Here is a 57,671-nt window from a genome sequence, read left to right on the forward strand (position 1 = left end):
AACGTGGCAGCAATGAGAATGCCAATGGTCTTCTCCGTGAGTTCTTCCCAAAGGGAACCAACTTCGGAATGATCAACAAGACAGAATTAGATCACGCACTTTCTAGAATCAACAATCGACCACGAAAGTGTTTGGATTGGAAAACTGCATACGAGGTCTTTTCCGAAGAAGTGTTGCGCTTAATTTGACAAACCGTCATGAGAAATAAAAAAAGAACCTAGTGTCGTATGACACTGGGTTCTACCTCATTTCTTATGCATCTTAAACTCTAGGAACAACTCATTATAATGCGCGAGCATTTTCTTTCCGAGGTTCTCGTAGACTTCAAGTGTATCGGTAACTTGTTTATCAGGATAGAATCGCTCATCGGTCCGAACCGACTCGTCGAGCAGTTTCAAGCCTTCTTTGTTTGGTGTCGAATAGCCGACGTAGTCCGCATTTTTCGCTGAAATATCAGGACGCAACATGAAGTTGATGAACTCGTGTGCCCCCTCGACGTTTTTCGCAGTCTTCGGAATGACGACATTATCGAACCAGACGTTTGATCCTTCTTTCGGAATGACGTAGTCGAGATTTTCGTTTTCGCTCATGATCTCGTTTGCATCACCCGACCAGACGACACCGAGACCTGCTTCTTCGTTCGCGAGCAATAACTTGATCTCGTCCCCGACGATTGCCTTGACGTTTGGTGTTAGGCGCATCAAGTTCGCTTTTGCTTCCTGTAGTTTCGACTCATCCGTTTCATTCAACGAATAACCGAGACTGTTCAAGCTCATCCCCATGACTTCACGGGCACCGTCAGCGAGTAGAATCTGATTCTTCAGCTTCGGATCCCAAAGATCCTTCCAGCTCGTCGGTTTCTTCCCATCAATCAAGTCTTTATTGTAGACGATACCGACCGTTCCCCAGAAATACGGAATCGAGTACTTGTTGTTCGGATCGAATGATAAATCTAAAAAGCGAGAATCGATGTTCTTGAGATTCGGAATTTTTTGATGATCGATCGGAACGACGAGCTTCTCATCGATCATCTTCGCAATCGCATAGTCGGACGGAACAGCGATATCGTACGTCGTTCCTCCCTGCTCGATTTTCGTCAGCATCGCTTCGTTTGAATCGAACGTTTGATAGACGACTTTGATGCCGCTCTCTTTTTCAAACTGTTTAATCAATGCTGGATCGATATAATCGCCCCAGTTGTAGATGTTCAGGACATTTTTACCCGAATACCCTTGTGTCTCATTCAACTGATTCAAGGTGAATAAAATGACACCTGAAATCAAGAAAATCGCGGCGAATAATTGAATCAATTTTTTCAACGGTCATTTCACCTCCGGTCGCGAAAGCTTCGTAGCAGCTCGTTGGTTCAAGAAGTAGTAGCTGATGACGAGTAAGAACGTAAACAAGAAAATGACAGTCGATAAAGCATTGATCTTCATCGAAATCCCTTGACGGGCAAGTGAGTAGATTTCAACGGACAACGTCGTAAAGCCGTTTCCTGTCACGAAGAACGTCACCGCAAAATCATCCAGTGAGTACGTCAATGCCGTGAAGAATCCAGCAAAGATACCGGGTGTGATGTACGGCAAGATTACTTTCGTTAAGACATCCCAACGGCTTGCGCCTAAGTCACGCGCTGCATCAACGAGCGTCGGACTCATCTCCTGCAACTTCGGCAAGACGAGAATGACGACGATCGGTACCGAAAATGCGATGTGGGACAGTAAGACCGACGTAAAGCCGAGCTGAATGCCAAGTAACGTGAAGAAAATCAAGAACGATGCCCCGATGATGACATCCGGACTGACAATTAAGATACTGTTTAGCGTCAACAATGACGTCTCGACCCGTTTCTTACGGACGGCTTGAATCCCGATCGCTCCGAATACGCCAAGGATCGTCGAGATCGCAGCTGACAACAAGGCAATGACGAGTGTGTTCAAGACGATGATTAACAAGCGTGAATCTTGGAAGACTTCCTTGTACCAATCCCACGTGAACGAATCGAAGTTCGTCATATTGTCAGCGCTGTTGAACGAATAGAATGCCAAGTAGAATATCGGAGCATACAAAATGATGAAGACTCCGATCAGATAAAGATTTGCTAGTTTCAGACGTTTCATCAAGTCGTCGCTCCTTTCTTCCGTTTCGTACTCGTCAAGGCAAGGATGATCGCCATTGCGATGATGAGGAAGACGGCGATCGTCGCTCCCATGCCCCAGTTTTGTGTCACGAGAAACTGCTGTTCAATCGCTGTACCGAGCGTGATGACGCGGTTTCCGGCAATCAGACGCGTAATCATGAACAGCGATAATGCCGGAATGAAGACGAGCTGACAGCCTGACTTCACACCATCGAGCGTCAACGGGAAGACGACACGCCGGAACGTCGTGAAGTTCGACGCCCCAAGATCACGTGCAGCGAAGACGAGTGACGGGCTCAGTTTTTCAATCGCGTTGAAGATCGGCAGGATCATGAACGGAATGAAGATGTACACCGAGACGAAGACGAAACTGAAATCGGTAAAGAGAATCTGTTGTCGTCCAATCCCGATCGCTTCAAGCGTTTGGTTCGCAAGACCATACGTACTGAACAACCCGATGAAGGCATAAGCTTTCAACAACAAGTTGATCCACGTCGGTAAGATGATCAAAAGTAGCCACAGCTGTTTATGCTTCGTTTTCGTCAACAAGTAAGCGGTCGGATAACCGATCAAGAGCGAAAACACCGTAATTAAAAACGCATACCAGAACGAGCTGAGTGTCATCGTCAAATAGGTCGACGTAAAGAAGTTCCGGTAGTTCTCAAATGAGAAGTTGCCGTCCAAATCAAGGAATGAATAGTAGACGACGAGTACGATCGGTGCGATGACGAACAAGGCAATCCAGAATAGATACGGGATGAGATACCAGTTACGTGATTTTTGCATCATAACACCCCGTCGTAGGATTCCAGACGCTTATCGAATTCTTCTTCCGTCTCGTTCAGTCGCATGACGTGAATCGCTTCCGGATCAAATGTCAGTCCGATCTGCTCACCAACCGTCGCCTTTTTCGTACTGTGGACGAGCCATTCGTTACCGACTTCATCCATACAAGCGATTTCGTAGTGCACGCCACGGAAGAGTTGCGAATCGACGGTGACTTGTAGTTTCCCCTGGGTCACGTTCGTAATTTCGAGATCTTCCGGACGGATGACGATCTCGACCGGTTCGTTCAATTCAAGACCACGGTCGACACATTCGAATTCCTTTTCTGCGAACCAGACTCGGTAGTCTTCAACCATGCGCCCTGGAATGATATTCGACTCACCGATGAAGTCAGCGACGAAGCGGTTGATCGGTTCATCATAGATATCCGTCGGTGTGCCCGATTGTTGAATGACACCGTGATTGAGGACGAAGATTTCATCTGACATCGCCAGTGCTTCTTCTTGGTCGTGCGTGACGAAGATGAACGTGATGCCAAGACGACGTTGCAAGTCGCGGAGCTCATACTGCATCTCTGTCCGTAATTTCAAGTCGAGCGCTGATAATGGCTCATCGAGCAAGATGACTTCCGGCTCATTGACGATTGCCCGGGCAATCGCGACACGTTGCCGTTGTCCACCTGACATCTCGGTGATTTCTCGTTTCTCATAACCGGACAAGTTGACGAACTTCAATGCGTCCGTTACACGTTTTGCGATTTCTGCTTCTTTCACCTTCTTGATGCGAAGACCGAAGGCGATGTTTTCGAAGACGTTCAAGTGCGGGAAGAGTGCATAGTCTTGGAAAACAGTATTGACTTGACGTTTGTTCGCCGGTACATCGTTGATTCGTTTTCCGTTGAAGATGATGTCCCCTTCTGTTGCTTCCGAAAAGCCGGCAATCAGTCGTAAGATCGTCGTTTTCCCACAACCCGATGGTCCGAGTAACGTATAGAACTTCCCGCGTTCGATTTCAAAGCTGACTTGGTCGAGAACGGTCTGATCGTCGTATCGTTTCGTAACGTCCTTGAATTGAATGATCGTAGTATCTGCCAATCTAGTTCCTCCTTTATAAGTATGAGTCGGTCGCGGTCACGAGGACCTTTGCCTCTTGTGTTGACTCATTGCGTAATTGATGAATTTCTGAAGCCTTATAGTAAAGTGTCTCCCCTTGATTCGCCACAAAAGACTGATGACCAAGCGTCAGCGTGACGCTTCCTGCCAACACGTAGACGAATGTTTCAGCACCCGACGGTTCATATGTCTTGAAAGCTCCATCTGGTGCGAGTGTCAGCAAGACCGGTTCCATCTCTTTTTCATTCGATTCTGGAATGAGCCATGTGACATGATACCCTTGCTCCTCATCGGCATACGTCGTGACATCCTCTTCCCCATAGACGACTTTTTGATTGAGTGTGTCCTCATCAAAGAAATCCTTCGGGGAAATGCCAAGAACTTCGAGGAGATGAAACAGCGTCTCGATCGACGGTGAACTGATTTCCCGTTCGAGTTGCGAGATGTACCCTTTACTCAGGTCTGTTCTTTCCCCTAGTTCCTCTTGCGTCAATCCCTTTTGAAGACGGAGGTTCTTGATTTTTTGTCCGATTGAGTACAATCGACGTCCTCCTCTCATCGGCTTAGTTTAGTATAAGATGACTAAAAGTTTACTAATCACGTACCGATTATAGCGTATTTCATTATTTAATCAACTAAAACGTTCAATATTTTTTAATGTTCATTTGACAGCGAGAACGCTTACACCTACAATTAATATCAGGTACTAATTTAAGGAGGAACTTGTTATGCGGATCGCTTGGATCACTGATAGTACAACGATTTTACCGGATACGATTGCTCAGCGCGATGATCTTTCGGTTGTCCCTTTACTCGTCATGAAGGATGGAGAAAGTTTCGTCGATGGTGTCGATGTTGATGCAGAGACCGTCTATAGCTGGATTGATGCAAAACATAAGGTAACAACGAGCCAACCTTCAATCGGTAGTTTCACCGAGCACTATGAACGGTTGAAAGAGGATTACGACGTCGGCTTCGCTGTTCACTTATCGAGCGAACTGAGCGGAACGTACAACGCTTCCGTTCAAGGGGCAGAGATTGCTGGCTTTCGTCTGATTGCGATTGATTCCCGTTGCGGTATCTACCCAGCTGGTCAACTTCTAGCAGAAGCGATTGAACTCGTCGAAGCCGGGCACTCGATCGAATCCGTCGAACAGATCATTCTCGAGCGTCGTTTCGATCATCACATTGAATTCACGGTCGCGAACCTCGATCAATTACAAGCAGGCGGACGAATCTCTTCGACGAAGGCATTCGTCGGTAACTTGTTGCAACTTCGTCCGTTGTTCCACTTCGAAGAAGGAAAGATCGTTCCTTACCAAACCGTCCGGACGTTTAAAAAAGCGCATTCGAAGATTTTTGATCATCTTGTCGCAATCATTGAACGTAGACAGGTCACGGATATTTCACTATTCCACGCGACAGCGTATGACCTAGCACTCGAGTGGAAACAACGACTCGAATCGCAATATGATGTGCGTGTCCGCATCGATGACTTAACGCCGGTTCTCGGTTCGCATACAGGGAATCCAGCGATCGGAATGTCCTTTTTGAACCCGACGCGCCGACCGTGATGACTAATGAAAATGAATTTTGGGTAAACCTTCTTTAGAGAATAAAGGAGGTTTTTTGTTTGAAAAATAATAAATGGATTTGGCTCAACTGGGTCGGCTTTATCTTCACGATTGCCGTGAACGCCCTCGATGGTGGAAAGACAGGACGAATTTCTGATTCGATCATCACATTGTTCAAACCGGCTGGGTATGCATTCTCGATTTGGGGATTAATTTATGCGATTTTACTTGTCTGGTTGATTTTACAATCGATTCCGAAGTTCAAGGAACACGAACTGGCGAAGAAAATCGGACCGTGGTTCTTGATCAGCTGTTTGTTCAACGCAGGTTGGATCGTCTCCTTCACATTTGAACTGTTCGTTGTCTCCGTCGTCGTCATCGTTGGTCTCTTACTGTCATTGATCGTCATCTACTCAAAAATTGATCGTGAGACAAAAGGATTACGCTTCAAGCTACCGTTCTCGCTTTATCTCGGCTGGGTATCGGTCGCGACGATTGCTGACATCTTCCTGACGATCAACGCAGAGGGTGTGACATCTTGGCTTGGAATTGGAGATGCGGGCTGGACGATGATTATACTCGTCGTCGGAGTCGTCATCGCTCTTCTCTTCATGTTTGCGAACCGTGACCCGATTTATCCGCTCGTCTTCGTCTGGGCGTATATTGCGATCAACTTCGAGTCCGATGACGGTCTCGTCGATACGACGGTTCTCGGTAGTGTCGTCTTATTGTTAGCCGGTTATATCTTCCTTCTCGTCCGGATGCGCCGCCAAGTCAGCGTGAGCAAGTGACGTTCCTTTCTCATTCGAACGGCGTATACTAGAGAAAAGGAGTGAATGACCATGAACATCACATTTACACCATCTGCTCAGGAACGAATCAATCAATTACGCGGTGAAGTATCCGGTCAACTACATCTCTACTACGATACAGAAGGTTGCGGTTGCGGAAACTCCGGCATTTTCAGTATTCGTCTCGTCGATGAAGCGACATCGGAAGACATGACGATCGACTCGAATGTCGGACCCGTTCTCGTCAAACGGTGGTCGAGTCATTTCCTCGATCAAGACATGACGCTCGATTATAACGCGGAGAAAAAAGCGTTGATTCTTAAAAGTGATGGACAATATTTCAATACGAACGTGCTCGTTACGGATCAGACAGGCTGTGTCCTGACAGTTCGTTCATAAGCACAGACGAAAAAGGCAACTTCCGCGATGGAAGTTGCCTTTGTTTGTGTTCGAACAGACAGGTGCTGCGTTGAAAGCTGGATTGCCTGAGTATAGTCGAATGTACTGGATGTCTGTCTGCGTCGTGCACAAGCTGGTGAGAAAATCCAGCGCTTTGCGTCCCCCCAGACGTCGCATGCATCATCCTCGCATGCTTATCTAGTATACGAACGAAAGTCGTGTTTGGATTGCTTTATCCGACATTTAGAACGGTCTCTTCAATCGTCCGCTGATTCAGATCCTTCACATGCATCGGCTTACTGTAATAATAACCTTGTCCATAATCACAACCGAGACGTTTTAGGAAAAGATGCTGTTCGAGTGTCTCGACGCCTTCCGCGACGACTTCGATCCCGAGACTCTTCGCAAGCTGGATGATCATTTCCGTGATTGCCGTTCCGCGTTCGTCATGTGGGACTTCATCGATGAACGATTTATCGATCTTCAGGATATCAATCGGGAGATGCTTCAGGTGTGTCAATGATGATAGACCCGTTCCGAAATCATCAAGTGCGATCGTCAGACTGAGTTGTTTCAGTTCACCGAGCATCATCATTGCCCGGTCGAGGTTCTCCATGACGGATGTTTCCGTGATTTCAAGCTGTAGCTGTAGTTCGCTCCCATTCTTCAATGAATGGTGGACGATTTCCTTAATCATTAAGTTGTGTGACTCGGACCGGAAATGCATCGCCGATAAGTTCACCGAGACTTGGCGAATGAAATAATCTTCCTTCTTCCAAATCTCCATCTGGGCGACGGTCTCTTTGAGTACCCACTCAGTTAAACGGTGAATCAAACTGTATTTTTCTGCAAGCGGGATGAACTCCGCCGGTGAGATGAAACCAAACTTCGGATGATTCCAGCGGATCAAGACTTCCGCTTGATCAACTTTTCCCGTCGCAAGGGCGATCTTCGGTTGATAGACGAGGGCGAACTCCTTGAAATCCGTCATCGCCCGGCGTAAGGATCCGACAATCAATTGCTCTCTACGATCCGAGTGTAGTGAGTCATCATACACGATGAAGCGATCACGTCCCTCATTTTTGCCAGCCCGAAGCGCACTCTCCATCTGACCGATTCGCATCTCAAGTGATTCCTTCGCATTCGGGAGGATGACGCCCATCGTTGCTGTCAAATGAACCGGTTGATCTTCGAGATCAATCGGAAGACGTACATCGTCTAAAATTTGTTCGAAGACATCTGTCATGTCTTCTTGTGAGACACGTTTGATGAGGAAGAACTGCGTCCCGTTATAACGAATACACGCTTCATCTTCCTTCAACGTCTGTAACATCCGTTCTGCGAATTGGCGGATGACCGCATCTCCCTTATCGAATCCGAATGTGTCATTGACCCATTTGTATCCATCAAGATCAAGTAACGCCATCGCCATCTCCTGCTTAGCACGACCATACTGGGCATCGACTTTTGTCATGTGATGATCGAGCCATCGTCGGTTGTGTAATCCCGTCAGATGATCGGTATACGCCATCATCTGCAGTGCACGACGTTCGAGGTGAATGTAGAGACCTGCAATCAACACGAGAATCAAGAAGACCGGTATCGCGACTTCATTCAAGATGTTCGACGTGATTGGAGCATCACCGATAAGTCCGGCATCTGAGGCTGGAATACAGAACGATGTGCCGAGCATTCCCACATAATGCATCGAAGAGATGGCAAACCCCATCACGACCGCGATGGGAATCAAGATCCGTTTCTGATTGACATGTCTTAAGCGATGGAGCAGTAGCAAAGCGATATACGCGACGGTAACGGCAATCAGAACCGATAAGAGGAATAAACTTGTCTCATACCGAACGGTTCCACCGAACTGTATCGCCATCATCCCGAGATAGTGCATCGTGGCGATTCCGCCTCCCATCAGTGCCCCCGCTAAAATCACCTTATTTCTCGTAATCGTCGACGAGTACAAGAGATGGAAGGCAATGAAAGCAGCCAAAATGGCAGGAATGACGGACAAGAACATTAAAAACCAGTCATAGCGAACCGTAACCGACAGCCCGAATGCCCCCATCCCGACGAAATGCATTCCCCAGATTGATAATCCCATCGTCAATGATGAGAGGAACAAGGCACGCTTCTTCAAGGAAGTCGCCTTCGCCAGACGCCGATTTAACTCTAATGAACCATATGATCCGATGATGGCAACGAGCACTGACACTACGACGAGTGTCACTTCATAATGTTTCGTTAAGATAATCCATTCATTCATTGTATGAGGCCTCTCCTTAATAGACTGTCATTCTCCTAACTATCGTCTGCTCGGTCTCATTTCTTCAGTAAAAATTAGAAATTCATTCGATTTCTTATCATTTCAACGCGTATTTACTTATTCCATGGAGCACCTTGCACAAAAAAAGCGAATCCGTACGAGACGGATTCGCGAGAGCTATTGATTATAAGGCAACCGATGCGACGATTTCGCCCGTCGGTTTTTCTAAATCTGGTTCGGGTTCAACCGTGATGGCGACCGCGTCCACCTTGCCGTCTCCTTTGAGTGGGAAGACAGCTGCTGCTTCTCCATCTTTTTCGATGACACCGTTCGCAGTAGGTGTTTCGCCTTCGATCGTCCATAACTGATAAAGTTGCCCTTCTTGAAGGGGTGGTAAATCTTTCAACTGGACCAGCATGTACGATTTATCGTTTTGCGTGAAAATCATGCTTGATCCTTTGATCGCTTCGGTACTTTCGAAGTTCCCCATCCCTTTGATTTCATCCATCGCTAACGTCTCGGGTGTATCCGTGCTCTCTTCCTGTGAGAGGAAGTAGGCATTCGCACCAAGTGAGAGAATCAAGGCGGCGGCGATACTCATCAACCAGCCGAGCGGGACACTCTTTTTCTTCGTTTGTTGCTGACGTGCTTGTTTGATGTCTACCGGAGTAGTCATCGGTGCTTCCTTCGGAGATGCTGTCTCTGCTGAACCAAGGACTTCTCCAAGAATCCGTGCTTTCATACCTGCAGGAACGGGTCGCTCCGGAAGCGATTCAGCGATGGGAAGCATGAGTTCTTCCATTTCTAAAAGCGCTTCACGACATTCTTCGCACGTCGCAAGATGCGCTGCGAACGCGTCGCGATCTGCTGCGGATAATGTTCCATTGAAATAATCGATTAAGTCATGACAACGTTCTTCCATCTCGTTCCCTCCCATCCATTCGTTTTCGTAATGCTTGAATCGCGCTCCTGATTCGCGTCTTGACCGTTCCAAGAGGTAAATCGAGTCGCTCTGAAATCTGTTGCTGCGTCATACCCTGGAAGTAAACGAGTTCAATCAGCTCTTGCTGCTCTGGCTTCAGTTCACTGACTGCGTCGCGCACTTCAACAGCCGTTTCCCGCTGCATGACCGTCCGCTCGACCGGCTCGTCGTATCCACCATCTCGTTCCTCGACTTCGATCGTCGGCTGTCGTTTTTCACGACGGAGACAATCAAGTGCCGCGTTACGTGTAATCGTTAAAATCCACGATGAAAACTTTCCTTTTTGTGTATCAAAATCAACACGACCATTCCAAATCTTCATCCATACTTCTTGTATGACTTCTTCGGACAACCGATCATTATTCGTAAAGCGATGGGCGAATGAGAATAACAGCCGCTCGTACTTATCGTACAACGTCTCGAGGGCTTGCTCATCACCGCTACGCATCAGATGATAAAGCGATTCATCGGATTGAGTGTGCATCCTTCTCCTCCTTCTGATGTCAGCCTTATCATATAGTATACGCAAGCCGACACCAAATCGTTTTCTATTTTATTCATTTTCTAAGTAAAAACTTCACCACATCCATATTCCCTCATTCTAATAAAAGTATAGCTTAAAATTCTGCTGAATTGACAGTTATACCGTAATGGGCATAGCATAAAGATACTACATGACGTCAGGTCAACGGGAATCGGAGGAATAAAAATGGATTATGATCGGAAGATGAAGAACCGTGTTAGTCGGATCGAAGGACAGCTACGAGGCATTTTACGGATGATGGAAGAAGGGCAAGATTGCCGCGATGTCATCACCCAGCTCTCCGCTGCCCGTTCTGCGATTGACCGGACGATCGGCGTCGTCGTCAGTTCGAATCTAATTGAGTGCGTCAAGGACGCCGAACAAAACGGCGATGGACAAACCGAAGAACTCGTCAAGGAAGCGGTCAACTTGCTCGTTAAGAGCCGCTGATATAACGCTCGTACGGATAGTCTGCTTTGATAGCAGGCTATTTTTTTAAACGTTTATTTTAGTATATCAGCTGTTTGATCCAGGTTTGATTGCGCGTTAAAACAGGTATACTAAATTGTTATTATCTGGACTGCTCGTAAAAGACGTCCACTTAGGAGGAAGAGTACTTATGACCGTTTCCCTATTCATTGATGTCGCATGTAAGACAGGCGAATCTCCTGTTTACGATGCAAAAACAAAGCGCTTTTATTTCGTTGATATTCCGAATCAACTTCTCTTTTCATATGATCTCGTCACAGAAGCACTCAAGCCGTACACGTTACCAAGCGCCATCACATCGATTGCCTTGACGGATGCACCAGATTTATTACGTGTCACGGCAGAACACGGATTCGGAACGTTTGATCTCAAAGAAGGACACCTGTCTCTAGAGCATCAACTGTCGCTTCCCGATTCTGACCGGATGAATGACGGAAAGCTTGATCCAAACGGGCAATATGTCGCCGGTAGCATTAATGAAGAAGACGGCAAGACCGCTGGATTGTTCCGTCTGCGTCACGATGGTTCCATCGATGTCTTGCACGAAGACTTAACGAACTCCAATGGACTCGTCTGGTCAGAAGATGGCAAGACGCTTTATCACATCGATACACCGACGAAAAAAGTCTATGCCTTTGATTACGCTCCGGACGCTCCACTTTCGAATAAGCGTGTCGCCGTTGACCTTGAAGAAGAAGAGGGGTTCCCGGATGGTATGACGAAGGACGCGGAAGGTCATGCTTGGATCGCGCATTATGCGGGATCATGCATCACCCGGTGGAATCTTGCGACTGGTGAAAAACTCGATCATGTCGACTTCCCGGTCGCCAATCCGACGTGTCCGATTTTCTACGAAGATCGATTGCTCGTCACGACGGCTGCAAACGGAGATGATGCACCACACGCCGGTGCTGTCTTCGCCGTAACATTTGAATGATTTATAGAGGAGGGATCATCTTTTTTAGAGGTGATGCCTCTTTTTCCACACAATTCGTCTAGACGTCTCTAAAAAAACAGACGATACTAAAGAAGAAGTCTATTCATTTTTTGAAGGAGTGAAGCCGATGCGTGTCACGACAATCGAACGTTTACACCAACTGCAGACGACCCCATCCTTTTTCCCCGTCAACTGCTACCTGTTTGAAGAAGCAGACAGTTTAACATTGATTGATGCCGGACTCGGAATCAACGCAAAGGCGCTCTATCACTATATTCGACAGCAAGAGAAGCCACTCGGTGCAATCATCCTGACTCATGCGCACGCCGATCATGTCGGCTCACTGGATTTCCTTGCGAACGCCTTCCCACTTGCTCAAGTCTGTATCAGTTATCGCGATGCCGCCCTACTCAGTGGGGATGAGACGCTACGCGAAGGCGAAACGACGCCCTTAAAAGGGGGCATTCCGAAAAACATCAAAACGCGACCGGATCGATTACTCGAGAGTGGTCAACAAGTCGGAAGTCTCAGTGTCATCGCCTCACCCGGTCATACACCTGGTTCAATCTCGCTTTGGCATGAAGGAAGCCGGACGTTGATCGCTGGCGATGCTTTTCAGACGCAAGGAGGACTCGCTGTCTCCGGTGACGTCCGCTGGCAATTCCCGTTTCCCGCCCTCGCAACATGGGATCCGGACGTCGCCCTTCGCTCGGCTGATCAACTAACGGAACTGTCTCCAGATATTCTTGCCGTCGGACATGGTCCACTAATCCTTGGACCAAGTTACGAGATGCGACAAGCCGTCGATCGATTCACTCAGGTCTTGCAGACGAAAAAATCATCTCCATTCAAATCACGCACTTAAAACGGGACTGTATCATGAGTCAGTCTTTCCAAAGATCAGGGTGGCAGAATGAAAACCTGCCACCCTGATCTCATAACAAAAAGAATGACGCGTCGCACGCAACTCCTACAGGAATAAGCGCATTTATGCGCTGTCAGAGACAAACAAGACCCGTTTTCCTGCTTGAATGAAGCAGGAAAACTGGCTTGTGTCTCGCCTGAGGAAAGGGCGTGAAAAGACGCGTCATTCTTTTTTTGAGTCAACCCCATTTTTTCGTCCAGTGGTTCAATTCTGTTCTGCAACAGAATAACGATAGACGCGTGCTTCGTAGGGACGCAAGATATCCGGGCTATCCGGATAGTTTGATACGAGCAATTTTTCATGCGGTAAAATGAGGGCGGTCTGCATCGGTTCATCATGTACGTTAAGGACGATCCGCCAGACCTCTCCCTCTAATTCCCGCTCATAGATATAGAGATACGGATCATGAAGCGCTAAGTCGCGGTACGTACCGTAGACCATGATCGGATGATCCTTTCGCATCTGAATCAGTGACTTGTAAAAAGCAAGCACGGACGATGGATCTGTTTCTGCCTGCGCGACATTGATGTCCGTATAATTCGGATTGACCGCTAACCATGGTTTCCCACTCGTAAAGCCAGCTGCATGTGTACTATCCCACTGCATCGGTGTGCGGGAGTTATCGCGCGCGAGTAACTGCATCGATGAGAGCACGACCTCTGGGTCCTCTCCGCCAGCGACGCGCTCCGCGTATCGATTTCGAAAGGCGACGTCCTGATAGAGCGACGGATCCGAGAATCGAATCCCCGTCATTCCAATCTCTTCTCCTTGATACACGTATGGAATGCCCGGTAACGTATGCAACATCAAACCAAGTAGTTTCGCACTTTCAACGCGGTATCGTTCACTGCCGAAGCGCGTCACTTGTCGTGTATGATCATGGTTGTTGAGGAACTGTGAATTGACACCTAATGGGTATAAAACGTCGTACCAGCGTTTTTGAATCTCCTTGAATCGTAAGAGATCCATCGCCTCCATGTCATCCGCGATTTCGAAGTGAAATAGCGTCCGGAGTTCTTCTCGGTCCTCACTGACATATAACAGCCCGTCTTCTGGACCGACGAACGGAATCTCACCAACTGTAAACAAGTCTTTACCAGCAAGAACATTCGCATGCATCTCCTGCAAGAAGTCATGCACGCCGGGCTGATTTCCAAGGTACGAGAGATCAAACGGATTGGCGACATCTTCAAACGACCGTTTTTTGATCAAGTTGATGACATCCATCCGGAATCCGTCGATCCCTTGATCGATCCACCAGTTCATCATATCGTAGATCGCTTGCCTCACAGCTGGGTGCTCCCAGTTTAAGTCGGGCTGTTCTTTGGCGAAGGAATGAAAATAATACTGCCCGCGTTCTTCACTCCACGTCCATGGGCTTGGCGCAAAGTACGAGCGCCAGTTGTTCGGAGGCGTCTCTTTCGTGCCATCCTGCCAGATATACCAGTCATCCTTATCGTTGATCCGCTCCCGCGACTGACGGAACCAGTCATGCTGGTCACTCGTATGGTTCACGACTAAATCGAGAATGACCTTCAATCCACGGGCATGAGCGGCCGTGATCAACTCCTGGAGATCTCCCATCGTTCCCGCTTTTTCCATGATCTCGTAATAATCGGCAATATCATAGCCGTTATCGACGTCCGGCGAACGGTAACACGGATTCAACCAAACGACATCGACACCAAGTGAAGCGATGTAATCGAGCTTGTCGATGACACCTCGCAAATCACCGATCCCATCCCCGTTCGAATCCTTAAAGCTACGCCAGTAGACTTGATAGACGACTGCCTCTTTCCAGTTAGCTCGCTTCATCTTCCCACTCCTCTCCCTACTCTTTATTCCCGCTCCACTTATCTGTACCTGTTTATCCGACAATTTTTTTGAATTTCGAAAAAGTTCTTTTCTTTTGACTGAATATTCGTTATCCTTGACGACAATACCACGAAGGAGGCATTCATCCATGAAACATTTCGCTCCATCCATCGCCATTGATCGGCTTCCTGCTCCTGTCTTCGCTGAGCTCGCAAACCGAATCGGTGCTGTAAAAGCTGCCGGACACGATGTCATCACACTTGGTCAAGGAACACCCGACCAGACGACGCCTGTACATATCCTCGATGCCTTAAAACAAGCCATCGACGAGCCAACGAACCTTCAATATCCACCGTTTCGTGGACATGATTTTCTAAAACAAGCCGTCGCAAGCTTTTACGCGACTGAGTTCGGTGTCACGATCGATCCAGCAACGGAAGTCGCGATTCTGCTCGGCAGTAAAGCCGGAATCGTCGCTTTACCGCAGACAATCGTCAACCCTGGAGAAGGAGTCATCGTTCCGGATCCAGGATACCCGGATTACCTGTCTGGTGCCGCACTCGCTGGTGCTTACCCGATTACACTTCCGTTGCTCGAGAAAAACGGCTTCTTACCCGATTACGACTTACTTGATACGACGGACGTCGAGCGTGCCCGGATGTTGTTCCTCAACTACCCGAGTAATCCGACGGGTGCGACTGCGACGGCAGAAGCCTTCGAACAGACAGTCGCTTTCGCCGATGCCCATGATATCTGTGTCGTCCATGACTTAGCATACGGCGGAATCAGTTTCGATGGTCCGACACGGAGCTTCCTGCAGACGGAAGGTGCAAAAGACGTCGGGATCGAATTGTTCTCACTCTCGAAACGCTTCAACATGTCCGGCTTCCGGATCGCCTTTGCGATCGGTAATCCGTCTGTCATCTCAAGCATCGAGACGTACCAAGAACATCTCTACGTCAGTGCCTTCACACCGATTCAACATGCTGCGACCGTCGCTCTGACGAGTGACCAGACATGTGTCCGCGAGTTAAGTAGTCTGTACGAAACACGACGCGATACGTTGTTCGCGAAACTCGATGCGATTGGCTGGAGTGGACCACGTCCGGGCGGTTCCTTCTTCGTCTGGCTTCCTGTTCCTGAAGGTTACACGTCCCAAAGCTTCACCGATCACCTGCTTGACGAAGCACACGTCGCTGTAACCCCTGGATCCTTCTTCGGCGAATACGGTGAAGGCTACGTCCGGATCAGCTTGATTGCTGACGTCGAACGTCTAGAAGAAGCCGTCGATCGAATCGGAACGCTCAACCTGTTCCGGACACCTGTTGCGGAATAATTCTGAAAAAACATTTGACAGATGGGAATCATTTCCGTTAAAGTAAATCCCAACAGCATAACTACTTATCGAGAGCGACCGAGGGATTAGGCCCAACGACGTCCGGCAACCACCTGTAAGGAACGGTGCCACATCCTACAGAATGATTTTCATTCTGAGAGATAAGTTACGAAATCTTACACTTTCGTCGCTTTTTTCTGGTTGCTCTGCTACTAGGAAAAAGCGACTTTTTTTGTATGAGGAGATGAGCGGATGATTGAATTCAAACACATTACAAAACGGTTCGTTCGAGACCGGACCCCGATTTTTGCATTACGGGATGTCGATTTGACGATCCAAAAAGGAGAAATCTTCGGAATCATCGGTGAGTCCGGTGCCGGTAAAAGTACGTTGCTTCGCCTAATCAATGGGCTTGAGCATCCGACACAGGGAACCGTCAAGGTCGACGGTGTCTCGCTCGGCGGGATGTCAAAAGCAGATTTGCGTCAACTTCGCTTGCGGACAGGAATGATCTTTCAGCATTTCCAATTGATTCAGTCGCGCAACGTCGCGGATAACATCGCTTTTGCGCTCAAGGCCGCTGGCGTCAAACGAGCAGATTTCCCGGAGCGAATTCGCGAACTCGTCTCGCTCGTCGGACTTGAAGGATTTGAGACGAACTTCCCGAGCCAATTAAGCGGTGGGCAGAAACAGCGCGTCGGGATTGCCCGGGCACTCGCGAACGATCCGACCGTCTTGTTATGTGATGAAGCGACATCAGCTCTTGACCCCGTTACGACACTACAGATCCTTGAACTGCTGAAGGATTTGAATGAACGTCTCGGACTGACGATCGTCCTCATCACGCATGAGATTGATGTCGTCAAACAGATTTGCCATCGCGTCGCGGTCATGTCGCAAGGTGAAGTCGTTGAAGTCGCCTCAACCTATGACTTGTTTAGTCAAGCCAAGCATCCAGTGACGCAACATTACGTCGATACGGCACTACAAATCGAATTGCCGGAACGCATCTTACAGGCAACCCCAGGCAAGATCATCCGCTTGCAGTTCACGGGCGAAAAGACCGGTGAGAGTACGTTATCAGAAGCGATCCGCCGTTACGATATCTCAGTCAGCATCTTGCACGGCAAGGTCGACTACATTCAAGACGTCGCCTTCGGTGTCCTGATTGTCAGCTTGACGGGATCATCTGATCAAATCGCCCCTGCCCTCGACTGGCTCGCGACGGAACTTCATGCACTCGAGGTGATTCAGGATGTGGCTTGATCGTATTCAAACGATGTTACCTGAGCTCTTGAAGGCACTCGGCGAGACGGCGTGGATGGTCGGAATTTCACTTGCCTTTGCATTGGTCGTCGGGATTCCGCTCGGGATTCTCTTGTTCGTCACCGACCGGGGATTATTTTTTCAAAACCTTGCCGTCCGACGTGTCCTTGACTTCGTCGTCAACATCGTCCGGTCGCTACCGTTCATCATCTTGCTGGTTGCCCTCATTCCGTTAACGAAGTTCTTACTCGACAATACGATTGGTCCGACGGCAGCATCCGTCAGTCTCAGTGTCGCAGCGATTCCGTTTCTCGCGCGACTCGTTGAGACGTCACTGCGCGAAATTCCGCCTGGTCTAATCGAAGCAGCGGAAGCATGTGGGGCGAAACCATTACGGATCATCGTCAGTGTCCTCTTACCGGAAGCACTCCCTGGCATCATTCAGGGCATCACGTTAACGACGATCAGCTTGATCGGCTTCTCAGCGATGGCTGGTATCGTCGGCGGTGGAGGTGTCGGTGACCTCGCAATCCGTTTCGGTTACTATCGCTACGATAACCTCATCATGATCGTGACGATCGTCGTGCTCATCGTCATCGTTCAAAGTATTCAAGCACTTGGCAATCAACTGGCGCGAAAAACAGATAAACGCTAATCATACATACAAAGGGAGAGTGGAATCATGAAAAAACGATATGCCTTTTTAGCAACAGCCTTACTCGGTGCAGGAGTCCTCGCGGGATGTGGAGACAGCAGTGCTGACGAAAAAGACAAGACGATCAAGATCGGGGCGACGAGCGGTCCGTATAGCGACATGGTCAAACAAGCGATCCAGCCGCAACTCGAAAAGAAAGGCTATAAAGTCGAAATCGTCGAGTTCAGCGATTACATCCAACCGAACATCGCCCTCGGTAGCGGGAATATCGACGCCAACTTGTTCCAACACTCGATCTATCTCAAGACGTTTTCTAAAGAAAAGAACCTCGACTTAAAAGGACTCATCACGGTTCCGACAGCACCGATGGGACTATACAGTAAGACAGCGAAGACACTCGACGACGTCAAGACAGGTGCTGAAGTCGCGACGCCGAATGATCCGACGAACCAAGCACGGGCACTGAACTTGCTTGCGGAACAAGGCTGGATCGAACTGAAGCCGGATGCTGATCCACTAACCGTTTCAGAGAAAGATATCGTCAAGAATCCGAAGAAACTCGTCATCAAACCACTCGAAGCGGCTCAACTGCCACGCGCTGTTGAAAGTGTCGATATCTCAGCCGTTCCAGGGAACTTCGCACTTGCTGCGAAATTCGACTTACTCGATGCGTTAGCGCTTGAGACGATGGACGAACAATACCGTAACCTCGTCGCTGTCCAAACGAAAGATGCGGACAAGCAAGTCGCAAAAGACTTAAAAGCAGCCGTCGAATCGGACGCCTTCAATACAGTCATCGAAAAATCATTTAAAGGTTTCAGCAAGCCTGAATGGGCAAACTGATTCAAAAAACGACCGAAATTCAACGAGATTACCTCTCCTTGAATTTCGGTCGTTTTGTGTTAAAACCGATACCACATCAGTTCTTCATCATGATACGTGTCATCGATTTTCAGCGCCCGTGGTTCAATCGCGTATGATTCAAAACCAAGTGATCGATACAACGCTTTAGCAGCTTCATTCGTCCGGACGACCGAGAGATGGACTTGCTCAATCACAGGATGCTGCTTTAATGTACGTAATGCCTCTTCTACGAGTTGTCGTCCGACCTGTTGCTTTCGGGCGCGTGGTGTGACGTACATCGCAAATAGATTCGCTCGATGTTTCATCTTAATCGGTTCTAAGCAAACGATGGTGACGACACCGACGAGTTCATTTTCATGAAACGCACCAAACGTCATCGACTGTTCGCTTTCAAGACGAGTTGCGTACCGTTCGATGGGTCGATCTTTTTCTGCTTCATAATCAGAGCCGAATGCCTCAGGATGGTTTCGTAAGGCTTCTAACCGCAGTGCTTTGTAACGAGTTGCATCATCAACCGTCAATTGACGTATTTTCAACTGCTCCACCCCCTGCCTGTAGTATAGTACAAACCGTTCCATGAAAAAGAGGACGACATCGAGCGATGTCGTCCTCCATTCTTCTATTAAGGTGTTCGGAAATTAATCGTGAAGTACGGTGAATCATCTCGGAATGCTACACCGACATCTGCCTGCTTGAAGCTCTTTTGAAGGATGTTATCGCGGTGTCCTTTCGAGTTCATCAAGCCCCAATGCGCAGCAAAGACGTTCGGATAGCCCATTGAGAGATTCTCACCGGCTCCCATGAACTTGATACCACCTTGTTCCATTCGATCGAACGGGTCACGACCTTGTGGATCCGTATGCGAGAAGAAATTATTTTTCGCCATGTTTTCGCTGTGACCACGTGTGACCGGCTTCAGTGCTGTGTACGGTGCTAACGGATTTGACTTATAGTCGGCCCGTTCCCAGTTCATCAACCGAAGCATCAGTTTCTCATCTGTCGTTCGTAACGCATTCGACGCAGTGCCGTAGAAGCCCTTTTTCTTCCCTTCGACGTCTTTTGGAATCGCAAGCGTCGCTTTGACCTTATTGCCGTCATGTTGATCGAAGAAGTATGTCACGTAATTGCCCTTCTTCTCGTAGACGGCGGCATGATCCAGATTCAACATGTAGTTCGTGTTGCCTTTACGATAGGACTTCACTGCGGTCCAACCTTTTTTCTTCAAGGAAGATTCCGTATCCTTATTCAAGACCGCGCCTTGCGTCGTCACGCCGTTCTTGAAACGATACTTCCCGTAGTCCTTACCATCTTTCGTCAAGGCGACGAATTCTTCCGTTGATGTCCGTCTGACTTCCCAGTCGTATCCTGGATACTCACTGCTATATCGATCAATCAGCTTGCCGCCGCTTTTCGGATAATCGGCTTCTGCTTGTTCCATTGGAATATTTTCATAGCCGAAAAAGGCTACTGCTGCTACTCCGATGATCAACCATTTTTTCATGTCCTCGTTTCGCCTCCTTCTACTTCATTACCTTTATTTTAAAAGAAAATCATTCCTTCGAACAGTCATCGGCTCTCATTTGTCTAAATCACATCTTTCGTCCATAAATCCGACACATTTCATGAGAACGTTCCCATTTAGACCAAATGCTTTTGTTTAGTCGATTCTTGAAAATATTTAGTACACATAATAAATGATTTTTCCCTTTTATTAAAATGTGTGAACATTCTTTTATTTCGTTCTCAGCGATTTTTGATTGCTCTCCGATTCTCGACTCGGTATCATTAGAATTCGTAAGCCAAACTTTCAATGCTTTTCCAAATAACATAATGATATGAAGGAGTTGACCTATGGTTTTACTGTATTTCATTTATGAATCCATTGCTTTTTTACCGATTCAACAATACTTATTTTCCGGCTGGATGATTCTTGTCGCGTTGACCGTATCGTTTAGCTTGGCTAATGCACATGAAGATGTCCGCCTGAATCAACGGCTCGGTTTCGAGTTGCTCGTACCCGGATCAGGTATGCTTCTCTCTAAGAAATTCATTCCTGGTCTTGCTATCATCCTTTTTTTAATCTTGATCCACTTCACTTATATGTTCCGTGTCATCCCTCTACCGATTGCTTTAATTTCTACGCTTTCCATCAGCACGCTCTCACTTCTTTCGCTTTTAATTCCAGCACGCAAAAAAGCGGACCGCTAAGTCCGCTTTCAAAAAAACAACGGACCTTCTTCGTCAAAAAGGTCCGTTGTCATATTATTGATAGTTTTTCGTTTCTTGTAATTTATAGCCGTTCGCTAATTCAAGCCACAGCGTTTTACCTTTTTTCGTTTTCACTTGGATAGCTGGGTTGTCTTGTGATACACGAAGAGCGAGAAGATCTCCTTGCTGATCAGCATGTGTTTCTCCAACCTTCTCCCACTTCGAACTGCCTTGACGTTCGATGAAGATATGTTTTCCTTTTTGAACAGCACGCCAGTTTCCGACTTCTGCTTTTCCTTTGACCGGTACGACCGTCTCTGCACCTTGAATCGAGATAATCGCTGGATCATGGTCACTCGCGCTACCATCTGCTTCCATATACTCTGAGTTGATATTGACAATATCAGACGACGTATACGACTTCAAGTTATTCGAGATCAAGATATGGTCGAGCACTTGAGCGTTTCCGTTATAGACATACGAGTACCGCTCTGATTCTGGAAGATCGTCGACTGTGTTCCACAAGTTATCACCTTTTAAGATATCAAGTGTTTTCGAGAACTGGAAGTCGTTCAAGTCACCGAGAACGACGACATTCGAGTCTTTGACTTCCGTCTTCAATTCAGAGACGAAGTCCTGAACGATGTTCGCAATCGCATGACGCTGGACTTCACTTTTACGTACGACCGGTTGGTTCTTACCGAAGTCAGCTCCGTCACCACCTTTTGAGTTGAAGTGGTTGACGATGACATGGTACGAATCACCATTGAAGAGGAATTCCGCGACGAGCGGTTTCCGTGAACTCGCGAAGTTCGGATCCGTCGGTTGGATACGACCCGGGTTTTTCGTTAACTTACCATTTTCCACCGTAACGGCTTCCGTCGCGCCACCTTTTTCACCTGGTGCGAGCGATACACGTGCTGGATTGTAGAGGAATCCGACACGGATGTTTCCGCCCGGCTGTCCACCATCCTTCTTGTCTTCTGGTGCGATGTCCGTATAGGCATAGCGGACACCCGTTTTCGCTTCGATCGCGGCGATCAATGTCTCAAATGATTTCGAAGCATCGACCGTGCCGCTATCCGTCGCACCATCGTTATCCTGCATCTCTGTCAAACCGACAATGTCCGGCGTTTTCAAGAATGTTGCGATACCTTCTGAGACACGATCGACTTTTCCAGCGTCTGCTGTTGAAGCGAAGTTCTCGACGTTGTACGAAGCGACAGTCAGGCGTGATTCACCTGTTTCGATGTTCGTCGGCTGACGATCCGCTTCACGCGCAACGAGTTTCGGAAGGTCCGCTGCTTTTGAAAGTACTTTATACGCCGAATAGTTGTAGCTCATGACCCCTTCGATCGTTCCGTCGAACGTATCACCAGCTTTTGCACGGAACGACGAGCTACCCATCTCAACGAAGAGACGTTCCGGGTTGACGTTGTCCTTCGTCAGGATTGGAGTTCCGCGTTTCGTATAGACCTTATTCGCCGTCTGCGTCCGAACTGGAATCGTCCGGTTTGCTTGCGGACCTGTGACGATTGCATTCGGTAAAGCGACACGCATGCCTTCTAAGCTTTCATACAAATCAATCGCGTCTTCTTCTGGGTCAAACTGAGAAAAAGAGTCGTTATCAACAACTTGTGTCGGAATCAAGACACCTTCATCACCGAGAACGATACTCGCTGGTAATCCTTCGTTGAGTGCACCCTTCACAAGATTGACCGTACTGATTTCCGTGACTGCTAAGTCAGTATCGAACTTATCGCTGTAGCCGCCAAGCAACCACTCTTTGACATATCCTGTCGTCGCGACTTTTTGTCCAACAGCAGCACCATGGTTTTTCGCATAGACGAGAATCCCTTCTGATGTCCGGCTGTCGTTATCCGGATTTGGATCCTGCATGTAGAAGTTGTTCGCATCGACGACGTACGTGACGACACCTGTCGTCCGGACGAGTTGATCTGCGTAAGGCGACGTATGCGCAACGCCTTGGATGTTGCTGATTTTCGTGATCGGTGGTGCGATATAATACTTGAATGTCGAAACCGCTGACGTTTTACCGTCCTTGACGGCAACTGCTTGAATCGTCACTTCATCGTTGATCGTGATCGGTGACGTATACACCGGACTGTCGACAGTTGGTGTCGTGCCATCGACCGTATAATGAATCGTTCCTTCACCTGATAATGTCACTCGATCTCCACGTTCAACTTCACCGACCGGAGAAGCTGTAGGTGCTGCGAGAACGTCGCCCGCTTCTGTCTGATGACTGCCGAGATTCGTCAGTGTATCAACCGGGAAGCTCGTCCACTGTGATGGTTCGTACGTTTTAGCGCCAGACGCGACGCTAGATTTCCGGACAAGTGTCGTATCTTTTGCGAAATCCGTCGATGAACCGAGTGGTCCGATGATATCAAGAACGACATCACCCTTTTTCAATGCGATCGGATCATTCCCGTTGAAGTTCAATGATCCCGTCGTCAATTGTGCTCTTGCTTTGATATCTGCATTCGCACTCGAGTTCGCGATGACGAACGTCTTCCCTGGATCCACTTTCCCCGATAGTGTGATTTTCGCTTCTGACGGCCCACCATTCGTATACTGAACGAGTGTATAGTCTGCTAAATCAATGATTTGCCCCGATCCATTGTATAGCTCGATTGCCTTGTTGTTGCTTGTTCCTTCTATGTATTCAGACAAGATGACGCCTTCGCCTTCTGCCCCGACAAGACCCGCTTGTGGAAGGATTCCTGCTGTTAATACTCCGGCCAATGCCCACTTTCCAAACGTACTGCCGTATTTCATGATGAGACCCCCTATTGAATTTTCTGACACTTCTTTATAATATCAGATTATATTCTCAATAGTGTATATTTTTCGTAAAAAAAGATACCATCCTTCGTAAATGAAAGAAATGGTATCGCTTACAACTTTTTATTATTCGTCTTTGTGACTTTCGTACCATTTTTCAGCTTGCGACGTCGCAATCGGGATCGCGCGTCCTTCTTCATACCCTTCTTCTAACAGAGCGTTCGCAATCTCAATCGCTTTTTTCCGAAGTGGCGGATCAAAATTCTTGAATGACTCTGGATAATCCTTTTCGTTCCATGGCATGTCGTCACCCCCTTCTTTCAGCATTACCCAAAAAAAGGCACAAAAAAAACGCCTCATCAGCGTGTCGTTGTTTTTGGTTGTCATGAGAATCGAGGATTACAGGTGATCAAAACACCTGAAACGACGAAAGCCCTACCTCTCTTTCGTTGTTACGGCTCCTTGGCCGCGCCAGCTGAATCAAGCATTTTAGCAAGAATCGTGATGCGTCTGCAACGGACGCATGATACTGGGATTTTTAGAAATAGCTCGGGAATGAGCGGAAAAGTATCGATTGGAAGGTTTATCTTGCTGGGTCAACTTCTCCTCGTAGTATGAAGAAGGACAAAATAAAAGCGATGACTTATGTCTGACTCATTTGTCAGTAGCGGTCTAAAAATCCTGACCTGTCGATTTAATTGTATGATATGGATTGAAGATTCTCACATGAGTGATCATCCCCGATTCATGACTTATATTAATCTATCACACTTTCTTTTATAAAGTCAATCTTTCTTTTAAAAAACCGTTTTCTCCTGTCTCAGAATTGGAGTTGCACCTGCCGTAAAAGCCGAGTATCGTGAAGAGGAATCATTACTATAGAAGAAACGAGGGAAATCCATCATGCCGAATCGACTTATCCATGAAACGAGTCCCTACCTATTGCAACACGCTCACCAGCCTGTCGATTGGTACCCATGGGGCGAAGACGCCTTCACTGCCGCTCGAGAAAGCGGCAAGCCGATCTTTTTATCGATTGGTTATTCGACGTGCCATTGGTGCCATGTGCTGTCTCATGAGAGCTTTGAGGATGAAGAAACGGCACGACTCTTGAACGAACGCTACATCGCAATCAAGGTCGACCGGGAAGAACGTCCTGACATCGACCATGTCTACATGACGGCGGCTCAAGTCATGAACGGACAAGGCGGCTGGCCACTGAGCGTCTTCATGACAGCGGACCAGCAACCGTTTTATATCGGCACGTATTTTCCGAAGACACCTCAGTTCAATCGTCCGAGTTTTCGTCAGGTGACGCTTCAGCTCAGCGAACAATTCCGCCGTTCACCAGATAAAATCGCCCAAGTCGGTCAGAACATGTCGCAGACGCTTCGTGACGTATTGCAGCCAGCGACGTCTACCCATACTTGGGATGAATCGATCATTCATGACACCTTTGATCAAGCGATGCGCCAATTCGACCGGCAACACGGTGGATTCGGAGAGGCACCGAAGTTTCCGTCGCCTGCCCTACTTCGTTTCTTGCTTGATTATTATCAATACGCGGAAGACGAGACGGCGCTCCATATGGTCATGCGATCGCTGATCGCGATGCGTGACGGTGGGATGACGGATCAAGTCGGCTACGGATTGTTCCGTTACACGGTCGATGCCGAGTGGCAGATTCCTCATTTCGAGAAGATGCTGTACGACAACGCGTGGTTCGCGACCTTATGCATCGAAACATACCAAGTGACTGGACAGATTCGGTTCCGACGCTACGCAGAAGAAGTGCTGACATTCGTAGAACAGGAACTGACCGCATCGGATGGCACCTTCTATGCCGCACTGGATGCGGATAGCGATGGGGGCGAAGGACATTTTTATACGTTCACGGCAGCAGAACTGACGGACTTGCTCGGGGTAGACGCACTATTCCCACGCTTCTATCATGCTTCAGCATCGGGAAACTTCGAGGGACGGAACATCTTTTACCGGACAGGTCAAACACTCGAGGCATTCGCGCGTTCTGTTCACTTGTCGCCTGCTGAAACAGCGGCGCAACTCGAACGCGAGCGCCAGCTTCTCCTCAATGCGCGAAATGAACGTCCGCGCCCGTTTCGTGATGATAAACGGTTGACATCCTGGAACGCGATGATGATCTCGACATTCGCTAAAGCCGGTCGCGTCTTTAGTGAACCGTATTATACTCATGTCTCAACGCGTGCGATGACGTCGCTTGAACGATTCGTCCGTACGGAGAATCAACTTGCCGTTCATTACCGCGAAGGACAAGCAACCGGACACGGATTCCTCGATGACTATGCGTATTTGATCGACGCACATCTTGAACTGTTCCAATCAACACGACGGGCGCTTCATCTAAAGGAGGCTTTAGCACTTGCAGATGTGCTACAAGAACAGTTCCAAACAGCGGATGGTTATTTTTATCTGACGTCTTCACACTCCGACGAACTACTCGTTCGTCCACTCGCTTTGTATGATGGGGTTACACCCGCCGGAAACAGCGTTGCCTTACATGTCTTCTTCACGCTCAGTCGCCTCACCGGGCGTCTCGTCTATCAAGAAAGTGCTGAACGGGCTCTTTCGGCATTAGTAGAGGAAGTCGAGCAACAACCAACAGGCTTTGCCTCACTTGTCAGTACTTTCACCTACCGGCAGATGGAACCGAAGGAATTGATCATCTTGATTCCTGAAGAGTCGGAGATTCCAATCGAAATCGATCAACTGCAACGGATGCGCTTGCCAGAAGTCGCTTTGTTGATTGGGACGAAGCGTGACCTTCTACCGCTTGTACCACTGCTCGCAGATTATCCTGAACCAAACGTACCTACTGCTTATCTCTGTCATGATTTTTCGTGTGAACGACCAACGACGAATCTGACGGAACTCCTCGCTCGTCTCAATATCTGACCATATTCCCTCTTGTTTAAAAAAACAGGAGGGTTTTCAAAAAACCAGGCCCCTTTTTTCAAAAAAATTCAATATTTTGTTCATAAAAATCCGATATTGTCGATAGTAAGGATAGGCAATAGATTTCACAACTTAGACTTAGACATCCTAGAAGCCGATTCCGTCCATCCGGACGAATATCTACTAGGAGGAAAGATACTTTGAACACGACATCATTCTCGAAGACCTTGAAGGTGTTCGCGAGCTTTCTCATCGTTTTCAGCATCGTTTTGACATCTTTACCAGTAGCTGAAGCAGCGACGACGAAAGCGACGTCCTACCGTCTGTCTACCGATAGTTATCTGTACGACAAGACGGCATCTTCTCGGAAACGCTTGTTGACGATCAAGACCGGAACTGTCGTTTCATCCACGTATGCTTCTGGAGCATTCAGAAGAGTGACATACGCTGGAAAAACGGGATATGTCGCGTCGAAATACCTCACGCTGTACGAAAAGAAACAAACCGTTTCTGGACAGCGCTACCTCGTCCTCAAAAAAACACCGATCAAAAAGACCGCAGTGGATACTGCAACGACGATCGGTACGTTGAACGAAGAGGATGTGTACTACACGTCACAACGTGTGACGAATCCATATGGCGAAACATGGTACCGCGTCAAATATGACGGGAAGACGGGCTATGTCGCTGCCGGTGCAAAAGCAGTCGCCTATAAAAAGGTGACGAACACGACGTCAAGAACGGTCGATGCTTACATCTTGCGTCAATACGCTGGAACAGGCTATCCAAAAGTCCAGACCATTCCCTCTGGAAAAGACGTCAAAGTCGTCGGTCGGATCGAGGACTGGGTCAGCGTTCAGTACGATGGAAAAAAAGGCTACATGCACCAAGATGCGTTCGCCTCTTCTGAAAAGCAGAATGTGACACTGATTCCACAGACTCGGTATCAGACCAAAAGTGTGACACCCCTTTACAGCCAAGCGGAAGCAAAGAACAACTTAGCCAGTCTTCCGAAAGGCACGATTGTCACATCACGCGCTAAGACGGCAACGTATCATCAAGTCACATACGCTGGTAAAACGGGTTACGTCTTATCCGCTACATTGGCAGAGTACACAGAAAAGACGAAGCTTCCGTCTTCACGCTTCCTGTTGACAGCATCACTTGCCATCAAGACGACACCTGCAACCAATGGAAAAACACTTGCGACACTAAGTGCTGGAAACGTCTACTACACGAAGACACGTGTGACGAATCCACTCGGTGAAACATGGTATCAAGTATCGAAGGAAGGTAAAACTGGCTTCGTATTAGCGAATCAGGCAACACCAATCGCTTACGAATCACAATCAAACCTTTCATTGAAAACGACAGCCGCGACAACGATCCGCTCGTATGCAGGTCCATCGTATGCTGCAGTGCAAACGATCCCGAGCAATACGATCATCAAAATTTCTGGACGGATCGGCAATTGGTACCGGGTCAGTTATAACAGTAAAACAGGATATGCTGCTTCCAGCACCTTTACGACGCTTGCAACGAAGCAGAAAATTGCAGGCGCACGCTTTGAACTTGAAAAAGCAGTTTCGATCAAATCTTCACCAGATGTAAAAGCATCCACGCTGACAACACTGCAGAGCGGTGACATCTACTACACGACACAACTCGTGACGTCAAACGGTCAGCAATGGCATCGTGTGAGCAAGGATGGAAAGACAGGCTACATTCCTGTCGGTCAAGGCAAGAGCGTTCGTTATCAATCGGATCGGATCGTCATGCAAACGACGACTTCGACACCATTACGCTCATATGCCGGAAACACTTATGCGACTGTCAGAACGATTCCTTCTGGTACGAGCATCACGGTCACTGGAATGATCGACGACTGGTATCGTGTGACGTACAGCGGGAAAACTGGTTACATCGCTTCACGTTACGCTAAGGAAAAAGTCATGACGCAATCGATTCCATCTTCTTCTTATCGCCTTGGGCGTACTGTCGAAGTAAAAACGTCGCACCAAGCGACAGCTGACACTCTCGTTCGCCTCTCTTCTGGAGACGTCTACACGACGAATCAAGTCGTCACGACTGGGCGTTCGGAGCAATGGCATCGCCTGACGGTTGACGGGAAAACCGGTTACATTCAAATCAATCAAGGTTCACCTGTCACATACGAAAGTGTCAATAACCACCGCTATCAAGCAACGACGGATACGACACTCCAGTCGGATGCCGGTTCAGCTTATGCGACGGTGACGAAGCTGCCAAAAGCAGCCGTCGTTCAAGTAACAGGTAGTCTCGATCAGTGGTTAAAAATCAGCTACGCTGGTAAAAACGGCTATGTTTTAAAATCAACACTGACACCGTACACGGAAACGAAAAAGATTACGGGTGCACGCTTCTTGGCGAATCAATCCCTTGTCGTCAAACAAGCACCGGACGATCAAGCAGCAACTGTAACAACACTCTCGTTCGGGAATGTCTATTACACATCTTCTTTGATCACGTCGTACACGAACAGTTCGTGGCATAAAGTGACGATTGATGGCAAAACGGGTTACATCCGGACTGGTCAAAACACGTCATCAATCAAATACGAAGCAAAACAAAAATTGTACGTACGGGCTACATCAAACGTTGCTTTACGCTCTTACGTCGGTAGCTCATACAATGTCATCAAGACGCTTCCTCAAAATCTCGTCGTCACCGTCTCTGGTCAAATCGGTGATTGGTATAAGATTTCCTACGATGGCAAAAGTGGATATGCGTATAAGGGGGCGTTCGTGACGACTTCTTCTAAATTAAACGTCTATAACTCCGTCGCGACACCGTATACGTTCGATAGTTTCATCAGTGCACAGATGAAACTAAATCCACCTCCGCAAACGGATATCTACAAAAACAAATTGATGTACGTCAGTACGGGGTACGTCCGTCTCGGTGGTGCACTCGATCCAGTCAATGGAACGATTGCGACTGTCACAGCGACGACACCGCTCAACATTCGTTCAGGCGCTTCGACTGCCAGTCACGTCTATGGTCAATTCCAGCCTGGTCGGATGATTCGCGTCTATCAATCCGTCAGTGGCTTCTATACGACGTACCCACGTGTCTATTCGAACGCAACGAATTACTCGACGATCCAGTGGTTGAACGCACTCGAAACAGACGTCCGTAACGCTGCTGACCCACTTAAGGTCGACCGAAATTCTTCAGACTTCTATCAGTTCCTTGATCTATCGAAAACAACAGGTGCGTCACCTGCGACACTCGATAAGATGTTAGCGAACGTGACGAAAGGCGAAGGAATCTTTAACAAGTGTAGCAATGGTAGTTGTGGTCAAGCGTTCATCGATGCTGGTCAAAAGTACAGCGTCAACGAAGCTTACTTGATTTCGCACGCTTTGCTTGAGACAGGTAACGGAAAATCGACACTCGCAATGGGTGTGACATGGAATGGACGCAAAGTCTACAACATGTACGGCATTGGTGCGTATGATTACGATGCAATCAACACTGGTGCTGCTTATGCGTACAGCCAAGGTTGGTTCACTCCGGAAGCCGCGATTGTTGGTGGTGCTGAATTCATCAGCACGAAGTACATCCACAATGCCTATGGACAAAATACGCTTTACAAAATGCGTTGGAGTCCGATGCGCCCTGGTAGCCATCAGTACGCAACAGACATGGGATGGGCCGTCAAACAGACATCACGGATCTATTCACTCTATCAACAGATGGATAGCTATACGGCTACCTTCGATATTCCGGTCTTCGCTCGTTAAGGGATAGTTAAAAGCATACACGCAAAGGAGTAGTTCTTCTCTTGATAGAGAAAGACTACTCCTTTTTCGTAATATTTATAAATTGAAAAGTAAATGACGTCACTCTCGTTTTTATGGCGGACGTTTCCGACATCCTCGCTTTCCACAGGCGGGAGGTAAGCCGCGACATCTCGCACTCCATGCGATTTGTCGGGTCTCACCTATCCCTGACGGAAGCGCTAACCGCACTTCCTTTTCCTGTAGGAGTCAAGGATGTACGGTTGCGTCCTACTAAATGAAATCGATAAGCGCATCATTTTTACGGACAAAGTAGTCCTTTTTCTTCTTCGTTTCTACTTTCTATACCTGGAAGAAAAAAACGCGATTTGTTCACTCGAAATCGCTTCCTAGGGAAAAACAAGCAGGAGCGACCCTGCAACGAATTGAAGCAGCGCGATGCTTGTCCCAGGAAAACGATGCGAGGTGAACAAAAAAAGTGCAATCTTTCTCGCTAAGAGAAAAACTACACTCTGCCTTCATATGAATGGTACTCCATAATACTACGAAACACTGTTACCTTTGAATGATACGAAGAGAACCCCTGCATTTACGCGGAAGGGCTCCCCTAGCGTTCCATGTCATCGGCAACGATTTGAATATCGATCCCGCGGACATGACGCATGATTTCATTGATGATCGATCCACGCCGGACTTCCTGCCAACGGGTCCGTGCAGATTGACCGAGGACGATTTGGGTAATGCGATGATGCTTGGCAGCTGCCGTGATCGCTTGGGCGATCGAGCGCTCGCCTTGAATCCGGATCAGCACCTCTGCTCCGAACAAGGAGCCACTCTCGCGGACCATCGCAAGCACTTCTTTTTGTTTGGTATTCAGTTGATTCTCAACCGTCGGTAAAATCGTCAGTACATATAGATCTGCTTTTAGCCGGCTCGCCATCCGAAAGCCGCGATAGATCAACTTCCGTGCGTTGTCATTGAGCTGGATACAGACGAGAATCCGTTCTTGTAGCGACGCCGGATCCTTTTCAATCAACAAGCGTGATTGATAGACTTGATCGTCGACTTCGTCCGCGACCTGACGTAGCGATAACTCACGTAAGCTCGCAAGATTCTGAAGCGAAAAAAACGAATTCAAGCTCTGTTCAATCTTTTCCTTCTTATAGATCTTTCCTTGCTCGAGTCGTTCCCGTAACGTCTGTGGCGTGACATCGACGAGTAGAATCTCATCGGCTTCACCGAGAAACGGATCCGGGATACGTTCTCGGACTTCGACGCCCGTCACTTCTTTGACTTTAAAGAGCAAGCTTTCGAAATGCTGGATGTTGACGGCCGAATAAACGTTGATTCCCGCTTCAAGCAATGCTGCGACATCTTGATAGCGTTTCTTCCGTACCGATCCTGGCGCATTCGTATGCGCCAGTTCATCGATCAATACGATATCGGGGCGACGGGCAATGATCGCGTCCACGTTCACCTCGGGGAATGTCTTGTCCTTATAGACGACTTCAAGTAGCGGGACTTGTTCGAGTTGCCCGACCATCTCTGCCGTCTCTTTTCGACCATGCGTCTCAATCAGACCGATGACGACATCCTTACCCTCAAGCGTCAATGTTCGTGCATCGGCAAGCATCTTATACGTTTTTCCGACACCAGGAGCTGAGCCGATGTACAGCTTCAGCTTTCCTCGTGTCATGACTTACTCCGATCAAGCGCTAAGTTCAAACGCAGGACATTGACGTAATCATGGGTTCCGGCTTCTTTCGTGATCAACTTCCGCACTTCTTCACGCGACAGGTCGCGCGCGGTTGCGATACGCTTCGCCTGAACCAAAGCATAATCGACTGAGATGTGCGGATCGAAGCCAGAACCGGATGTCACGAGGGCATCGTCCGGAAGCGAAGCGCCGTCCTCTTGGTTCTGTTTCTGTAATTCTGCCATCTTCGTGCCAAGCTCCGGGTTCGATGCTGCTAAGTTATCTCCAGCAGACGCTCCCGCTAATTGATCGACCGCTGATGGACGTCCGTGAAAATACTGTTTCGACGTGAACGGCTGGGCAATCAATTCCGATCCGATGAATTTTCCGTTTTCTTGCACTAAAGAACCTTCAGCTTTATCCGGTACGAGTAGTTGACCGAACAGGGTCAATAAGGCGGGAAAGACGATCCCGCATAACGCTGCGACGAAGACCGTCACACGAATGGCTTGTTTCATGATTCGTTTTCTCCTTAGAGGATGCTTGCAAGCAAGACATCGATGATTTTAATCCCAATGAACGGTACGACGACACCGCCAAGACCGTAGATCAGTAAGTTACGACCGAGTAATTGATCCGCCGTCATCGGTTTGTAAGTGACTCCTCGCATCGCAAGCGGAATCAACATCGGAATGATGATCGCATTGAAGATCAAGGCAGACAAAATCGCTGTCGTCGGGGAATCAAGACGCATGATATTGAGTACTTCCATCTGTGGAATGGCGACCATGAACATTGCCGGGATGATCGCAAAATATTTCGCGACATCGTTTGCGATCGAGAACGTCGTCAACGCTCCCCGTGTCATCAAGAGCTGCTTCCCGATTTCGACGACTTCGATGATCTTCGTCGGGTTTGAATCAAGATCAATCATGTTCGCTGTTTCTTTCGCCGCTTGTGTTCCGCTGTTCATCGCGAGACCGACATCGGCTTGAGCGAGTGCTGGTGCGTCATTCGTACCGTCTCCCGTCATCGCGACGAGGTGACCGGCTGCTTGTTCCTGCTGGATGACACGGATTTTATCTTCTGGTTTACATTCCGCGACGAAATCATCGACGCCTGCTTCGCGGGCGATCGTTGCTGCCGTCAACGGGTTGTCACCGGTACACATGACCGTCTTGATGCCCATTTCACGCAGTCGATCAAATCGTTCACGCATGCCCGGTTTCACCGTATCTTTCAAATAGATGACGCCAAGGATCGTTGCGTCGATCGCGACGACAAGTGGTGTGCCGCCAAGACGAGAAACCGCATCTACTTTCTCTTGTAAATCATTCGGAATGGCGCCGCCTTGCTCCTTGACCCATTCTTGAATCGCTTGCCCTGCCCCTTTACGTACGCGGCGACCATCTCTTAAGTCGAGTCCGGACATTCGTGTCTCTGCGCGAAACGGTACGATCTCTGCACCATCTAACCAGTGTTGTTCCACCGGCATTGCGCGAAGTTCAGCGAGTTCAAGAACGGAACGTCCTTCTGGTGTCTCATCAGCGAGCGAGGCGAGGATTGCCCCCTCGAACGCCTGCTCAGCAGTGCGTCCGCCGACTGGTGTGATTTCCGACGCCATCCGGTTCCCGAACGTGATCGTTCCCGTTTTATCCAGAATGATTGTCTGGATATCACCTGCTGCTTCGACCGCCTTTCCGCTCATCGCGATGACGTTAAAGCGCGTAACGCGGTCCATTCCGGCGATTCCGATCGCAGACAGCAGACCACCGATCGTCGTCGGAATCAAACAGACGAGTAAGGCAATCAAGATTGGACCTGACAGATCAAATCCAAGGTAGTTCGTAAAGACCGGTAATGTCATGACGACAAGTAAGAAAATCAATGTCAAGCTCGTCAAGAGCGTTGATAACGCGAGTTCGTTTGGTGTCTTTTGACGACTTGCGCCTTCGACGAGGGCAATCATCTGATCGAGGAACGACTCACCTGGATTGCTCGTGATTCGAACTTCAATCTCGTCACTGACGACGAGTGTGCCGCCGATGACCGAGGAGAAATCACCGCCCGCTTCCTTGATGACGGGTGCGGATTCACCGGTGATCGCTGATTCATCAATCGAAGCAAGTCCTTTGATGATTTCACCGTCACCCGGTACATACTCCCCTGCTCGGACGAAGACGATATCGCCCTTCCGAAGGGTCGCAGACGAAACGCTTTGAATCAGTTGCCCGACACGTTTACGTGCCATGACATCTGCCTTTGACGCTTTCAATGAGTCCGCTTGGGCTTTCCCGCGTCCTTCCGCAATCGATTCCGCGAAGTTCGCGAATAAGACCGTCAAAAAGAGGATGATGCTGACCGTCAAGTTAAAGCCACGCATTTCGTCAATGAAGATCGTATAGCCGATTGCGAGCAAGCAGCCGATCCAGACGACGAACATGATCGGTTGTTTGACCATATTGACGGGATTTAATTTTTTAAAGGCATCGATCGTCGCTTGACGCGCGATCGAGCCATTGATTGCTGATTTGGATTGGTGTTCCGGCTCCCCGTTCGGTTGGTGTTCCTCGGGCGTCGGATGCATGATTCGTTCCATCATATGCTTTTATCTCCTGTTCACATCGTCAGCCAATCCGCGACCGGTCCAAGTACGAGCACTGGCAAGAATGTCAATGCACCGACGAGTACGACCGTACCGAGGAAGACTGTTCCGAAGAGTGGTGTATCTGTCTTAAACGAAAATTCATCTTGCGGAACCGATGGCTTCGCTTTAAGCGAACCCACGATTGCAAGCATCAAGATCAATGGGATGTAGCGTCCGAAGAATAGCGCGAATGATGTCGAGACGTTCCAGTAGACGTTGGCGTCGCCAAGCCCTTCAAACCCGGATCCGTTATTCGCCGTCGCGGACGTGAACTCGTACAAGACTTGCGACAGTCCGTGATAACCTGGGTTCGAGATGCCGGCAACGCCTGGTGCAACATACATCGAGATTGCCGTTCCGACGAGAATTAGGAATGGCGGTACGAGTAGTGCGATCGCGATCATCTTCACTTCGAACGTCTCGATTTTCTTCCCGAGGAACGTCGGTGTACGACCGATCAAGAGACCTGTTAGGAAGACTGCGACGAAGGCGTACAGCAAGACGTTCAGGAACCCTGCACCTGCTCCACCGTAAACGACGTTGAGCATCATGTTGCCGAGCTGGATCAATCCAGCGAGTGGATGCAGTGAGTCATGCATCGCGTTAACCGCACCGGTTTCAGCTGCCGTCGTAATCGAACTGTAGAGCGCCGGTCCAATTTGACCAAACCGTAATTCCTGACCATGCGCTGTTGGATTCGCAAGTAAGCTTCCTGCCATTCCGACCGTCATCATGATGAAGAGAAGCGTCATGACACCAAGGAACAGTCGCCCTTGTTTCGCCGAACCGATGATTTTGCCGTAAGCAATCGGAAGAGACATCGGAATCAGTAGCATCAAGAACATTTGGATGAAGTTGACGAATTGGTTCGGGTTCTCAAATGGATGAGCACCATTGACACCAAAGAAACCACCACCGTTATTACCAAGCTGTTTGATGACTTCAAAAGCAGCAACCGGTCCACGGTAAATCAATTGCTTCGCTCCTTCGAGCGTCGTGACGCTGATCGCCCCTCCGAACGTCTGTGGTACACCGAAGACGATCATGACCATCCCGAATACGAGTGAAATCGGAATCAAGATCCGGAAGATAAAGCGAACGAAGTCGGCATAGAAGTTACCGAGCGGTTTGTTCGCAAGACCACGAATGACAGCGATACAGACCGTGAATGCCATCGTTGGAGCGACGAACAACATCGTTCCAAGGACGAACGTTTGCGAGAGGTATGAGAGTGCCTCGCCTGAATAGTGTTGTTGATCGGTGTTCGTCATGAAACTGATCGTCGTATGCAGCGCTGTCGACCAGTCGAGATTCACAGCACCGTTCGGATTGAGCGATAGACTGCCTTGGAAACGAAGTAGCAAATAACCACCGATGAAGAAGAAAACATTTACGAGCAACAAACTTTTCGAATAGCCGACCCACGATTGATCGTGCTTCTTTTCATCGACACCGAGTAACAACAGGAGTCGTCGTTCGACCTTACCGATTTTATCGACCCGACGTTCTGCGACAGGTGCGAAGTATATCCCGATGTAGCGACCAAGTAAGACCGCCGCGCAAAGTGCGATGACGAGTAGGATCCAAAATTGGATCATGAATTGAGTCCACATGTTTTTCTGTTCTCCCTATGCGATTAGAATTTTTCTGGATACATCAGACAATAACCGAGATACAAGAAGACGAGACAGCCCGTCGCCAGTAAAAACCATGTCATTTGCGGTCACCCGCTCTCCACTGGACACGCTCGATCAGATGAATCATTCCGAACGTCGTACCGAAGAAGAAGGCAAGCAGTAAAATACTCCACAGCTCTCCCATTATGAAAATACCCCCATATTATTCAATATTTTTACAATTAAACACGACAAAAAGACGATGTGAGGCAATAAACGGCCCCAGCATCGCCTTAATACTTTGGCATACTGAAAAAGAGTCGTTCCCTCCTAAAACGCCTGCGAGGTTAGCTGTCGGATTCGGGCATACCTAGGAATTCGCCCTACCTTTCCCGTTCGGAAAGGATTCACCCCGTGTCACGTGTCGTGACGGTTGGGTCCCCCGCTTCAATCATGAATTCGGCGTACTTTGAGATCGAAGCATTAACATGTTAGTGTTCGTTGATGAGATGGATATTACTCCGATTGTTTGAGGTTGTAAATAGAAAAGTTGAAAAAAATATAGTCTGATTTTTTAATGACTTACTTTCGAAAAATAGCGTTTTTCCGCCCTATGCTATAGAAGAAAAAAAACCACAGAAATCGATTCCTTCATCTAAAATGGAGGAACTCCATTTTAGCGAGAATCGTTCCGCGGTTTCATGAACGAACAATGATTATGATTGCTGATTCATTTTGGCATGGACCGTCAAAGGAGCTAGCATCGTCACCCATAGGGCAACCACTCCAGAAACAAGAATCACAATATCGCGTTCGAACCCAAGCGTCAGCAATGTAATACAACTACTGACCAGGACGAGACAAAGCGTCGCGATCATGACGAACCGCGATTGTTTCAACATTTTTCTCATGTGGCATCTCTCCTTTCCTTCCATATTCCTTTTCATCGTAACAAAGATTCGTCGAAAAAGCGCCGCTGACACCCGATTGTGATGTTTCTGTCATCTCGTAAGTAGCGATAGAAGACGACGAGAAAACGGATTTGTTACACTGGAGAAGTACTTAAAAAGGGGGAATCGATATGTTACAAGATCATTCATTTCAACGCGTCGACGGAACGTCGGCATCCTTAAGTGACTACCCAGCTCAAGCATGGCTGATCGTCAATACAGCCAGCAAATGTGGCTTAACGCCACAGTTCGAAGGACTCGAGCAATTGCATCAAGACTATCGTTCGCAAGGATTGACCGTACTTGGTTTCCCATGTAATCAGTTCGCGAATCAAGATCCGGGAACGGACGAGGAGATTCAGTCGTTCTGCCAAGTCAACTACGGCGTGACATTCCCCGTCTTCTCAAAAATCGATGTCAACGGTGAGCAAGCACATCCGCTATTTGAGGAACTGAAAGCACAAGCACCAACGACGGACGGTACAACAGACGTCGAGTGGAATTTCACGAAATTCCTCGTGACCCGTGATGGAGAAGTGACGCGGTTCTCACCAAAAACGAATCCAACTGATTTGACGGCAGCAATTGAACGATTGCTCGTTCAAGTCTAAAAAATAAGCTTCCCTCCTTCTCTCTTGAAGGAACGGAAGCTTATTTTTATGTTGTCCCCGGCTCGAGATGACGACTGATCATCTCTTCCGCCAATCGTTTGACGTCATCGATATCGCGCATTTCCGTGAACGGATGTCCCCAGACGATCAGCTCTTCGATTTCTTCAATCGGTTGTGTCGTGTAGTGTGTACCATCGGCAACGAACTCTTGCGCAATCGTGGATTCAAAGGCAGCATATTTCAGGAGCCACGGCTTTTCACTCAAGATTTTTTGCGCATGTTTCGCTTGCTTGAACGTAACATCACCGACGAGGACGACCGGATCGAATCGTTCATGGAGCGGATGCGTATATTGAACAGAGATCAGCAATCCATGTTGGTTCGTTTTTTCTTGTTGCCGGACATACGTCCGTGTTAAAAAATGCGGCACGAGTGACTCTGCACTCTCCTTCGTCTGATGGATGCTCAGACCATGTTCCGTTTGGACGACTTCCGGGAGAACCGGTTCGTATCCACGGTTTGCTAATTGTTGATCGAGCTCTTTGAATAATAGCAGGGTATGTTCGACCAGCGCTCGGACTTGGCGAAACGATAATTGAATCGATTGATTGATCATACGATGACCTACCTTCTCTAAAAGTATGGCAATATACAGTTATTTACCCAAACTTTTCCGACTTCATCCCTGTTTCAGTGAAAGTTCCTCGAGCCACTTACGTGCTTGTTCACTCATACGAGCCATCGTCTGTTCTCGCTCGAGCGTGATTGCTTGTCCGGCATGGATCGAGCGACAATCGAGTGCGTGCGGCATGTTTTCTTCGACGATTCCGGCAAGGATCAGACAAGGAACGTCAGCTGCTTTTGCCATCCGCGTGACCTCACCTGGTAACTTACCGATTTGACTTTGACGGTCGACGCGTCCTTCGCCTGTCCAGACATAATCGGCTTGCTCCATCCGCTCTGCTACGCGAAGATGTTGCAGGATCGTCTTGGCTCCCGGAACGATCGTGCCGCCAAGCGCATAGACCGCTCCCCCGAGTCCACCGGCTGCTCCAGCTCCTTTAACATTCTCTAGTCCAAGTAACCGCCCGATCCGTTCAAGTTGCTGATCGAACTTTACGATGTCTTCTGGGAGCAGTCCTTTTTGCAGACCGAACAGATACGCTGGACCATCTGGACCATGATAAAGGGCTGTCACATCGACGAGCGCTTCCAGTTGAACAGGATACGCCGGGCATTGAATAGCATACGTCTCAAATAACGGATTCGTTTGAAACGAAATCAGATCACCAGACGCATCTTCAAGCCGACAACCGACTTCCGCGAGCAAACCGAGTCCTCCATCCGTCGTACCAGTCCCACCTAAAGCCAGTCGGATATGCGTGATTCCCTGATCGCGTAACTGAGCAATCAAACGACCGACACCACGCGTATTCATTCGAACGGGATCATCCTCGCTTCGCCGCATCGGCAGTCCACAAATACGCGCGACTTCGATGACGGCATCTGTACCCCTGACTGCATACTCTACTTCACACGGACGACCTGCCAAATCCATCGTCATCGCCGTCTTCACGTCATATCCGAGTGCGAGATAGACATCGAGCGTTCCCTCCCCGCCGTCCGCAACAGGCGAAAAATCGATGATCGCTGTCGAATCATACGCTCGGATCCCAGAGGCGACCGCTTCTGCCGCCTCTTTCGAAGAAATACTCCCTTTGAATGCATCCATCAAAATCAAGTGACGTCCCATCTGCATATTCCCCCTAAAAAACTCATATCAAGTTTTGATTGCGTTTCCAATTAATGTTACGATGATACTAATTTCAAATTACCATTACCTTATCTGACATTTCATTTTACATACACAGGAGGTCTTATTTCATGGAACGCTGTTCGTTATGTGGTACACCACTTCGTCAACACGATACGACTTGTTCTCATTGCCAACATCCTGTCATCAAGAAAGAACGACCAGCTGAACCACCTGCTCCGTCCTCTTCACGGACTTGGTTCATCAGCACCTGTCTTTTGCTCTTTCTCGTCGGAGGAGGCGGTTTCCTGTGGTATTCGTTAAAAGATCCCGTTTCGCCGGAAGCCGGTGAGACGCCTAGCGTCGAAGCACTCGCTCTTTCTGAATGGTCCGATGAACAAACGGCTTACAATCAAACGTATTCGAAAGATCGGCCTCCGACGTCCTATGATGTCCTTCGTTTCGTCCGCCAATACACACGAACGATCCCAGAGCTTGCGACGTATTCGAAGAAATACGATTCCATCGAGACATTTTCCGCGATCCAGTTTACGACCTTGAAGGTGTTCGAATCCGAGTTCGACCATCTCGAGCGATTGACGAATGCCGTTGATGCCCCTGTCGCTCCAAGTGTTCTTGCCGTGACATTCCAAAAATTCACGTCAAAGGGTGCTACGTATCGTTTACGTACACAGGAAACGTATCAAATCGAGACGGCAAAAGGGTCGAGACCCGTGACCTACCGTGTCCATTATCGTTTGAAAGTGCATACGGATCATCTCCAAATCATTGATGTCAACCGGACGGAGGTGAACTCATGAAACGTGTACTCCTCTGTCTGCCCCTTTGTCTCCTGATGGCGTGTTCGCCCGAAACATCCAAGATTCAAGAACAGCTCGAACAGCAAACCTACACCCGCGCCGTTGAACAATCGAAACAAGACATCGATGAACCGGCTGCTCGACTGATGGTTCAGCTTGAGCGACAGCTTGCCGGTTATCAACTGCGTGATGTCTTAAAAACGGCGGAGGCGATCGAACGCCTTCAACTCGCAGCGGATCATCCCGTCCAAAAACGAGCCGAAGCCATTGCCCTCAGTGCAAGAGAGACGTTGCAACAAGTCAAACAGTTTGAAGGAACATATGAAGTTGAACGAAGCACGCTCGAAGACGAGCCGTTCGATGGAACCGGGCGCATCGATGTCTCTTTTGATGAGCAAGATACCTTGATCGCGACACTTCGCTTTGATCAGTTCGGTCTCCCCGACGCACTCCGAAACGACGAAGAAATCATTCGTTTTGAACCGGATTTCTCTGCTCGTGTCAGTTTATCCGGAGGACAAGTCAGCTATCGCTTCGTCCGTTCGACACTCCGCGTGACGTTCGAAGGACCAGGCGGTAAGCGAATCTATCAACTCAAACAACTATCAGATAAATAACCAGTAAAACGCCGCTTCACTTGAGACGATCCTCGAGTGAAGCGGCGTTTTTTTATGATTTTAATTTAACGTGTTGCTTGAACCTGCTCATACACCTGTTGGCATAATTCATGTGTCGCGAGGCTATCAGAAGCTACGACCGACTCGGAGGATTCCCCTCTGACCGTCCGAAGGAACGCGTCCAGCATATCGACGAATCCACGGCGCTTTAGCGTCGCTTCCCAGTTATCGAGCGGATACCGAAGCGTCCCTTGTTTCGTCAATTGATCGAGTGTCGTCACGTCCGTTGCGATTCGTTTTTCTTCCGGTCCCATCACCTCGACTCGTTCTTCCGTGATGCCGTTATTGCGGTTCATGACACCGATTGCCGTGATACCGTTTGAGACGAATTGAATCGTCACGTGATGCAGACCGCTTGCGTCCTGCTTACTCTTGACGTGTAGGTTTTCGATCTCACCGCATCCTGTCAAGAAACGAAGCGTATCGGCGACATGAATGAAGTCGTCGAACAGAAACGGCTTAGCGTCTTCGATGAACGACGTCCGATTCTTTTGCATGAGGACGAGATTCGGATCGTTCACCTCAAGCAAGCGCTGATGCGCTGAAGCGAAGCGACGGTTGAATCCCGTGATGAACGGTAACTGTTTCTCCTCCGACAGACGTGTCAGTTCACGAATCTCTTCGATTTCCATCGAGACCGGCTTATCAACGTAGACAGCGATTCCTGCTTCCAGCGCTTGCCGCGCTTGTTCGGCATGGACGACCGTCGCCGAATGAATCATGACCGCATCAATCCCCTCCTGTACGGCGTCAGCAAACGTCGCGTATGTTCCTGCAAAGCGATACGCCGCTTGCAACCGCTTCGCTTTTTCCTCGTCTCGCGAAATCAGATACACCTCGATATCGGATCGTTCGGCATAGACGGGTAAGTAGGCTTTTTGTGCGATGTCCCCTAGACCAATGACTGCTAATTTCATGTGAACTCCTCCTTTTCCTCTGTTGCTTACATTCCCTATGATACGTCAATTGACACGAAAAGATGGAAATCAGCTCGTTACAGGATTCGAATTCCTTTTTTTTGAAAAGAAGTGAATTTCCTTTTTTTGTTTTATGATAAAACCATATTTGAACAAGGAGGGAATGAGTTTTTATGAAGCGCTTGCTCCGTACTAGTCTTACGCTCTTATTATTGTTCGCTTTATGTCTTCCTGCCATACCGGCTCAGGCAGCCAGTTACCAAGTCGTCGTCACTTCGACGATTGGAGCGAACATCCGCTCAAAGCCGAGTACTGCCTTGTCTGCGACGATCGTCCGACGTGCCGCGTACAAGGCAAAATTCACAGCCGTCTCGTATACGAATGGCTGGTACAAGATCAAGGACGGAGGTACATATCGTTATCTATCGAACCAAGTCGCTAAAAAAGTGTCGAGTAGTTCCGTGAAGACGTACAAAATCGTCGTCTACTCGAAAGCTGGAGCGAACGTCCGGACATCACCAAGCACGGCCTCATCAAAGAACATCAAACGACTCGCATCCTACAACTCGAAGTTCAATGCAGTCTCGTACTCGAACGGTTGGTATAAGGTCAAAGGGAAAGTCAATTATTATTACGTTTCTAGCCAAGTTGCCCGAAAAGTGACGACGAGCAGCCCTAAACCATCGAGTGGCAGTTATCCGGTTGCCTCGATGCGGTATTTCAAGCTTGGATCGTCAAGTTATCAATTGACGAAAGAAAGCTTCGTCCGCCGTTATCCAGCGAGTACGACGAAACTGTTGACGGGAATCGTCGCGTATGACGAAGCGGCACGCAAAGGCACGCTCGATCAAACGTTCACCCTGACGTCTTCGATGTTATCCGTTCCTGCAGGTAGCAGTGTCGCTGGCTTCCGGGCTGGCGATAAAGTCACGATGCGTCAACTCTTGAACGGGATGCTGATCCGCTCTGGTAATGATGCAGCAAAAGCGATCGCTGTCCGGACAGCAGGTTCTGAATCGAAATTCGTCACGTACATGAACAGTCGCGCCCGTTCGATCGGGATGAGTGCGAGCCATTTCATGAACCCACATGGCTTCTATCATCCAAGTCATTACACGACGGCTGCTGATATGCAAAAACTCGCGAATACATATGCGAAGTACAGCGCGCTCATGACGATCAGTGGACGAAAATCATACCAGACGACCGTCAAAGGACCGTACGCACGGACATTGACGTGGTATCACACGAACACGTCACTTCCAGGTGATACGCGTGTTTATGCGAGCAAGACCGGTTACACACCGGAATCTGGTTACACACGTGTCTTCTTCATCAAAAAAGGCTCGACGCGATATGGTCTTGTCACACTGAAAGGATCGTTGTCCCAAACCGAGACGACACTCCGTTCTGTCTTGAACCAATGATAATGATCTTTTAATCAACAACCTGATTCCCCTTCCGGGAGTCAGGTTGTTTTTCGTTTCGCCTCTAAAATTATGCTTGCGCTGAAAACGAATTCATCTTAGAGTTAAGTTTAGAATCAGACGTCTGACGTCTTAATGAAGGAGAGTTTTACGTGGGAAATGTGAGTTTGTTATTTGGGGGCGTTGCGCTCTTTTTAAATAGTTTGACCTTGTTCGGAAAAGTCGATCTCCGTAGTGCGGGTGTCTTCAGCCTTATCACTGGTCTATTGCAGACGTTCATCGCGACCTATCTCGTCATCGGTGCAGCAGGTGATCCAGCCCTGACGTTCGGATACGCGAGCATCTATCTGTTTGCCTTTACGTATGTGTACGTCGGGATCACGTTCTTATTCAATCTCGACGGGAGCGGTGTCGGTTGGTTTTCCTTGTTCGTCGCGATTGCCGCCTTGTTTTATGCGTTCGTCAGCTTTACGACGAATGACATCATCGGTGGTGTGACCTGGTTGTTCTGGGCACTGCTCTGGAGCCTGTTCTTCCTCGGAATGGGAATGAATCGCCCGATTGATGCAATCACTGCCCGCGTTGCCCTCGTCTTGAGCTGGTTGACGTTGATCGTACCGGCACTAATTGGTCTTCGGTTCGGCTACTTCAGTTCGGCATACCAGTGGTTATGGAGCGGTGCTGCTGTTCTGACTGTTGTTTATTTCCTCTATACGATGATGAAATTCTCGATGCTTCGGACGATCCGCTCGTCGTAATAGATACAAGGCATTAAGCCGCTAATATGAAAAGAGGTTCGTTCCCGATCATGTTCTGGGAACGGACCTCTTTTCGTTCGATGTATACAGAACGCTATCATTCATCCGCGACTCCTACAGGAAAAGAAAGTGCCATCAGCACTTTCGTCAGGGATGGATCAGACCCGGCAAATCGCATGTAGTGCGAGCTGCCGCGGCTGATTTCCCGCCTGAGGAAAGCGAGGATGATTTTAGCGTTCGTTTCGTCATCAATCAGAACTGATGTCGTTTTTTCGCGTTATTCTCATCATTCCAATGCTTCCTGTAGCTGATCTTGAACTTCTTTCAACGACTTATCCGTCGGATGCCAATAGTAGATGCCATCCGATTCGATGCCACCTTTTCCGTCAAGTGATAAAGTCTCGACATTTCGTAAAGCATCCCGGTAATCTGTCGCGACGGTCCGGGCAACGGAAAACGGTACGTTCGTTTTGACGTTTTTCCCGAGTGCTTCAAGGACGGCATTGAAGCGACGAATCGAGAAGTCTTCCGTCATCTTATCAGCGACCGCCTGAACGACTTGCCGTTGACGGATTTGTCGTCCGAAATCTCCGCGTGGATCATCATAGCGCATTCGCGCATAAGCGAGCGCTTCCTTCCCGTTCAGTGAAAGTTCTCCTTTAGGGAACTGCATCTCATAGTATGAAAAATCGATATCGTTCTCGACGGTGACCCCATCGACGGCGTTGACGAGATCCGTAAAGCCGTCTAGATTGATCTCTGCAAAATAGTCAATCCGGATATCGAGCAGATGACTAACCGTATCGAGTGACATCTGTGGACCACCAAACGCATACGCGTGATTGATCTTATCATTCGACCCATTACCGATGATTTCTGTCTTCAAATCACGTGGGATACTGATCATCTGGCTCTTATTCGTATTCGGGTCAATCGTCACGACGATGATCGTGTCACTACGTCCTGTCTCATTTTTCCGTTGATCGACGCCGAGCAAGAGAAACGAGAGTCCTTTTTTCTGTTCGACGGCCTTCTCTGTCTCGACGCTCGCCTTGACCGGCACTTGTACTTGGACTTCTTTCATCGTCTGACTCGCTTTATGATAGACATATCCGCCTGAACCGAAGAGAAGGAGCAGGCAAATCCCCGTCAGTGTCAGTATGATCCATTTCCATTTCTTCATCACCCATTCTCCTTTTCTTCGATTTGAATTCAGGACGGCCGTTGTGCTTCAAGTACGAGTAAGGCATTGCGCCAGCTACCGAACAAGGCAGTGATGACACCGATGCTCGGTGCATCGCGTCCGATACTGAACCGTTGATAACTTGCGATCGTCAGATTTTCCGTTTCTTGCGCGGCTGCAGCAAGTACGTCGAGTACTTCTTCTTCCCGCCAGCGTTTACGGGGAAATTCGATCCCGATGATTTCCAGGGCGTTCGACCAAGAGCCGTACCGGCGGGCAATCGTTGCGACGGTCGGACGATTTTGACCAGCCGCCCACTTCGTGTAGGTCTGGCTCGTCAAGACCGGCAAGGCACCTTGCGCTTCAAGTAGTGACTCGATGATCCGTTGTTCCATTTCCTGTACGCGTTCCTTCAAGATATCTGCTTCTGACAATGCCTGCTGCCACGAGTTGAATTGATGGACGATATCCGTCAGGCTTGGTGCTTGCTTCTGTTGTGCCCATTCGCGGTACGTCGCGCTCGTGAAAGGATTGAGTTCCTCCCGTGCCTGACGCAAAGCGTCAATGATTTCCGATTTCGTGAACGTCAAGCGGGCTTGTCCGATGCCAGCTCGTTCCAAGGCAATCTGCCACGATCCAAACAGCATCAAGATTTCCGCGACGCTTGGATGAGTGGTGTTCAGTTGCCAGCGGAAATAGGTATTGGCCGTCAATTCATTCTTCCCGTTCGCAGCGAGACGGAGTGCGTGGATCGCTTCCTCCATATCGCGCATGACGATGTCCCCTTCCCATATATTCATGACTGGACGTTCCGGCGTACGGTCGTCTGCAAGGCGTGACGAACGTTTCGGATGACGACGGCTTGTTCGGTGAACGTCATTTGTGAAGCAGACGGAAGGCAGATGCCGTCTTCAAACAGGCGCCGGCTGACATCATTCCCTTCTGCTGTGACGAATGGTACGTCGCGATAGACGGGCTGTAAGTGCATCGGTTTCCAGACCGGGCGGGATTCTGCGTTTGCTTGTTGCAACGTCCGAATCATTGCATCACGTCGCGCTTGACCACCAGGTAAGAGAAAAGCACTGAGCCAGCGGTTGGCGAATGTTCCGGTCTGCTCGACTTGCGACGTGACGCCGTCCGGTGCAAAGGCACGATCGTAACGATCAAAGATTTTCCGCCGCGCATCGACGCGTTGATCGAGGACTTCAAGTTGTCCGCGTCCGATCCCAGCAGCGACGTTGCTCATCCGGTAATTGTAGCCGACTTCCGTATGCTCGTAATGGAGGACCGGTTGTCGTGCCTGTGTTCCAAGATAGAAGGCGCGTTCGATCAAGGCTGGATCATTTGCGACGAGCATCCCACCACCTGACGTCGTGATGATTTTGTTGCCATTGAATGAATAGATCCCGAACGTCCCGAACGTTCCTGTCATCCGCCCGTTGACGCGTGTTCCTAGTGACTCTGCTGCGTCTTCAACCAACGGGACATCGTACTCTTCACAGAGGGCGGCGATCTCCTCGATTTGCGCTGCGACACCGTAGAGATGGACGACGATGACCGCTTTCGGAAGTTTTCCTCGCGTTGCTGCCTGGATCAACGCGCGTCGGAGTGCAATGGGTGACATGTTCCATGTTTCCTCTTCCGAATCAATCAGGACGGGACTAGCACCAACGTAGCGAATCGGATTCGTCGAAGCGATGAACGTCAAGGACTGACAGAAGACGTCATCCCCCGTCGTGACACCAAGCGTCGCGAGTGCCAAGTGGATCGCCGCCGTTCCGCTACTCGTCGCAAGTGCTGCACCAGCCCCTGTGTAGGCACGCATATCTCGCTCAAAGGCGTCGACGTTCGGTCCGAGCGGTGCGACCCAGTTCGTCTCGAGTGCTTCCGTGACGTAACGTGCTTCTTGGCCACTTAAGTGCGGGATGGAGAGCGGGATGTGTTTCATGATGTTTCCTCCCTTCGAGGTGACAGCTGACGGAGTGGCGTCCGGTAGACCGGAAACCAATTCCCCGTCTCGACTTCCGGATGTTGTCGTTTGATTTGTCGTGCGAGCCGGTCATAAATCGTTGTATCAAGAATCGATGTCCCGAGTCCGAAAAATGTTCGATTCGCTTCGCCAAAAGACCGTTTGTAGGCGAGTAAGCTATCCTCATCGGATCGTGTCGTTCCGCCACCGAGATGTAACGCTTGCAGACCAGCTTGATTTGCCCAGCGAATCATCTCCGCGAATAATAGGTGATTCGGTCGAAGCGACAAGTAGGCAGGATCTGAAGCACCGAGGTGATAATGTGCGAACTGGCGACCCGTTAAGACGATGCAACCAGCGATGATTCGTCCCTCTTGTTCGGCAAGCAACAGGACATTTTTAATCCGTCCGTCGGCGAAGTGATCAAAGTAGGTCTGATCAAAGTAATACCGCGCATCGGCTTGATGTTTATCCATCGTCATCTGGTAGAGACGGGCGAAGTCCGAGTACTCTTCCGGACGCCCGAGGCGAATCGTGACCCCTTCGCGACGTGCCTTCCGGATATTGCGTCGCGTCATTTGCGAGAATCCACTTTCGATCGTCTCGAATGGATCCGTCAGCTCGAGTGTCACGGTCGGCTGCAAGATATCCGTTTGATGGCACCAGTGTTGACCGAGTTCCTGGTTGTGTAGCAAGGGATGGAAACGAACCGTCTCGGTGACGATCCCGGTCTCGTGACAGTATTGTTCGAATCGCGCGCGGGCTTCGCGAATCTGATCGAGTGACCAGATACCTGTGAAATAAGGACCACCGTAGCCGTACGGCGTCGTGATGTCTTCAAAGAGTGTACCTGGAACCCGTCGCCGCAAGTACGGATAGATCAACGTTCCGAACTCTGTTGGATAATAAAATAATTCAGGAATCTCATCGTGCTCTTTTGCGAGTTCGAAGTAAGCATGTTCGTAGTAACAATCGAGCTGATAGCTCGCGACGAGCGCGTCCCATTCCCGTGGATCCCGAATCAAGCGTTCATCGCTTAGCGACATCATGGGGAACACCTCCGTCGAGACCCTTGAACTCCCCCATACTAGTCTGGTGAGCCGTCGAGTTTCCTTCTGATGAGATGACCATTTTGAACGTCTTGAACAGGATATAGAGATCGAGTCGGAACGTATGGTTTGCCGCATACCATTGATCTTGTTCGAGGCGTTGCTGCCACGTCGTTGCGTTGCGGCCGTGAATCTGCGCCCAGCCTGTCAGACCAGGCAAGACGTCGTGACGTGTCATCTGCTCCTTCGTATAGTGATTGAGATAACTGACGAGTAAGGGACGCGGTCCGACGAAACTCATCTGTCCGCGGAGGATGTTAACGAACTGCGGAATCTCATCAAGACTTAAGCGACGAATCCACTCGAGCGATGCCGGAATCCGGTCTGCATCCGGAAGGAGTTGTCCGTCGGCATCTGTTTCGTTCGTCATCGTACGGAACTTATAGATTTTGAACAGCTCCCCCTTATAGCCAGGGCGGACTTGATTGAAGAAGATCGGTCGTCCGAGTTTCGTATAGATGACTAAGGCGACGACGGCATAAACAGGAAGTAGGATCAGGATGGCGATGAGGCTAACCGTGAAGTCGAATGTGCGTTTCATGATGACGTCCTCCTTTTACATAGCTGAAAAGAGATCAAGTTGTCGTTTGATGACGTCGGCTTCGTTGAAATGTTTCATAGCACGGTCAAATCCGTTCCGTCCCATCTCGTTGGCACGGTCTGGATGTTCGACGAGTGTGTTCATCCGTTTAGCGAGCTTTGTGACGTCGCGGACTTCAACGAGATAACCCGTTTTCCCCTCGACGACCTCTTCGCGGCAGCCGCGGATGTTTGTTGCGATGACCGGTTTAGCACTCGCCATCGCTTCGATGATTGATCGTGGTACGCCTTCGCGATGTGACGGTAAGACGAAGGCATCGACTTGTTGGAACAAGGTGGGCACATCTTCGACGAATCCGAGGTAGTCGACGTTTGGAATCTCGCGAATCCGCCGTAAGAATAAGTGTTTCGTCGTTTGATCGCGCTCGCTCGCCATCATCTCACCCGCGATGACGAGGCGAGCTTCCGGGTGACGATAGACGACATCCTCGAATGCATCGAGCAGTTCCAGAATCCCCTTCTCTTCGACGATCCGACCGATGAAGAGGAAAGTAAACGGTGCCCCGGCTTCACGCGGGCGTGGATAGAAGCGGGTCAAGTCGATCCCATTTCCAAGGTGCATCAGGCGCGTGTTCGCTTTGAAGCGTTTGCGCTGAGCGAGTTGATAATCTTCCTCGCTTTGGAGGAGCAGGTAGTCGGTTGCGAAACGTGCTAGCCACTTTTCGACGGAGTATGTCAGCTGATACGTCATCCGCCCCATCTTCTCGTGGAAGTAAAAGCCGTGTGCCGTATAGACGATATGCTTCGTTCCGGCCCGTTTCGCGGCAACGCGTCCGAGGGCGGCGGCGACCGGTGTGTGGACATGGACAGCGTCGTAGCCGTCCTCCTTCAAGATTCGCGTGATTTCTCGGATTGTCCGCCAGTTACTCGTCCAGTCGATCCGGCGCTCGATCGGAATGTCATGCATCCGGAATCCTTTGGCTGCGAGTTTTGCCGAGGCACCGGTGTCGGCACAGGCGATACCGACGTCGTGCCCAGCGTTTTGCAAAGCAAGTAAGAGCGGCTGCAACATCGTCTCTGCCGTCGTATCAAGGGCACAGACTTGAAGGATTTTTAGAGGCGCCATACGTGGACCCCCTCTGGCTGTTCTGACCGTGGTAACATCCCTTTGATGTCGACGACGATGCCGCGTCCGACTTTGAGTAGATGTTGTGCTAAATTCCAACCACCTTCGACATATTCTTCGTGTGAGACAGCGAAGATGACGACGTCGGCTGGTTTGAGTTCGCTCATTTCGAGTAAGTCGATGCCGTACTCGCGTTTCGCCTCACTTTTTTCGACGAGTCGGTCCGTCACCTGGACGTCGATTCCGAACTCTTCGATTTCACGGACGAGGTTCGCGACTTTCGAGTTACGGATATCGCTGACGTTCTCCTTGAATGATAAGCCGAGGATCGTGACGCGAGCGCCGAGGACCGGCATATTTTGTTTAATCAAGTTCTTGACGAGCGCCGTTGCGATGAAGCGTCCCATCGTATCGTTGATCCGGCGACCAGCGAGGATGACTTCCGGATGATAGCCGAGCGACTCCGCTTTCATCGTTAGATAGAATGGATCGACGCCGATACAGTGACCACCGACAAGACCTGGACGGAACGGAAGGAAGTTCCATTTCGTTCCGGCTGCTTCGAGGACTTCGAGCGTATCAATGTCCATCCGGTCAAAGATGATTGCTAGTTCGTTCATCAAGGCGATGTTGAGATCACGTTGTGTGTTCTCGATGATTTTTGCCGCTTCCGCGACCTTGATCGATGAAGCACGGTGGACACCAGCTTCGACGACCGCTTCGTAGACTTCTGCGACGATGTCGAGTGTCTGTTCATCCTGAGCAGAGACGATTTTTTTGATTGTCTTGAATGTGTGCTCGTGGTCGCCCGGGTTGATCCGCTCCGGGGAGTAGCCGACGAAGAAGTCGACGCCAGCGCGTAAGCCAGATGCTTCTTCAAGAACCGGGATACAATCTTCTTCCGTCGCCCCTGGGTAGACCGTCGACTCGTAGACGACGATGTCGCCTTTATTGAGCTGGCGACCAACGAGATGGGACGCCCGTAAGAGTGGCGTTAAGTCTGGTTGATTCTGCGCATTGATTGGTGTTGGAACAGCGATGATGATGAAGTCGCTTGCTTGCAGTGCTGCTGGATCCGAGACGTAGTCGACCGTTGCATTCTTCAACGTGAACGGACTCAGTTCGAGTGTTGCGTCGATGCCTTCTTGCAGTTCTTGAACGCGTTGTTCCTTGATGTCAAAGCCGACGACGTCTGTTTTTTCGCCAAAGGCGACGGCGACGGGAAGTCCAACGTATCCGAGTCCGACGACGGCAATCGAACGGTTGGCAATGGGAAGTGCACCGGTTTGGGCTGCTGTCGTATCTACGATGTGTTTGACTGCCTTGTTCATGGTGGGTTCCTCCTATTTCATCGACTGTTTGACGATCAACGTTTTTCCGTTTGGTTCCTGTTTGACTTGTTCGACTGGTTCAAGAACAATCTTCATCTCGGAGCCGAGCAACTTGCGCATCTCGTTCAAAAGGATCTGTTCGTGTTTCGGATGGAAACGTTTTGCATCTGGAATATACCGGAGTGTCACATGGTCAATCGTATGCTGCTCGACTTGGAGTCGTAAGACCGAATTCGGCAGTTCACGGGCAATCGTTGTAATGTCCCCTTCAAACACCTTGCCCCGCTTTTCGCTGACGATATAACTCGTTCCTCGTCCATCGATTGAAGCGATGACAGGTCCGTTTAAGCCACAGCTACATGTCTCGTCACTGAGCGTCATCCGGTCACCGATCCGGTAACGAATCAGCGGTGTCCCGCGTGTCGTAAAACACGTGACGACGACTTCACCGTCCTCTCCATACGGTTCGATGATACCCGTCTCATGATGGAGATGAAGTTTTCGATGACTACATTCTGAGATGATTGGCGCGCCTTCAGAGGAACCATATTGATCGAAGACCGGTGCGTTGAAGGCTTCCTCGAGAACCGAGCGCATCTCCTCCGTCACCGTTTCCGATGTCGGGAAGATGGCGATCAGTGGGATATCCAGTCGAATGTGATGCTTCAGCATATAGCGGGCGATTTCGACCATCGCTGTCGGTGTGCCGTCAAGTGCCTGTGGCTGGAATCGATTCAGCTCCTCGATATAAGCTGGAAAGTTCTCTTCCTTCATGTGAAAGATTGAGACGAGCAACTGATTGAGTGGCCGGTTCATCCGCCAGAAAATTGGTTTCTTTTGATCGACAGCTGTCAACGTCCGACCGGTGAAGCTCGCCCGCCGCATACCGGCGTGAAAGCCATGACGTTCCTTGAAGTAGTCGAGATGCGCCATCCGTTCCTGGACATCCTCGCGCATGAACGCGACTTGGAGCGACTTTCCGCTCGTTCCGCCCGTCCGCCCTCGGACCGGTGCATCGACGCGGGACATGAACGCATCGTTATTTTGGCGAAGCGTCTCTTTTTCAAGGATTGGGATTTTCTTCAGCTGCTCGAGTGATGTCAACGGTAACTGGATGTCATGTTCGTGAAAGAGTTGCGTGTAGTACGGTGTATGCGTCACGACGAAGGCTAGAAAGGCATTCAGGCGATCGAGTTGTTCCGCTTTATAATCCTGCGTCCGATCCTTCATCCGGAGCTCCTTCATCTTCTGTTCATAGAAGGGACCGTACCGTTCTTGCATCAACTTGCGACCGTATAACGATGTCAGCCAATTTTGGATGAAGATCGGAGAGCGGTAGTAGAATTCCTCTTTAAGCGCCATCTTGGATTTCCTCCTTCAGCAAGTAGTGACTCTCGTACCAATCGATGAATGCGTTGACACCGGCTTCGACCGTCGTCTGTGGTCGATAGCCGATCGTCTCGAACAGTGAGGAAACGTCAGCAAAGCTTTCTGGAACATCGCCTGGTTGAAGCGGCAACCCGTGTTTAATTGCCGTCTTACCGAGGCGCCGTTCGATCAAGGCAACAAATTCGTTCAGTCGAATCGGGCTGTGACTGCCGATGTTGTAGACACGATACGGGACGTTGCTACGATCCGGTAAGGGATTCGAGGCATCGAACGCTTCGTCGACTTCCGGTTCAGTTTGGAACAGGCGATAGATGCTTTCGATGATGTCGTCGACGTAAGTGAAGTCCCGCCCCATCTCGCCGTAGTTGTAGAGGTCGATTGGTTCGCCTTTCGCAATCGCTTCCGTGAACTTGAACAATGCCATATCCGGGCGTCCCCACGGACCGTAGACACTGAAGAAACGAAGTCCGGTCGTCTTGATGCCGTAGAGGCTACTGTAGGTGTGTGCCATCAGCTCGTTTGCTTTCTTTGAAGCGGCGTAAAGACTTAGCGGATGATCAACGGCATCCGTCGTCGCGAACGGCATCTTCGTATTCGATCCGTAGACGGAACTGGAGGAAGCATAAATCAGTTGTTCGACTGGGTAATGCCGACACGCCTCAAGAATCGAGAGAAAGCCGACGATGTTTGACGTCATGTAGACGTCCGGTCGATCGATGCTGTACCGTACCCCTGCTTGTGCTGCGAGATGGAGGACGAGATCGATTGATTCCTGTTCGAAGATCCGTGCGACGGCTGCCGTCTCTTCGAGTGAGACCCGGTAAAACGTGTAGTTCGTTCCAAGTTCAGCGAGCCGGGCTTCCTTTAACGTCGGATCGTAATAGTCGTTCACTTCATCGAGTCCGATGACCCGGTAACCCTCCCGGATGAAACGACGTGCGGCGTGAAATCCAATGAAGCCTGCGATACCAGTGATTAAGATCGTTTTATTCGGCACGGTGTTCGACCTCCTCGAAGTAGTGGCGCGCTTGCCAGCGCATGTAGTGAACGGATGTGTAGACGATGAGTAACATCGGGAACAACTTATACCGGTGTCGGATGGCCGTTCCGACATTACCGGTTCCTAGACCGAAGATGACGGCGTTAAGAGCAAAGAGAAGGAAAAAGAAGAAGAGGACGCTGCCGAACGGATGCTGACGGATCAGTTTAAAGGACCGGACGATCGCAAAACAGGCGATGAAATAGAAGATAGCATCAAGGAAGAAAATCAAGATGTTCATGACGCTCGACCATTGCCATGGGAATGGTGAGAACAGGAAGTAAATCGTCCGAATCGGTGAGTAGAGAATCATGTCAGCTGGACCCGTCACCGTCAATCCGTTCAGATAAGCGGATCCGCCACGGTCGTAACTCATCCCGCTGAACAACTGTCCGTTTTCTGAGACGTGGGTGAACTTCGCGAACAAGACGTCCTGGAAGCTATAGACGATGAAACCGACGACCAGTACTTGAAAGATCAGTCGTTGCACCTTAGTCGGTTCAAAGTCCATTCGTCGTGTCTCATGACTGTAAAACGAGAAGTAGACGAGTAAGACGATGATGCCGACAGCAAGACCGGAGTGGAACATCGTACTGACGAAGTAGCCGAGATACGCGAGCGTCATATACCATCCGGACTTCTCTTCCGTCCAGCGCACCATGTAGTAGAGGGTGTAGACGATACCAAGGGCGACGATCTGGTCACGCAAGAGAATCGGTGAGAGCAACAATCCTTGCGGGAAGAACGCGAAGATCAGTGTCGCTGCGAACACGTAGCGTTCTGGTAAGCGTAACCGTTGCAGCGTCTTCGCTAGGATGACGACGGCGACGATGCCGAGGATGACGTTCAAGAACTGAGCAAGGATCCGTTCCGGACCGAACATCAGGTAGAAGATTCCGAGAAACTTGGAATAAGTGCCGCGAACGACATCATTGAAAGTCGACGGATCAGTGAAGATTTGGACACCTTCGAGATGAAAGGCTTCCGTATCGTCACCACTGTGTGGCGGTAAACGAAACAGCTCAAGATCGATGAACATCAGGACCAATCGGACGAAGAAAGCGGTGATGAAGATAAGAAAGATTGGCGTCGTCTCTGCTTGACGAAGCAAGTAATAAAGAAACAACACCGAGTTGATGAGCAGCAAGGCGGTCACGTAGGTGTCCGGGAAGAGCGACCGGGCGAATTGACAAACGAGTGCTTCGATGACAATGAGTAGTAGGATTGGTCGCATCTTCTTCCCTCCTTAACTGCTTTGTTCGACGACGAGCGTGACGTTCCGTGGATATAAGGACCGATACAATGCCGGTAACAGTAGGACGATCTGAGTGACAGCGCAGAGTGTGTAAGCAATCGTCGCACCGTACAGACCGTACAGCGGAATCAACAGGCTACAAGCGATCAGGTTGACGACGACACTGCCGAAGATCGAGATCGTCTGGATCCGGAACTGCTGGAAGCCGGTCAAGAGTGCCTGAATGACGGTCGAGTTGTAGAAAAAGAGTGAGGCAACCATCATCAAGACGAAAATCAGATGGTATTGAACGAACGACGCGTTGTAGAAAATCGTCAAGCCCCACTTACCGAAGAAAATCGCTCCGACAATCAACAGGATGCCGACGATGTTCGTCATCAGTAACATCGAGCGAGTCAGCTTGCGCAGTTCCGGTAAACTTTGGCGTTCGCCCGTCTCAGACGAGAAGTTCGGTAGCAAGACGGCGATCAAGGAGTGGATGAACAGGCTACCGAGTACGAGTAGATAGGCGATGCTGGCGTAATAACCGAGCTCTTCCGTCCCGATTGCGTGACCGACGAACAACCGCGGAATGTTCGCGTTCAAGGCGATCAGGAGTGCGACAAATCCGAGTGGCATCGCTTTGAGGAACAGCTCCTTGCCTGACCGATATCGTAAGTCGAGCGCTTGATTGTCAAAGCCACGACCGACCCGGCGAATCGTCGGTAAGTCGTATGCGAGTAGCATGATCAAGTTCCCAGCAATCAAGGCGAGTACGAATCCGTGAATTGAATGGGTCGTAAAGAGGACGAGTGCTGCGCCTGAGACGTTCAAGAGACTCCGGAAGATCTTCGAGACCGCGACTTCCTTGAAGGCAGTGTGTCCTTGCAAGAAACCGTAAGCGAGATCGGCGAACGACTCCATGTATTTATTGAGATAAACGAGCAGTGTCAGGAGTAGGATGTCCGCTTCACCGAAGAAATAATAGACCCCAAGGAGGACGAACACACCTGCCGAGAGGAGTGAAAAACGAGTCTTGATGAAGAGCCAGAAGTTCGTCAGTCCAGCCCGTTCTGCCGTCAGGATCGTACTGGCGTTCAGCCAACAGAACATGACGATCGGTGCAGTGATGGCAAGGGCATAGTTGAAGTAACCGATGTTGAGCGGTGTGCTCCATTTGATCAGGAGCGTCAAAATCATCCATTGATGGAGCGAGTACGCCGTATCGGCAATGAAGATGAGATTGAAGCGGGACAGCCGGGCCGTTTTCATCGTTTCCCCTCCTCTCTATTTGCGAGCAATCCGTATCGTTGGTGCGACCGGGTCGGTATCAGTTTCGTTCGTGACGTCTAACAAATACTGGCGGAGTGCTTCGTCCTGACCGAGCGCTTGGGCGATCTCACGCAAGTACGGGTCGACGGATCCAAAAGGTCGGGTCTTACCGACAAGGATCTTGTCAAAGACGAGTTCGTCATGCACTTCATCGCGAGCGAGCAGTTCCTCGTAGAGTTTCTCGCCTTTTCGAATGCCGCTGTAGACGATTGGAATCTGCTCTTCCGTGAAGCCACTCAAATGAATCAAGTTCTTCGCCAGTGTCGTGATGTGGACTGGTTCACCCATATCGAGAACGAATACTTCGCCACCTTTCGCGAGGACACTCGCTTGGATGACGAGACGACTCGCTTCCGGGATCGTCATAAAGTAGCGCGTCATCCGGGGGTCGGTGATCGTGATCGGTCCGCCTTTCGCGATTTGTTCCTTGAACAGTGGAATGACGGAACCACGACTCCCGAGGACGTTTCCGAACCGGACGACGGCGAATGTCGTCTCGCTATTTCTCGCCATCTGCTGGATGACCATCTCGGCGATTCGTTTTGTCGCCCCCATCACACTCGTCGGGTTGACGGCCTTATCGGTCGAAATCATGACGAAGCGTTTGACACCAGCTGCTTCCGCCGCTCGAGCAACGTTGCGTGTGCCGTAGATGTTGTTCTTGACGGCTTCGCTCGGATTATCTTCCATCAGTGGCACGTGCTTATGGGCTGCTGCATGATAGACAAGATCCGGTTCGAACCGTCGCATGACTTCAAGCATCCGGTCACTGTCCTGGACATCGGCGATGACGGATTCGAACTGGATGTCCCGGCTGAGACACTCGAGCTCCCGGCGGATCAGGTAGATGCTGTTTTCACCGTGTCCGAGAAGGATGAGCCGTTCAGGACGGAAGCGAATCAGTTGCCGACAAATCTCGGAACCGATCGAACCACCAGCACC

The 57,671-nt window shown here is 49.4% G+C and carries 52 protein-coding genes and 2 riboswitches (1 of these 54 running past the window's edge); of the genes, 19 read left to right on the forward strand and 33 right to left on the reverse strand.

The features are described 5' to 3' along the window. Window positions 1-188, forward strand: a 188-nt coding sequence (locus KNQ15_RS10210; RefSeq protein ID WP_483299353.1) for a transposase, incomplete at its 5' end; no start/stop codon positions are given. 57 nt (window positions 189-245) lie between these two features. On the opposite strand, the gene KNQ15_RS10215 is transcribed toward KNQ15_RS10210, so the two are convergent. The 5 genes from KNQ15_RS10215 to KNQ15_RS10235 are packed head-to-tail and all read right to left on the reverse strand — an operon-like array spanning window position 246 to window position 4,582. Then, window positions 246-1,319 carry an ABC transporter substrate-binding protein gene (locus KNQ15_RS10215; protein WP_214729221.1) on the reverse strand — a complete coding sequence of 358 codons (1,074 nt, stop codon included), beginning with the start codon at window positions 1,317-1,319 and terminating at the stop codon, window positions 246-248. A gap of 3 nt (window positions 1,320-1,322) precedes the next feature. Beyond that, entirely contained in the window at window positions 1,323-2,123 is an 801-nt protein-coding gene (locus KNQ15_RS10220; protein ID WP_214729223.1) for an ABC transporter permease, read from the reverse strand. Further along, complete coding sequence (locus KNQ15_RS10225; protein ID WP_058714076.1) at window positions 2,123-2,932, reverse strand: ABC transporter permease; 810 nt, start codon at window positions 2,930-2,932, stop codon at window positions 2,123-2,125. Before KNQ15_RS10225 ends, KNQ15_RS10220 begins: the two co-directional genes overlap by 1 nt. Then, a complete protein-coding gene (locus KNQ15_RS10230; protein WP_023469351.1) occupies window positions 2,929-4,023 on the reverse strand; it encodes an ABC transporter ATP-binding protein in 1,095 nt (364 codons plus the stop codon). Before KNQ15_RS10230 ends, KNQ15_RS10225 begins: the two co-directional genes overlap by 4 nt. A gap of 13 nt (window positions 4,024-4,036) precedes the next feature. Beyond that, window positions 4,037-4,582 carry a helix-turn-helix domain-containing protein gene (locus KNQ15_RS10235; protein ID WP_083254825.1) on the reverse strand — a complete coding sequence of 182 codons (546 nt, stop codon included), beginning with the start codon at window positions 4,580-4,582 and terminating at the stop codon, window positions 4,037-4,039. A 187-nt stretch (window positions 4,583-4,769) separates the two neighbouring features. Here KNQ15_RS10235 and KNQ15_RS10240 point away from each other — a divergent pair, with 187 nt between their 5' ends. From KNQ15_RS10240 to KNQ15_RS10250, 3 genes are read left to right on the forward strand one after another with little or no spacing between them, the layout of a single operon-like run. Then, window positions 4,770-5,615 (forward strand): DegV family protein, encoded by an 846-nt coding sequence (locus tag KNQ15_RS10240; protein ID WP_214729225.1) that lies wholly within the window; start codon window positions 4,770-4,772, stop codon window positions 5,613-5,615. A 59-nt stretch (window positions 5,616-5,674) separates the two neighbouring features. Next, on the forward strand, window positions 5,675-6,406 hold the full coding sequence (locus KNQ15_RS10245) for a tryptophan-rich sensory protein (RefSeq protein WP_214729227.1): 732 nt from the start codon (window positions 5,675-5,677) through the stop codon (window positions 6,404-6,406). Between the two features lie 51 nt (window positions 6,407-6,457). Next, complete coding sequence (locus tag KNQ15_RS10250; RefSeq protein WP_214729229.1) at window positions 6,458-6,805, forward strand: iron-sulfur cluster biosynthesis family protein; 348 nt, start codon at window positions 6,458-6,460, stop codon at window positions 6,803-6,805. Window positions 6,806-7,037: 232 nt separating this feature from the next. On the opposite strand, the gene KNQ15_RS10255 is transcribed toward KNQ15_RS10250, so the two are convergent. The 3 genes from KNQ15_RS10255 to KNQ15_RS10265 all read right to left on the reverse strand — a co-directional run bounded on the left by KNQ15_RS10255 (window position 7,038) and on the right by KNQ15_RS10265 (window position 10,546). Further along, complete coding sequence (locus tag KNQ15_RS10255) at window positions 7,038-9,080, reverse strand: bifunctional diguanylate cyclase/phosphodiesterase (RefSeq protein WP_214729231.1); 2,043 nt, start codon at window positions 9,078-9,080, stop codon at window positions 7,038-7,040. A 184-nt stretch (window positions 9,081-9,264) separates the two neighbouring features. Next, a complete protein-coding gene (locus tag KNQ15_RS10260; RefSeq protein ID WP_214729233.1) occupies window positions 9,265-10,002 on the reverse strand; it encodes an anti-sigma factor in 738 nt (245 codons plus the stop codon). Next, entirely contained in the window at window positions 9,983-10,546 is a 564-nt protein-coding gene (locus tag KNQ15_RS10265; protein ID WP_214729235.1) for an RNA polymerase sigma factor, read from the reverse strand. Before KNQ15_RS10265 ends, KNQ15_RS10260 begins: the two co-directional genes overlap by 20 nt. A gap of 225 nt (window positions 10,547-10,771) precedes the next feature. Here KNQ15_RS10265 and KNQ15_RS10270 point away from each other — a divergent pair, with 225 nt between their 5' ends. From KNQ15_RS10270 to KNQ15_RS10280, 3 genes are all read left to right on the forward strand, one after another. Continuing rightward, complete coding sequence (locus tag KNQ15_RS10270) at window positions 10,772-11,035, forward strand: metal-sensitive transcriptional regulator (protein ID WP_023469359.1); 264 nt, start codon at window positions 10,772-10,774, stop codon at window positions 11,033-11,035. A gap of 169 nt (window positions 11,036-11,204) precedes the next feature. Continuing rightward, entirely contained in the window at window positions 11,205-12,011 is an 807-nt protein-coding gene (locus KNQ15_RS10275) for an SMP-30/gluconolactonase/LRE family protein (protein ID WP_214729237.1), read from the forward strand. Between the two features lie 127 nt (window positions 12,012-12,138). Beyond that, window positions 12,139-12,876 (forward strand): MBL fold metallo-hydrolase, encoded by a 738-nt coding sequence (locus KNQ15_RS10280; RefSeq protein WP_214729238.1) that lies wholly within the window; start codon window positions 12,139-12,141, stop codon window positions 12,874-12,876. Between the two features lie 264 nt (window positions 12,877-13,140). On the opposite strand, the gene KNQ15_RS10285 is transcribed toward KNQ15_RS10280, so the two are convergent. Then, window positions 13,141-14,751, reverse strand: a complete 1,611-nt coding sequence (locus KNQ15_RS10285) for a glycoside hydrolase family 13 protein (protein WP_214729240.1) — start codon at window positions 14,749-14,751, stop codon at window positions 13,141-13,143. A gap of 148 nt (window positions 14,752-14,899) precedes the next feature. Between KNQ15_RS10285 and KNQ15_RS10290 the strand changes: the two genes are divergently transcribed. From KNQ15_RS10290 to KNQ15_RS10305, 4 genes are all read left to right on the forward strand, one after another. Then, entirely contained in the window at window positions 14,900-16,087 is a 1,188-nt protein-coding gene (locus tag KNQ15_RS10290; protein ID WP_214729242.1) for an aminotransferase class I/II-fold pyridoxal phosphate-dependent enzyme, read from the forward strand. A gap of 62 nt (window positions 16,088-16,149) precedes the next feature. After that, window positions 16,150-16,255: riboswitch (SAM riboswitch) on the forward strand. 84 nt (window positions 16,256-16,339) lie between these two features. Next, window positions 16,340-17,353 (forward strand): methionine ABC transporter ATP-binding protein, encoded by a 1,014-nt coding sequence (locus KNQ15_RS10295; protein ID WP_050678124.1) that lies wholly within the window; start codon window positions 16,340-16,342, stop codon window positions 17,351-17,353. Further along, window positions 17,343-18,008 (forward strand): methionine ABC transporter permease, encoded by a 666-nt coding sequence (locus KNQ15_RS10300; protein WP_023469366.1) that lies wholly within the window; start codon window positions 17,343-17,345, stop codon window positions 18,006-18,008. The genes KNQ15_RS10295 and KNQ15_RS10300 overlap by 11 nt, the downstream gene beginning before the upstream one ends. Before the next feature lie 27 nt (window positions 18,009-18,035). After that, window positions 18,036-18,851 carry a MetQ/NlpA family ABC transporter substrate-binding protein gene (locus KNQ15_RS10305; protein WP_064299347.1) on the forward strand — a complete coding sequence of 272 codons (816 nt, stop codon included), beginning with the start codon at window positions 18,036-18,038 and terminating at the stop codon, window positions 18,849-18,851. 59 nt (window positions 18,852-18,910) lie between these two features. Here the strand turns inward: KNQ15_RS10305 and KNQ15_RS10310 are convergent, their stop codons facing one another. Both KNQ15_RS10310 and KNQ15_RS10315 read right to left on the reverse strand, forming a co-directional pair. Further along, window positions 18,911-19,408, reverse strand: a complete 498-nt coding sequence (locus KNQ15_RS10310; protein WP_214729244.1) for a GNAT family N-acetyltransferase — start codon at window positions 19,406-19,408, stop codon at window positions 18,911-18,913. An 86-nt stretch (window positions 19,409-19,494) separates the two neighbouring features. Further along, window positions 19,495-20,373, reverse strand: a complete 879-nt coding sequence (locus tag KNQ15_RS10315) for a CAP domain-containing protein (protein ID WP_214729245.1) — start codon at window positions 20,371-20,373, stop codon at window positions 19,495-19,497. A 350-nt stretch (window positions 20,374-20,723) separates the two neighbouring features. Between KNQ15_RS10315 and KNQ15_RS10320 the strand changes: the two genes are divergently transcribed. After that, the gene (locus KNQ15_RS10320; protein ID WP_050678127.1) at window positions 20,724-21,080 is read left to right on the forward strand and encodes a hypothetical protein; all 357 of its coding nucleotides are present in this window, start codon (window positions 20,724-20,726) and stop codon (window positions 21,078-21,080) included. Window positions 21,081-21,134: 54 nt separating this feature from the next. On the opposite strand, the gene KNQ15_RS10325 is transcribed toward KNQ15_RS10320, so the two are convergent. Both KNQ15_RS10325 and KNQ15_RS10330 read right to left on the reverse strand, forming a co-directional pair. Next, window positions 21,135-23,882 (reverse strand): FN3 associated domain-containing protein, encoded by a 2,748-nt coding sequence (locus tag KNQ15_RS10325; RefSeq protein ID WP_214729247.1) that lies wholly within the window; start codon window positions 23,880-23,882, stop codon window positions 21,135-21,137. Window positions 23,883-24,014: 132 nt separating this feature from the next. Next, window positions 24,015-24,191: a DUF2188 domain-containing protein gene (locus KNQ15_RS10330; protein WP_214729249.1), complete on the reverse strand. Its 177-nt coding sequence runs from the start codon at window positions 24,189-24,191 to the stop codon at window positions 24,015-24,017. A gap of 600 nt (window positions 24,192-24,791) precedes the next feature. Here KNQ15_RS10330 and KNQ15_RS10335 point away from each other — a divergent pair. Together KNQ15_RS10335 and KNQ15_RS10340 are read left to right on the forward strand one after the other, a co-directional pair. Beyond that, a complete protein-coding gene (locus tag KNQ15_RS10335; RefSeq protein ID WP_251137660.1) occupies window positions 24,792-26,822 on the forward strand; it encodes a thioredoxin domain-containing protein in 2,031 nt (676 codons plus the stop codon). 200 nt (window positions 26,823-27,022) lie between these two features. Next, complete coding sequence (locus tag KNQ15_RS10340; RefSeq protein ID WP_214729251.1) at window positions 27,023-30,607, forward strand: SH3 domain-containing protein; 3,585 nt, start codon at window positions 27,023-27,025, stop codon at window positions 30,605-30,607. 604 nt (window positions 30,608-31,211) lie between these two features. Here KNQ15_RS10340 and KNQ15_RS10345 read toward each other — a convergent pair. The 5 genes from KNQ15_RS10345 to KNQ15_RS10370 all read right to left on the reverse strand — a co-directional run bounded on the left by KNQ15_RS10345 (window position 31,212) and on the right by KNQ15_RS10370 (window position 37,474). Continuing rightward, window positions 31,212-32,300 carry a universal stress protein gene (locus tag KNQ15_RS10345; RefSeq protein WP_214729253.1) on the reverse strand — a complete coding sequence of 363 codons (1,089 nt, stop codon included), beginning with the start codon at window positions 32,298-32,300 and terminating at the stop codon, window positions 31,212-31,214. Beyond that, window positions 32,297-32,818 (reverse strand): K(+)-transporting ATPase subunit C, encoded by a 522-nt coding sequence (gene kdpC, locus KNQ15_RS10350; protein WP_047392976.1) that lies wholly within the window; start codon window positions 32,816-32,818, stop codon window positions 32,297-32,299. Before kdpC ends, KNQ15_RS10345 begins: the two co-directional genes overlap by 4 nt. A gap of 14 nt (window positions 32,819-32,832) precedes the next feature. Continuing rightward, complete coding sequence (kdpB, locus tag KNQ15_RS10355; RefSeq protein WP_483299354.1) at window positions 32,833-34,899, reverse strand: potassium-transporting ATPase subunit KdpB; 2,067 nt, start codon at window positions 34,897-34,899, stop codon at window positions 32,833-32,835. 20 nt (window positions 34,900-34,919) lie between these two features. Next, window positions 34,920-36,560 (reverse strand): potassium-transporting ATPase subunit KdpA, encoded by a 1,641-nt coding sequence (gene kdpA, locus KNQ15_RS10360; protein WP_214729257.1) that lies wholly within the window; start codon window positions 36,558-36,560, stop codon window positions 34,920-34,922. 324 nt (window positions 36,561-36,884) lie between these two features. After that, window positions 36,885-37,038: riboswitch (cyclic di-AMP (ydaO/yuaA leader) on the reverse strand. Window positions 37,039-37,279: 241 nt separating this feature from the next. Then, window positions 37,280-37,474, reverse strand: a complete 195-nt coding sequence (locus tag KNQ15_RS10370; RefSeq protein WP_029342614.1) for a hypothetical protein — start codon at window positions 37,472-37,474, stop codon at window positions 37,280-37,282. Window positions 37,475-37,644: 170 nt separating this feature from the next. Here KNQ15_RS10370 and KNQ15_RS10375 point away from each other — a divergent pair, with 170 nt between their 5' ends. Continuing rightward, on the forward strand, window positions 37,645-38,124 hold the full coding sequence (locus tag KNQ15_RS10375) for a glutathione peroxidase (protein WP_214729259.1): 480 nt from the start codon (window positions 37,645-37,647) through the stop codon (window positions 38,122-38,124). A gap of 46 nt (window positions 38,125-38,170) precedes the next feature. On the opposite strand, the gene KNQ15_RS10380 is transcribed toward KNQ15_RS10375, so the two are convergent. Both KNQ15_RS10380 and KNQ15_RS10385 read right to left on the reverse strand, forming a co-directional pair. Continuing rightward, a complete protein-coding gene (locus tag KNQ15_RS10380; protein WP_069940967.1) occupies window positions 38,171-38,740 on the reverse strand; it encodes a hypothetical protein in 570 nt (189 codons plus the stop codon). A 63-nt stretch (window positions 38,741-38,803) separates the two neighbouring features. Next, window positions 38,804-39,877 (reverse strand): glycerate kinase, encoded by a 1,074-nt coding sequence (locus tag KNQ15_RS10385; protein WP_214729261.1) that lies wholly within the window; start codon window positions 39,875-39,877, stop codon window positions 38,804-38,806. Between the two features lie 131 nt (window positions 39,878-40,008). Between KNQ15_RS10385 and KNQ15_RS10390 the strand changes: the two genes are divergently transcribed. Continuing rightward, window positions 40,009-40,698 (forward strand): hypothetical protein, encoded by a 690-nt coding sequence (locus tag KNQ15_RS10390; protein ID WP_214729262.1) that lies wholly within the window; start codon window positions 40,009-40,011, stop codon window positions 40,696-40,698. Further along, window positions 40,695-41,315 carry a hypothetical protein gene (locus KNQ15_RS10395; protein WP_214729264.1) on the forward strand — a complete coding sequence of 207 codons (621 nt, stop codon included), beginning with the start codon at window positions 40,695-40,697 and terminating at the stop codon, window positions 41,313-41,315. Before KNQ15_RS10390 ends, KNQ15_RS10395 begins: the two co-directional genes overlap by 4 nt. A 65-nt stretch (window positions 41,316-41,380) precedes the next feature. On the opposite strand, the gene KNQ15_RS10400 is transcribed toward KNQ15_RS10395, so the two are convergent. Beyond that, complete coding sequence (locus KNQ15_RS10400) at window positions 41,381-42,292, reverse strand: Gfo/Idh/MocA family protein (protein WP_214729266.1); 912 nt, start codon at window positions 42,290-42,292, stop codon at window positions 41,381-41,383. 173 nt (window positions 42,293-42,465) lie between these two features. Between KNQ15_RS10400 and KNQ15_RS10405 the strand changes: the two genes are divergently transcribed. Together KNQ15_RS10405 and KNQ15_RS10410 are read left to right on the forward strand one after the other, a co-directional pair. After that, window positions 42,466-43,719: an SH3 domain-containing protein gene (locus KNQ15_RS10405; RefSeq protein ID WP_214729268.1), complete on the forward strand. Its 1,254-nt coding sequence runs from the start codon at window positions 42,466-42,468 to the stop codon at window positions 43,717-43,719. A 152-nt stretch (window positions 43,720-43,871) separates the two neighbouring features. Further along, entirely contained in the window at window positions 43,872-44,477 is a 606-nt protein-coding gene (locus KNQ15_RS10410; RefSeq protein WP_214729270.1) for an AmiS/UreI family transporter, read from the forward strand. Between the two features lie 286 nt (window positions 44,478-44,763). Here the strand turns inward: KNQ15_RS10410 and KNQ15_RS10415 are convergent, their stop codons facing one another. The 12 genes in view from KNQ15_RS10415 to KNQ15_RS10470 are tightly spaced (at most 29 nt apart) and all read right to left on the reverse strand, a layout consistent with a single transcriptional unit that may run on beyond the window. Continuing rightward, window positions 44,764-45,660: an LCP family glycopolymer transferase gene (locus tag KNQ15_RS10415; RefSeq protein ID WP_214729272.1), complete on the reverse strand. Its 897-nt coding sequence runs from the start codon at window positions 45,658-45,660 to the stop codon at window positions 44,764-44,766. Window positions 45,661-45,689: 29 nt separating this feature from the next. Next, window positions 45,690-46,433, reverse strand: coding sequence for a hypothetical protein (locus KNQ15_RS10420; protein WP_214729274.1), 744 nt, complete (start codon window positions 46,431-46,433; stop codon window positions 45,690-45,692). A 23-nt stretch (window positions 46,434-46,456) separates the two neighbouring features. Continuing rightward, a complete protein-coding gene (locus KNQ15_RS10425; RefSeq protein ID WP_251137661.1) occupies window positions 46,457-47,608 on the reverse strand; it encodes an aminotransferase class I/II-fold pyridoxal phosphate-dependent enzyme in 1,152 nt (383 codons plus the stop codon). Continuing rightward, window positions 47,605-48,678 carry a lipid II:glycine glycyltransferase FemX gene (locus KNQ15_RS10430; RefSeq protein ID WP_214729276.1) on the reverse strand — a complete coding sequence of 358 codons (1,074 nt, stop codon included), beginning with the start codon at window positions 48,676-48,678 and terminating at the stop codon, window positions 47,605-47,607. Before KNQ15_RS10430 ends, KNQ15_RS10425 begins: the two co-directional genes overlap by 4 nt. Then, window positions 48,659-49,279 carry a sugar transferase gene (locus KNQ15_RS10435; protein ID WP_047392914.1) on the reverse strand — a complete coding sequence of 207 codons (621 nt, stop codon included), beginning with the start codon at window positions 49,277-49,279 and terminating at the stop codon, window positions 48,659-48,661. Before KNQ15_RS10435 ends, KNQ15_RS10430 begins: the two co-directional genes overlap by 20 nt. Window positions 49,280-49,294: 15 nt before the next feature. Further along, window positions 49,295-50,404 carry a glycosyltransferase family 4 protein gene (locus KNQ15_RS10440; protein WP_214729278.1) on the reverse strand — a complete coding sequence of 370 codons (1,110 nt, stop codon included), beginning with the start codon at window positions 50,402-50,404 and terminating at the stop codon, window positions 49,295-49,297. Then, window positions 50,392-51,735 carry a nucleotide sugar dehydrogenase gene (locus KNQ15_RS10445; RefSeq protein WP_069940977.1) on the reverse strand — a complete coding sequence of 448 codons (1,344 nt, stop codon included), beginning with the start codon at window positions 51,733-51,735 and terminating at the stop codon, window positions 50,392-50,394. The genes KNQ15_RS10440 and KNQ15_RS10445 overlap by 13 nt, the downstream gene beginning before the upstream one ends. A gap of 12 nt (window positions 51,736-51,747) precedes the next feature. Beyond that, complete coding sequence (locus KNQ15_RS10450; protein WP_029342630.1) at window positions 51,748-53,097, reverse strand: phenylacetate--CoA ligase family protein; 1,350 nt, start codon at window positions 53,095-53,097, stop codon at window positions 51,748-51,750. Continuing rightward, complete coding sequence (locus tag KNQ15_RS10455) at window positions 53,087-54,121, reverse strand: NAD-dependent epimerase (protein ID WP_214729280.1); 1,035 nt, start codon at window positions 54,119-54,121, stop codon at window positions 53,087-53,089. The genes KNQ15_RS10450 and KNQ15_RS10455 overlap by 11 nt, the downstream gene beginning before the upstream one ends. Further along, complete coding sequence (locus KNQ15_RS10460; protein WP_214729282.1) at window positions 54,111-55,397, reverse strand: glycosyltransferase family 39 protein; 1,287 nt, start codon at window positions 55,395-55,397, stop codon at window positions 54,111-54,113. The genes KNQ15_RS10455 and KNQ15_RS10460 overlap by 11 nt, the downstream gene beginning before the upstream one ends. A gap of 12 nt (window positions 55,398-55,409) precedes the next feature. Then, window positions 55,410-56,669: an oligosaccharide flippase family protein gene (locus KNQ15_RS10465; protein ID WP_214729284.1), complete on the reverse strand. Its 1,260-nt coding sequence runs from the start codon at window positions 56,667-56,669 to the stop codon at window positions 55,410-55,412. 15 nt (window positions 56,670-56,684) lie between these two features. After that, window positions 56,685-57,671: the 3' portion of a polysaccharide biosynthesis protein gene (locus KNQ15_RS10470; RefSeq protein ID WP_214729286.1), read on the reverse strand. Its footprint extends 879 nt past the window's final position; the window shows 987 of its 1,866 coding nt (coding positions 880-1,866); its start codon lies beyond the right edge, outside the window; the stop codon is at window positions 56,685-56,687.

Origin of the sequence: Exiguobacterium sp. s168, from assembly GCF_018619035.1 — a bacterium.
Lineage (GTDB): Bacteria > Bacillota > Bacilli > Exiguobacteriales > Exiguobacteriaceae > Exiguobacterium_A > Exiguobacterium_A acetylicum.

What these genes read in the sequence shown, in the direction of transcription:
- KNQ15_RS10220 (WP_214729223.1), bottom strand. Translation starts at nt 2,123, where the DNA reads ATGAAACGTCTGAAACTAGCAAATCTTTATCTGATCGGAGTCTTCATC.
- KNQ15_RS10225 (WP_058714076.1), bottom strand. Translation starts at nt 2,932, where the DNA reads ATGATGCAAAAATCACGTAACTGGTATCTCATCCCGTATCTATTCTGG.
- KNQ15_RS10240 (WP_214729225.1), top strand. Translation starts at nt 4,770, where the DNA reads ATGCGGATCGCTTGGATCACTGATAGTACAACGATTTTACCGGATACG.
- KNQ15_RS10250 (WP_214729229.1), top strand. Translation starts at nt 6,458, where the DNA reads ATGAACATCACATTTACACCATCTGCTCAGGAACGAATCAATCAATTA.
- KNQ15_RS10255 (WP_214729231.1), bottom strand. Translation starts at nt 9,080, where the DNA reads ATGAATGAATGGATTATCTTAACGAAACATTATGAAGTGACACTCGTC.
- KNQ15_RS10260 (WP_214729233.1), bottom strand. Translation starts at nt 10,002, where the DNA reads ATGGAAGAACGTTGTCATGACTTAATCGATTATTTCAATGGAACATTA.
- KNQ15_RS10265 (WP_214729235.1), bottom strand. Translation starts at nt 10,546, where the DNA reads ATGCACACTCAATCCGATGAATCGCTTTATCATCTGATGCGTAGCGGT.
- KNQ15_RS10270 (WP_023469359.1), top strand. Translation starts at nt 10,772, where the DNA reads ATGGATTATGATCGGAAGATGAAGAACCGTGTTAGTCGGATCGAAGGA.
- KNQ15_RS10275 (WP_214729237.1), top strand. Translation starts at nt 11,205, where the DNA reads ATGACCGTTTCCCTATTCATTGATGTCGCATGTAAGACAGGCGAATCT.
- KNQ15_RS10280 (WP_214729238.1), top strand. Translation starts at nt 12,139, where the DNA reads ATGCGTGTCACGACAATCGAACGTTTACACCAACTGCAGACGACCCCA.
- KNQ15_RS10285 (WP_214729240.1), bottom strand. Translation starts at nt 14,751, where the DNA reads ATGAAGCGAGCTAACTGGAAAGAGGCAGTCGTCTATCAAGTCTACTGG.
- KNQ15_RS10290 (WP_214729242.1), top strand. Translation starts at nt 14,900, where the DNA reads ATGAAACATTTCGCTCCATCCATCGCCATTGATCGGCTTCCTGCTCCT.
- KNQ15_RS10295 (WP_050678124.1), top strand. Translation starts at nt 16,340, where the DNA reads ATGATTGAATTCAAACACATTACAAAACGGTTCGTTCGAGACCGGACC.
- KNQ15_RS10300 (WP_023469366.1), top strand. Translation starts at nt 17,343, where the DNA reads ATGTGGCTTGATCGTATTCAAACGATGTTACCTGAGCTCTTGAAGGCA.
- KNQ15_RS10305 (WP_064299347.1), top strand. Translation starts at nt 18,036, where the DNA reads ATGAAAAAACGATATGCCTTTTTAGCAACAGCCTTACTCGGTGCAGGA.
- KNQ15_RS10315 (WP_214729245.1), bottom strand. Translation starts at nt 20,373, where the DNA reads ATGAAAAAATGGTTGATCATCGGAGTAGCAGCAGTAGCCTTTTTCGGC.
- KNQ15_RS10320 (WP_050678127.1), top strand. Translation starts at nt 20,724, where the DNA reads ATGGTTTTACTGTATTTCATTTATGAATCCATTGCTTTTTTACCGATT.
- KNQ15_RS10325 (WP_214729247.1), bottom strand. Translation starts at nt 23,882, where the DNA reads ATGAAATACGGCAGTACGTTTGGAAAGTGGGCATTGGCCGGAGTATTA.
- KNQ15_RS10330 (WP_214729249.1), bottom strand. Translation starts at nt 24,191, where the DNA reads ATGCCATGGAACGAAAAGGATTATCCAGAGTCATTCAAGAATTTTGAT.
- KNQ15_RS10335 (WP_251137660.1), top strand. Translation starts at nt 24,792, where the DNA reads ATGCCGAATCGACTTATCCATGAAACGAGTCCCTACCTATTGCAACAC.
- KNQ15_RS10345 (WP_214729253.1), bottom strand. Translation starts at nt 32,300, where the DNA reads ATGACACGAGGAAAGCTGAAGCTGTACATCGGCTCAGCTCCTGGTGTC.
- kdpC (WP_047392976.1), bottom strand. Translation starts at nt 32,818, where the DNA reads ATGAAACAAGCCATTCGTGTGACGGTCTTCGTCGCAGCGTTATGCGGG.
- kdpB (WP_483299354.1), bottom strand. Translation starts at nt 34,899, where the DNA reads ATGGAACGAATCATGCATCCGACGCCCGAGGAACACCAACCGAACGGG.
- kdpA (WP_214729257.1), bottom strand. Translation starts at nt 36,560, where the DNA reads ATGTGGACTCAATTCATGATCCAATTTTGGATCCTACTCGTCATCGCA.
- KNQ15_RS10370 (WP_029342614.1), bottom strand. Translation starts at nt 37,474, where the DNA reads ATGAGAAAAATGTTGAAACAATCGCGGTTCGTCATGATCGCGACGCTT.
- KNQ15_RS10375 (WP_214729259.1), top strand. Translation starts at nt 37,645, where the DNA reads ATGTTACAAGATCATTCATTTCAACGCGTCGACGGAACGTCGGCATCC.
- KNQ15_RS10380 (WP_069940967.1), bottom strand. Translation starts at nt 38,740, where the DNA reads ATGATCAATCAATCGATTCAATTATCGTTTCGCCAAGTCCGAGCGCTG.
- KNQ15_RS10385 (WP_214729261.1), bottom strand. Translation starts at nt 39,877, where the DNA reads ATGGGACGTCACTTGATTTTGATGGATGCATTCAAAGGGAGTATTTCT.
- KNQ15_RS10390 (WP_214729262.1), top strand. Translation starts at nt 40,009, where the DNA reads ATGGAACGCTGTTCGTTATGTGGTACACCACTTCGTCAACACGATACG.
- KNQ15_RS10395 (WP_214729264.1), top strand. Translation starts at nt 40,695, where the DNA reads ATGAAACGTGTACTCCTCTGTCTGCCCCTTTGTCTCCTGATGGCGTGT.
- KNQ15_RS10400 (WP_214729266.1), bottom strand. Translation starts at nt 42,292, where the DNA reads ATGAAATTAGCAGTCATTGGTCTAGGGGACATCGCACAAAAAGCCTAC.
- KNQ15_RS10405 (WP_214729268.1), top strand. Translation starts at nt 42,466, where the DNA reads ATGAAGCGCTTGCTCCGTACTAGTCTTACGCTCTTATTATTGTTCGCT.
- KNQ15_RS10415 (WP_214729272.1), bottom strand. Translation starts at nt 45,660, where the DNA reads ATGAAGAAATGGAAATGGATCATACTGACACTGACGGGGATTTGCCTG.
- KNQ15_RS10420 (WP_214729274.1), bottom strand. Translation starts at nt 46,433, where the DNA reads ATGCGCGATATGGAGGAAGCGATCCACGCACTCCGTCTCGCTGCGAAC.
- KNQ15_RS10425 (WP_251137661.1), bottom strand. Translation starts at nt 47,608, where the DNA reads ATGAAACACATCCCGCTCTCCATCCCGCACTTAAGTGGCCAAGAAGCA.
- KNQ15_RS10430 (WP_214729276.1), bottom strand. Translation starts at nt 48,678, where the DNA reads ATGATGTCGCTAAGCGATGAACGCTTGATTCGGGATCCACGGGAATGG.
- KNQ15_RS10435 (WP_047392914.1), bottom strand. Translation starts at nt 49,279, where the DNA reads ATGAAACGCACATTCGACTTCACGGTTAGCCTCATCGCCATCCTGATC.
- KNQ15_RS10440 (WP_214729278.1), bottom strand. Translation starts at nt 50,404, where the DNA reads ATGGCGCCTCTAAAAATCCTTCAAGTCTGTGCCCTTGATACGACGGCA.
- KNQ15_RS10445 (WP_069940977.1), bottom strand. Translation starts at nt 51,735, where the DNA reads ATGAACAAGGCAGTCAAACACATCGTAGATACGACAGCAGCCCAAACC.
- KNQ15_RS10450 (WP_029342630.1), bottom strand. Translation starts at nt 53,097, where the DNA reads ATGGCGCTTAAAGAGGAATTCTACTACCGCTCTCCGATCTTCATCCAA.
- KNQ15_RS10460 (WP_214729282.1), bottom strand. Translation starts at nt 55,397, where the DNA reads ATGCGACCAATCCTACTACTCATTGTCATCGAAGCACTCGTTTGTCAA.
- KNQ15_RS10465 (WP_214729284.1), bottom strand. Translation starts at nt 56,669, where the DNA reads ATGAAAACGGCCCGGCTGTCCCGCTTCAATCTCATCTTCATTGCCGAT.